We start from the raw sequence: 55,936 nt of genomic DNA, 5'->3' as shown, positions 1-55,936 counted from the left end.
GCACCGTGAAAACCCTGGCCGGAGGTCATCTGGGCCAGTTCATCGGCCTCTACGTAGCGGATGTCGTCGTAGCCGTACACCCGGTTGAGGTGGTCGACATCGGCGGCGAGTTCGCCGGCATCGCCGCGTTTGGATGCCACGTGCAGGTTGCCGCTGCGCAGGTCACAGTCGATGTCGTGCTCGGCAATGAGGTCGCAGACGGTCTCCACCGCCTCCAGGCCCAGCTGCCACAGGGCCTGTGCCTGTTGCAGCCCCACCCATTTCTCCAACTGCTCCTGGCCGGCGCGCTGCCCGGTGCCCACGTGCCCGCCGTTGCGCCCCGACGCACCCCAGCCGACGCGATTGGCTTCCAGCAGGATCACGCTGTAGCCACGCTGGCGCAGGTGGATGGCCGCGGACAGCCCGGTGTATCCCCCGCCCACGATGCACACGTCCGCCGTGGCAGCGCCGCGCAGCGGAGGGAAGGACAGGCTCTGGTTGGCCGTGGCGGCGTACCATGAGTCAACGTGGGCTTCAGGTTGCATGGCGCGATTATACGGAATCCTGGGCCAAAAGCCGCACTTTGCCGGCGGTCTGACCCTTGCGGCGCTGCGGGCACTGCTGCAAACTCAATGGAATAGCCTTCTTGGACTTTGTATGAACACCGACACCCGGGCCATTCACGAGTGGCTCAAGCAGCACAAGATATCGGAAGTGGAGTGTCTGGTGCCCGACATGACGGGTAACGCGCGCGGCAAGTTCATTCCCGCGCACCAGTTCCTGAGCATGGGCAACCCCAAGCTGCCGGAAAGTATCATGATCCAGACCGTCACCGGGGAGTACTCCGATGACCACTGGGATTTTGTCGAGCCGACCGATGCGGACATGATCCTCAAGCCGGACCCGGCGACGCTGCGGGTTGTGCCCTGGGCCAGGGAGCCCACGGCGCAGATCATTCACGACTGCTACAAGCGCTCTGGCGAGCGCCACCCGCTGTCCACGCGCAATGTGTTGCGCCATATCCTGGACCTGTATGCCGCCGAGGGCCTGCAGCCCGTTGTGGCGCCCGAGGTGGAGTTCTACCTGGTGGCGAAGAACACGGACCCGGACTACGAACTGCTGCCACCGAAGGGCCGCTCTGGGCGCCGTGAGTCCGCCCGCCTGTCCTACAGCATTGACGCGGTGACCGAATTCGAAGACTTCGTCGAGGACATGTACGACTACGCCGACGAGCAGAAACTGCAGGTGGATACGCTGATTCACGAGAACGGCGCGGCGCAGATGGAGATCAACTTCCTGCATGGCGATGCCATGGCGCTGGCCGACCAGGTGTTTGTCTTCAAGCGCACCGTGCGCGAGACCGCGCACAAGCACGGCATGTACGCGACCTTCATGGCCAAGCCCATGCAGCGCGAACCGGGCAGTGCGATGCACATCCACCAGAGCGTGGTGCGCGCGGGGTCGGGCGAAAATATCTTTGTGGACGCGAACGGCCAGCACACCCCCGCCTTCCTGTCCTACATTGCAGGCTTGCAACGCTACACGCCGGAGCTGATCAGTCTCTATGCGCCGAACGTGAACTCCTACCGCCGCCTGGCGCCGGAGATTGCCGCCCCGATCAACCTCAACTGGGGCATGGACAACCGCACCACCGCCTTCCGCGTGCCCTGGGGCCCGCCGGAGTCAACCCGTGTGGAAAACCGCTTTCCCGGCGCCGACGCCAACCCCTACCTGGCGATTGCGGCCACGCTGGCCAGTGGCTACCTCGGCATGAAACAGGGCCTTAGCCCCACTGAGCCGCACCAGGGTACAGCCAATGAGGACGACGTGGCGGTCGCGCGCACCCTGGAGGAGGGGCTGCGCAACCTGCATAACACACCGGAGCTGCAGGACATGTTTGGCGATCTGTTCCTGCGTGCTTATGCGGCGGTGAAGCTGGACGAGTTCGAGGAGTTCAACCGGGTCATTAGTTCCTGGGAGCGCGAGCACCTGTTGCTGCAGGTGTGACGCCGGTCAGCGGGTGGCCTGTCAGAGCTTTTCTTCCAGGCCGATGTGCTCAATGCGCGGATAGGGCCGCCAGGTAAAAACCTGCTGGTGGTTGCAGATCATGCAGCGGTGGTCAATCTCGCCGGTTTTCGGGTCCATGTCACCACAGGCAGCCATCATGCCCTTGCCGCAGGCATCACACACGTAATTGACTTCTATCGGCCGGACTTCGCGTTTCAATTCTGGCATGACCCAGCAACCCTCCTGTGAATGTGCGCCTATGCGAGTTCGACCGCCAGTGTACCTGATTCCCGGCCCAGCACCACGCCCCGCAGCCAGCTGCCGCCGTCCGCGTCACGCAGGATATCGCCCACGCCGCCGGGGTGCCTTATGCGCAGTGTGCAGGGTGCCGGAGGGCGGTGCTCTGGCGGCAGGGTCATCGCCGAGAGGGCCTGCTGCACCGCGTCCGCGGCAAAGTCGAAGTGCGCCAGTGTGTCCTGTTCCCGGCCGACTCGCGGGCACAGGGCGCGATCCAGTGCCAGTACCTGCAGTGCACCCTGCGGGTCCTGCCCGTGCGCTTTGCAGTGTGCAGCAATCACTGTCGCAAGCGCCGTGTAGAGGCGCTCGGGTGCCGCGAGGGCGGCCAGGTAGATGGCGTTGCGCTGTTCGTAGATGACCATGCGGTCGCTGTGGTCCAGCACACCCAATGCGGCCTGAAAGGTGTCGATGATGGCCCGCAGGCACTCGCGCAGCAGCGGCGACACCGGTACCTCGCCCTGCAGTGCCAGCAGGCGTGTAGTCAGCGGCATGATGTAGCCATGTACCAGCAGGATGTGGGCACTGATCAGGAAGTAACCCTCTTCCCCCTCGTCGCGCGAAAAGGTGTGGCAGCCCACCACGTATTCACCCTTGGCCTTGCCGTAGCCGGCGACGGGAATGGCTTCGATGCGGTACTCCTCGCGGCGCGCATAGAATTCCGTGCCCGGCAGCAGGGTGTAGCCGAAGATGTTGATGTTGGGAAAGGTGGCCAGCAGGGTGTCGAGATTGCGTTCGAAGTCCGCGAGGTTATCGCCCGGCAAGCCCCAGATCAGCTCTGCGGCGATGGGTACGCCCTGTTCGGACATCTGCCGCGCAATGGGCTCGTATTCGTTGGCGCTCATGTTCTGCCGGTTGCTCAGGCGCAACGCCTCGGGCGTGAGGGTCTGCAGGGCGAGCTGGTAGTGTGGCAGCAGCTGGTTGCGGTTGAGCAGCAGGGCGATTTCCTGCACCTGGCGGCTGTGTTTCTTCGACCAGGAGGTGGCGAAGCTGCGCGGCAACCCGGTGCGTTCCTTGAGCTCGACAATCATCTGCGCCTTTGCCAGGTCCTGCTTCAGGGCGCCGAAGTTGGAGTCGGCCAGCCAGATGTTGGCAATGCCGGCGGCAACGATTTTCTCCCAGTCATCGCGTATGCGCGGTAACGACCACTGATACATCTTGCTGCCGATGGCACCGGTGCCCCACTCGCAGAAGGCGCACTTGAAGGGGCAGCCGCGGCTGGTCTCATAGGCGATGGCCGCGTAGCGCGGGCTGCCGTCCGCGTGGGTCAGCTCCAGCACATCCAGCGGGGAGGGAAACGCATCCAGCTCGCGGCAGCGTTCCCGGGCACGGGTGCGCAGCAGCTCGCCGTCCTGCAGAAACGCCAGACCATCGATGTGCCGCCAGTGCGCCCGACTGTCGCTGTCGAGGAATTGCTGGAAGGTGACCTCCGCCTCTCCGAGAAATACCACGTCCAGCGCTTCCTCGCCGACGTAATCCTCCGCCTGCTGTACGTGCGGGCCGCCGGCAATCAGCGTCAGCCCCGGCGCCAGTTGCCGCAGCCGGTGGGCCAGGTCGAGAAACTCGGCTGCATTCCAGGTGTAGACGCTGAAGCCCAGCACGGGGCGCAGTCCCGCCGCCACGGCCTCATGTACCAGTGCCGGGCCGCTAACAGACCACGCCTCAAACCAGGGCTCGATGTCGTCAGCCTGCTGGAAGTGAACCAGTTCGATACGGGTGTCGGCGCTGTGGGTGCCGTAGTGCCGGTAGTAGGACGACAGGGCGGCGGTTGTGGTGGGCGGTGCATTGAATTGCTCTGAGTCCATGCTCAGAAGCCAGACCGGGCGCTGCACGTGGCGTGCTCCAACAAGAATGACGCTGCAATGTAGCGAATTGCGCTGGTCTTGCCCAGAATTTCAGGCAGCGCCGGAAAGAGGGGCGCGCAGCGGCGCCCGCAGCAGGGGGCTAGAAGTCGCCCAGTTCCAGGTCGTAATAGCCGAGCTCTTCGCGCAGGCGACGCTGTTCCAGACGCTGTTCGGCGCGACGGCGCTTTTCCGCCAGGCGCTGTTTCTCGGTGGAAACCGGGATCGCGTCGTCGAAATCGTCGTCGCTCATATCCAGCAGCGCCGGCTCGAAAATGTCGTCCAGGCCATCGTTGCTGGACTGCTCTTGGGTACGCTCAGTCATAAATCACCTCCGGATGATTTACAGCCTTGATTTCGGCGCAATATCACTCAGCACTTTTGACGAGTAAATCAAATTTTGTGGCATTTATAACAAAAATCTGCGCCCTGTGAAGCAGGCGCAGAGCGCATTTTTTTAAGTTTGGTGGCCCGCGCCCATCCCGGGCATTCCCTGTACGCGAGGCTACGTCCCTGTAGTCTGTCTTCCCTGACCAACGATCAACGGGCCACCTTGCAGACAGCTTGCAAAGCCCGTGCCACTGCGCAGAGGGCGTCGCTGTGGGGGCGGCAGTGCGCGCTCGGTCGTCCAGGGTGCTGACGGACGTGTCCGTCAACGTCCGTGGTCAGTCGGCAGGCCGCCCGGTGTAACGCGCTGCAGAATGTGCAGGGCGGTTTGTTGTGGGTCACCGTCTGCGCAGGCGATGATGTGGCTGGCATAACGCTCGTAGAGCGGCGTGCGTTCCCGGTATACGTCGGCGAAACTGTGCGCGCTGTCGCTGGCGATACCCCGCGGCGGGGCAGCGGCTACACGAAGGCTCAGTGTTTCCAGGTCAACCTGCAGGTAGATGACCGGTCCCGCCGCGCGCAGGCGCTGCATGATGGCGGAGCTGTAGACCACACTGCCGCCGGTGGCAATCACGCTGTTCTCCAGTGGTGTGCTGAGCAACACTGCTTCCTCCAGTGCGCGGAGAGCCAGGTGCCCCTGTGTATCCACGATCTCCTGCAGGGTGGCGCCGGCGCGGCGCTGGATGCCCAGGTCGGTGTCGCTGAAATCCAGGCCGGCGAGTTTGGCGAGCAGCACGCCAACCGTGCTCTTGCCCGCGCCGGGCATACCGATCAGGCTGATGGTGCGAGGCGTTGCGCTGCTGTTCTGCACGGGTCCGGATCCTGGCTGCTCTGTGGGCGTATTATCCGTCCGCGAGGGCCGGTTGCAAAGCGGCCTCGCCTGGGCGGCCCCGCCTGGTCGGTCCCGCCTGGGCATGCCACGGCAGGCAGGCCGTGTGCGCGGTCCGGCCGTACTCTGTTGCGCACCTGCGGGCCACTGGTTAGAGTGCGGGCTGACTCACCGGACGACTGACTCAAGGCCTGCCCATGACACTGCTGCATACTCCGCTTGACGCCCTGCACCGGGAACTGGGTGCCCGCATGGTGCCCTTTGCCGGCTACGACATGCCGGTACAGTACCCCGATGGGATTATTCGTGAACACCAGCACACGCGGCAGGCAGCCGGCCTGTTTGACGTCTCGCACATGGGCCAGCTGGTGTTGCGCGGTGCCGGCAGTGCCGAGCTGCTGGAACGACTGGTGCCTGCCGACGTGATCGGCCTTGGTGAGCACTGCCAGACCTACGCCCTGTTCACCAACGCAACCGGCGGCGTGCTGGACGACCTGATCATCACGCGCTGGTCGGCGGATATCTTTTTCCTGGTGGTCAACGCCGCCTGCAAGGCCGAGGACATTGCCTACCTGCGGGCACACCTCGACGGACAGACCCTGGAGGTACTTGAGCAACAGGCCCTGCTCGCCCTGCAGGGCCCCGCGGCGCGCGAGGTCATGCATCGCCTGTGTCCCGAGGTGGATACATTGACCTTCATGCACGGGCAGGCGGTCACCCTGGACGGCGTTGAGGCCTACATCACCTGCTCCGGGTACACCGGCGAGGACGGCTTTGAAATTTCCGTGCCTGCCGCCAGCGCCGAGGCGCTGGCCCGTCGCTTGCTCGCGGAGCCGGAGGTGGCACCGGTGGGTCTGGGCGCGCGGGACTCCCTGCGGCTGGAGGCCGGTCTCTGCCTCTATGGCCACGAGCTGAGCCCGGACATCGATCCCGTGCAGGCCGGCCTGCTCTGGTCGATCGGCAAGGCGCGGCGTCCGGGTGGCGCCCGCGAGGGTGGATTCCCGGGCGCGCAGCAGATTTTCCAGCGCATGCAGAACAAGCCGCCGCTGCGCCGGGTAGGGTTGCGCGTGGAGGGCAAGCGCCCCGTGCGCGAAGGACAGGCAGTGCTGGATGAGCAGGGTGAGCCGGTGGGCGAGGTCTGCTCCGCGGGTTTTGGTGCCACGGTGGGCGGGCCGATCGCCATGGCCTATGTACAGCGTGCACTGGGAGAGCCCGGCACGCGACTTGCCGTGGATGTTCGCGGCAAGGCGCTGCCGGTGACCGTCGCCGCCATGCCCTTCGTACCCCAGCGCTACTTCCGCGGTTAGGTGCTGCTCAGTGCGCCCAATCCCGTGGGGCGCGAAACTGCTGTGACAGGTAATCCATCTGGTCTGCCAGCACCCGTTCGCGGCTGAGGAAGTGCCACTCCCAGGTATTGGGCCTGAAGGGGACGGCGAGCAGCGGCATCCCGGCTTCCTCCGGGGTGCGATTGTCCTTGGCCCAGTTACAGCGGCGACAGGCCGCGACCACGTTCTCCCAGCGGTCGTCCCCGCCGCGTGATGTGGGCAGCACATGATCCCGGGTCAGCTCGCCCCGGGGAAACTGCTGGCCGCAGTACAGGCAGCGGTGCTCGTCGCGACGAAACAGTGTGCGGTTGCACAGGGGCAGGCTGAAACCGGGCCGTACCCGACCCTGGAGCGCGATGATGGGTTGCAGGCGGATGGCGGAGCGCAGACCGGTGAGCCGCTGGATACCGCCGAACATGGGCGGCAGGGGTTCGCCGATGCCGTAGACAACGTCACCGCGTGCGTACGCAGACACCGCCTCCTGTGCGCTGAGCCAACCGCGTGGTTGGCCCGCGACGTCCAGTTTCAGGATGTTTTGCATGGGTCGCCACTCCGTGGAGTTCCCCTAACGCTACTCAAGATGCGTGACATTTACAATCGTGCAGAATGCCGCCGCCGGTGTGCGCCTAGTGCGCGGTCCAGTGCCCCTCCACCAGTACCTCGCCTGCAGATAGAACCCGGCCCAGAAAGCGATCACCAGGACGGACTTCGCCCACCCCGGCGGGGGTTCCTGTCATGACCAGGTCGCCGTCTTCCAGCGTCAGAAAGCCTGACAGGTTGCGCAGGATCTGCGCCGGCGGGTAGAGCATCATGTCCACGGTGCCAGCCTGACGCAGTTCGTCGTTCACATACAGTTCCAGGGCCAGTGCTTCCAGTGGGGTGTCCAGTGCGACAAAGTCGCTACAGAGGGCGGCGCCATCAAAGGATTTGGCGCGCTCCCACGGCAGGCCCTTGGCCTTCAGCTGTGTTTGCAGCGCGCGCAGGGTGAGATCCAGCCCGAACCCGACGGCGTTGAAGGCGCCGTTTTCCCACAGCAGTACGATCTCCCCCTCATAGTGGACGGGCTCGCCGCGTGCGGCCTGCAGCGTGTCTCCCAGCGCCGAATTGGGTTTTATGAACACCACCATGTCGTCGGGTATTTCATTGCCCAGTTCACTGACGTGGGCAGCGTAGTTACGGCCAATACAGACAATTTTTGACGGCTGCAGAAGGCGTTGATCGACGCGGATGCTGTGCACGGGGAGGGTCCTTGCGGTGGGGCTGTTAAGTGACGTCATGGTCTCGCTGCCGGGCGACTTTGGCAAGGGGCGGCCCGGCCAGGATCGGCCCGGGCAGGTGCGGGGATTGCGCGTTTCAATTGGCAGCTTGGCGACAGTCTGCTGCGGTAAAACGCGCTACGCTCCCCGGCTGTTCCATCCGATGCTGAATAAACAGGGGATAAACGTGATGGCGAAGATGACGATTGCGCCCGCAACGCCGGCCGACTACCGGCGGCTGGCGGAAAAGCGGCTGCCCCGCTTTCTGTTTGACTACATTGACGGCGGCAGCGGCACCGAGCAGACACTGGCGGCCAATTGCCGCGACTTTGACCACATCCTGCTGCGGCAGCGGGTGATGCGTAATGTCGACAACGTGGATACTACAGCGGACCTCCTGGGTCGCAGCGCTTCGATGCCACTGATGCTTGCGCCGGTGGGTATGGCGGGTATGTTCGCCCGGCGCGGCGAGGCGCTGGGTGCCAGTGCGGCGCGGAAGGCAGGCATTCCCTTCACCCTCTCCACGCTGGGCATTTGTCCCCTCACCGAGCTGAACGGGCCCGGCAGGGAGCCTGTGTGGTTTCAGCTGTATATGCTGCGTGACCGCAGTGCGGTGGAATCCCTGTTGGCCAGCGCGCGGGAGAGCGGTTGCGACACATTGCTCTTCACCGTGGATCTGGCGGTGCCCGGCATGCGCCACCGCGACACCCGCAGTGGCATGGTGGGTGCCAAACCCCTGCCCATGGCCCTTGCCAAGGCCTGGCAACTGGCCACGCGCCCGCGCTGGGCCGTGGATGTGGGGCTTCGGGGCAAGCCGCATACCATTGGCAACCTGTCGCACCTGGTCCCGGATCCCACGGACCTCAACGCCTATAAACAGTGGATTGAGTCCCAGTTCGATCCCACGGTGACCTGGGATGATATCGTCTGGTTGCGCAGCCTGTGGCCGGGCAAACTGGTGATCAAGGGCGTACTGGAGCCCGAGGATGCAGAGGCTGCGGTGGCCGCTGGTGCCGATGGCGTCATCGTGTCCAATCACGGTGGACGCCAGCTCGACAGCGTTGCCTCCTCCATCAGCAAGCTGCCGGAAGTACTGCGTGCCGTGCAGGGCCGGGCCCAGGTATTCCTGGATGGCGGTGTCCGCAGTGGTCAGGATGTGGTCAAGGCCGTGGCCCTCGGGGCCGATGGTGTGCTGATGGGTCGGCCCTGGGTCTGGGCACTGGCCGGCGCCGGTGAGGCGGGTCTCTCCGACCTGCTGGAAACCCTGCGGCGGGAAATGCAGGTCGCCATGGCCCTGATGGGTGTCAGCCGCCTGGATGAACTGCACCCCGACCTGTTGGAGGCCCGGCCCGCCTGAACCGGCGCCACGCGCCCGGCAGCAGGCGCATGGTGTAAACTCGCGGTTTTGTCGGCTCCGGGTGCGGACGCAGCGCAAGCCGGGCAACGGGAACGCGGGCGATGACTGAGTGGATGGAGTGGGCACCGCTGGTGCTGACTATGGTGGGCACCGGCGTGTTGGCCGGCGTCATGGCCGGCCTCCTGGGGGTGGGGGGTGGCATTGTCATTGTCCCGGTGCTGGACACCGCGCTGGGCGCTTTGGCGGTCGATCCGGCAATCCGCATGCATATCGCCGTTGCCACATCGCTGGCGACCATTGTGCTGACGTCGCTGTCCTCTGCGCGGGCGCACCACCGGCGCGGCGCGGTGGACTTCCAGCTTGCCCGCAGCTGGGGGCCGTTGATCTTTTGCGGCGCGGTGTTCGGCGCCTGGCTCGCTTCACGTCTGCACGGCAATGTGCTGGCATTGGTGTTTGGTGGCGTGGCGATTCTGCTGGGCCTGCGCATGCTGCTGTTCGGTGGCCGCAATCCCGCGCCCGGGCGCGAACTGTCCCCGGGCGGATTGGCGCGACTTTTTCCACTGGGTATCGGCGGCCTGTCGAGCATGATGGGTATCGGCGGCGGGACCTTCAGCGTGCCGGTACTGACTCTGCTCGGTCACGGCATACACCGCGCGGTGGGCACCTCCGCCCTGTTTGGTTTACTGATCAGCTTGCCCGGCGCCCTGGCCTATGTGGCAACGGGTTGGGGTGACGACCGCCTGCCGGCCGGAAGCCTGGGGTTTGTCAGCCTGCCTGGCCTCGCCTGCATCGCGCCGATGACCGTCCTGGCAGCGCCGCTGGGGGCACGTCTGGCCCACCGCCTCTCGGCGCGCCAGCTCAATTTTGCCTTTGGCGTGTTTCTGGTGCTGGTCGCCAGCCGCATGCTCTATCGGGCCCTGTAGCCACGCCGCCCATAGGCGTGGTCAGCGCAACAGCAGCAGCGTCATTTCGGCCTGGCTCAGCATGCGTGTGGTGTTGCTGCCGACAAAGAACTGGCGAATGCGCGAGTGGCCCCAGGCCCCCATGACCATCAGGTCCACCTGTTGCTCCCGGTGGTAGCGGTTCAATGTGGACTGCACGTCCCCCTCAAGCGTCGCGACGGTGACCGCAAAGCCGGCGGCCTGCAGTGCCCCGGTCGCTTCGGCAACCTGTCGCCGCTGGTCCTCGGTCAGCGGCCCCACTGAGACCAGGTGGCAGGGCAAGCCCGCCAGCAGGGGGCTGCCGGCCACCCGGTCCAGGGCTTTCTGCGCGGTCGCGCTGCCGTCGAAGGCAATCATGAAGGAGCGCGGCGGACGGAATGCCTGCAGCGTCACCAGAATGGGTCGCTGGATCCGGCGCACAACGCTTTCGAGGTGTGAGCCAATGGCGTTGGCCTCGGCGGCATGATCCTCGCCCTGACGACCGAGGATGACCAGTCGCGTGTCATCTTCAAGGTCCGCCAGCGTACTCACCAGATCACCGTGACGCTGGCGCTGCGTCACCTCGGCGGCGCCCGCCCCGCGGGCGACGGCCTCGGCTGCCTGCAGCAGGTGCTTGCCATGCTCCAGCGCCAGCCGCTCCCGACGCTCGTCCAGTGCGGTGAGCTCCTCCAGCAGGTGCTCGCGACTGCCCAGGCCGATGGCGCCTGAGAGATCTGCTGCGGGCGGCGTGGCAGGTTTCTCCAGGGCGTGCAACAGGGTCAGTGGTTGCGCCAGGCGCTGGCTGGCCCAGGCCCCGGCGAGGCTGATGGCTTCGGTGCTGGCTGAGCCGTCAATGCAGGCAATGATGGTGTGCATAGGGCAATCTCCCGGTCAGTGCCCCGCCAGCAGCGGGTCGCTGGCATCGGGTTTGTCGTGTACGCCGAAGCGGTCGACGATGGTGGCGCTGGCGGCGTTCATGCCGATCACCTCCACGGCCGCCCCCTCGCGGCGGAACTTGATCACGACCTTGTCGAGGGCCGACACCGAGGTGATGTCCCAGAAGTGTGCGCCGCTGACGTCGATAGTGACACGCTCCAGCGCCTCCTTGAAGTCGAAGGCCGCGGTGAAGCCATCCGCCGTGGCAAAGAATACCTGCCCGATCACGGTATACACCCGGTGGCCATCGCCTGCATCGGCAGACTGGACCAGCATGAAGCGGCTGATCTTGTTGGCGAAAAACAGCGCCGCCAGCAGTACACCAACGAGCACGCCCAAGGCCAAGTTGTGAGTGCTCACTACCACGATAACCGTTGAGACCATAACGATGCTGGAGGACAGTGGGTGGGATTTCAGGTTGCGCAGAGAATCCCAGGAGAAGGTGCCGATGGACACCATGATCATCACCGCGACCAGTGCGGCCATGGGAATCCGGCTGATCCAGTCGTCCAGGAACACCACCATGATCAGCAGTAACATGCCGGCTGCGAAGCAGGACAGGCGGCCCCGCCCCCCGGACTTCACGTTGATTACCGACTGGCCGATCATGGCACAGCCCGCCATGCCCCCCATCAGGCCGGCACCGATATTGGCGATACCCTGGCCCTTGCACTCGCGGTTCTTGTCGCTCTCGGTGTCGGTGAGGTCGTCGATGATGGTTGCTGTCATCATCGACTCCAGCAGGCCCACCACCGCCAGCGCCGCGGCGTAGGGAAAAATGATGCCAAGGGTATCCAGTGTCAGGGGCACATCTGGCCACAGGAAAACCGGCAGCGTATCCGGCAGTTCACCCATATCCCCTACGGTGCGGATATCCAGGCCCAGCAGGAGCGCGACGGCCGTCAGGGTGAGAATGCACACCAGCGGCGAAGGCACCAGCTTGCCGACGACGGGCAGCCAGGGGAACAGGTAAATAATGCCCAGCCCGCTGGCCGTCATGGCGTAGACATGCCAGGTCACCCCGGTCAGCTCCGGCAGCTGGGCCATGAAGATCAGGATTGCCAGGGCGTTCACAAAGCCGGTGACCACCGAGCGTGAGACAAAGCGCATCAGTGAGCCCAGTTTCAGGTAGCCCGCGAGAATCTGCAGCACCCCGGTCAGCACGGTAGCCGCCAGCAGGTATTCCAGGCCATGCTCCTTGACCAGGGTAATCATCAACAACGCCATGGCCCCGGTGGCGGCGGAGATCATCCCCGGTCGGCCACCGGTGAAGGCGATGACCACGGCGATACAGAAGGAGGCGTAGAGCCCCACCTTCGGGTCGACACCGGCGATGATGGAAAAGGCGATGGCTTCGGGTATCAGTGCCAGAGCCACGACCAGCCCGGCGAGCAGGTCGCCGCGCACGTTACCCAGCCAGTCCTGTTTCAGAGTATCAAGCATGCTGTCTGTCTTCTTGCCTGCGGTGAGTGACGGCCGAACGCGACGACACCCGGGTGATGTGTTTCCCGGTGTGAGACGGCCGTGGTGGAAGGGGGCGGATTATCCGGCAAGCAGCCGCATGTGGCCACCGCGATGTGAACTTGTACCGGGATCGGTCAGGCGACCATCCTGCGCGGGCTTGTGCCTCGCGCTAGGGGTCGTGGTTTTCCGCGTCGCTCGGCCCGGCCTGGCGCGCCCCGGCCTGCCCCTGCTGCAGGGCGGCGGTCAGCAGGCGCAGCTGCCTCTGCACATCATCCAGCTGTTGGGCGATGAGGTCGCGCTCATCATGCGCCTGCTGCGCCTCGCGGGCGTTCTGTTCAGCGGTCATCACACCCAGCACGGCGCCGACCATCATGTTGAGGAAAATAAACGCAGTCAGAAAAATGAAAGTGAGATAGTAGACCCAGCTCAGCGGATGCGCTTCCATCGTGGCGTACATCACGTCCGTCCAGTCCTCAAAGGTGGCCACGCGAAACAGCGTGAGCATGGCAATCGCCACATCCCCCCACAGCGTTTCGTCCACATCCGCGAACAACATGGAGCCGACCGCAGCGTAGATGTAGAAAATGATGAACATGAGCAGGGCGATGTAGCCCATGCGCGGTATCGCCTTGAGCAGCGAATTGATCAGGAAGCGCAGTTCCGGCACCACCGACACCAGACGCAGGACCCGGAACACCCGCAGCAACCGCCCCAGCAACACGGCCTGGGAGTTATCCAGCGGAATCAGGCTGCCGATCACCACCAGAGTATCGAAAATGTTCCAGCCATCGCGGAAAAAGCGGCGCTTGTCGGGGCAGGCGGCGAAGCGAAAGAGGATTTCCACCAGGAAAAACAGGGTAATGGCGGTGTCCATGATACCCAGGGTGCGCTCCGCCAGTGGCGGCAGATCGTAGGTTTTTGCGCCGATGGTTAATGCAGACAGGAGAATTATGGCGATAACGGCGCCCTGGAAGATACGGCTGGATTCTATCCGCCGCAGCAGCCCGGAGCCGGAGGAAGAAAGGGAAGCGCTGGACATGGGGCCTTGCCTGAGTCAGTCGGTGTGCGCCGATTCTAGAGTGCCGCAGGGGACTTGAACAGGCGGGAGGTTGGAGCTGGGCCGTCCTGGCCCGGTTGTGCTCAAGCCCCTCAGCGCTTGCAGCTGTCGATCTCGTCTTGCGAGAGCCCCAGGTCCCGCGCCGCCCGCTCGAAGTCCTCTTTGGTCGCATTGGCGTCGGCGATGTCCCGGCTGGCTTCGGAGATGTCACTGGCGATGTCGCTGCTGCCACCATAGCGTGACGCGGTGCGCGAGACCGTGTTGAACAGGCTCATCAGGCCCTGCTTCTGCTTTCTCGCCTGCTCGGCTTCGGCGATCTTGCGTTGCAGGCATTCCTGCTCGGTCTCCACGGGGGCCGCGGCCTGTGCCGGCGAGCCACCGTTGTTCACTCTGGACTTGAGGATGCCGGCCAGCTGCGGGCTGGCGGTGCCGGTCACCTCCAGCTGGTTGTCTGCCTGGAACTGGGAAATGGCAATCTGCGTTTCCACCGTCTCCACGCCATCTACCGGCCCCGGTTGATAGCCGAGCGCCGCCAGATCCGTCTCGATGCTCTGGATGAGTGGGTCGGCCTGCGCCGCCGCAATCATCAGCGGCAGTGTGAAAGCGGCGAGTGCACTCGCCAGGGTGCGGCTCACGGTTGTGTGTGGTGCGCGAGGCTGAAGCATCGTGTGGGTCCCCTCTTTTCTACTGCCCGGCGGGCCAGTGTTGCGGCGGAGCGCTGACCAGCGGGTTCACCCGGCTCCGGTCAGCTCGCGGATGATGATACTCCAGTGGTCGAGTGCCTCGTCAAACGCTTTGATCGGCACCCGCTCATTCAGGCCGTGAGCGTACATCTCGTCCGGGTTCATGAAAATGCTGCCCACGCCCCAGGTGGGAATGCCGGCGTTGCGGAAATGCATGGCATCGGTGCCGCCGGATGACATGTAGGTGATCAGGCGCAGGTCGGGGTGGCGACTGTGCACCGCCTTGCTCACCGCTGACAGCACGTCCGCGCGCAGCTCGGAAATCGGGCTTTCGGTGACCTCGGTGAGCAGTTCGAATTCAGCGCCGCTGTTGGCCACCACCGCCTCCAGCTCGGCCTGGATATCGGCGGCCTTGACGCCGGGGAAGATCCGGCAGTTGACCGTCGCGGTGGCGGACTGGGGCAGGGCGTTCTCGGCGTGTCCGGCGCGCAGCATGGTGACCACGCAGGTGGTGCGCGTGGAGCCGACGTAGGACGGCTCGGTGCGCAGCCGCTCGGCAGCGTGCTCATCATCCGGGTTGTAGGCAAAACGCACCATGGTTTCACCGAGTTCTCCGCCCAGCTGTTCGCCGATATTCTGGAAATAGGAGAGCGTCATCTCGCTCCACATCACCGGGAACCGGTGCGCCTCTATCGCCTTGATGACATCGGCCAACTCGTAGATGGCGTTGTCGTCCCGTGGCCGGCTGCTGTGGCCACCGGGGTTGCGCACGGTGATTTCCCAGGTGGCATAGGTTTTTTCCGCTGCCTGGATCTTGTAGCTCACCGCATTGCCGTTGCTGTCGAGGTCGCCGCCGCCGGCATCGGAATTGAGGGCGAACTCGGCCTCGGCGAGTTCCGGCATCTCGTACGCCATCATGCGCGTGGTCGTCATGCCGCTCTCTTCGTCACCGGAGAACGCGAGGATGAGGTCGCGGTCTGGCACGAAACCTTCGCGCCGCAGACGGATGAACGTCGCGGTGAGCTGTGCGACACCAAACTTGTTGTCGATGCTGCCACGGGCGTAATAGTTCACCGCATCCTGGGTCAGGGTGAAGGGTGGACGCTCCCAGTCCGCCGCCAGTGCCTCCACGACATCCAGGTGGCCGAGGAACAGAATGGGCTTGCGGCCGGCGCTGCCATCGCCGCGATAGGTGGCGATGAGTGTGGCGAATTCGCCTTTCGGCACCACCTGCACGTCCTCCTCGGGAAAACCCGCAGCGATCAGCTCATCGGCGAGATACCGGGCAACACGGGGTGTATTGCCCTGCGCCTTGGAGGTATCCACCTCGACAATGGTCTTGTAGATCTCGAACGCCTTGCGCGCATGGGTCTCGTCTGCTTGTGCGGCGGTCTGGCTCGCGAGCAGTGCGAGGCAGGCGCTGCAAGCCAGCTTTTTGAGTGACATCGTGTGCTCTCCACGGAGTGTTGTGAAAAAGGTTAGCACATTCGCGCGTCCGCGCCGCTGGTCGTGTGCAGGTTTTGGCGTATGCTTGTCGGGTAGACGTCGAGGACCCCCGTGAACAGTACGCCCCCCACCACCCAGCGGCGCAATGTCTGGCTGCGCGACACGCTTTCGCGTTCGCGCCGTGACGCTGTGTCCAGTTCCATGATGACCGGCATTTGCGACAACTACCTCGGTGCCTTCGCCATATCCCTGCGCGCCAGCCTGGCACAGATGGGCTGGTTGATGGCCGCCCCGCAGCTGGCAGGGGCGCTGTTCCAGCTGCTCTCGGTGTGGCTGTGCCCGCGTTTCTCCCGGCGCCGGGCAATCGTCACTGGCGTGGTCCTGCAGGCGCTGGCGGTGCTGGGGATGGCGCTGATTGCTTTCGTCCGCCCCGACAACGCCGTCACCTGGTTGATCGCGCTGGCAGTGCTCTACCAGGCCAGCGCCAACTTCGTGCAGCCGCAGTGGCGCAGCTGGATGGGCAGCGTGGTGCCGCCACGGCGCCGCGGAGCCTTCTTTGCGGGGCGCACGCGCCTGACCATGATCACCAGCTTCGCCGTGTTTGCGGGCGGCGGTGCGCTGCTCGGCCTGTTCCAGCGTTTCGAGCTGGCCTGGCTGTGTTTTGGTGCACTGTTCCTGCTCGCCGCAGCGGGCCGCGGCGCTTCCGCACACCAGCTACGGCGCATGCATGACCCGGATCACAGCAGCGTGCCTGGCGCCATATCCTTTACGGCAACCCTGCACCGTGTGCGCGATGCCTTCCGCGACAAGACCTTTTACCAGTACAGCCTGTTCATTGCCGGCATGCAGTCTGCTGTAGCAATTTCCGCACCCTTTTTCAGTGTGTACATGCTGCGCGACCTGAATTACAGCTACTGGCAGTTTTCCGCCAATACCGGCATCGCGATTCTCACACAGTTCTTCACCCTGTCGGTCTGGGGGCGTATCTGTGACCGCTGGGGCAACCGCTGGGTCATGGTGTCCAGCAGTCTGCTGCTGCCGGTAGTGCCTGCGTTGTGGCTGGTATCCAGCGACTTCACTTACCTGCTCGCGGTGCAGGTGCTGTCGGGGCTTGCCTGGGGGGGCTTCACTCTCAGTACCGCCAACTACCTCTACGACCTGCGGCCGCCGCGGTCGGATTTTGCGAGCTACGCGGCGGTGCAGTCTTCGCTGGGCGCGGTCGGCATTTTTTGTGGCGCCCTGTTCGGTGGTTATCTGGCCGGGCACCTTTCGGACCTCGCGGCCTGGCTCCCGGAAAGCTGGCAGCCGCTGCACCCGGTCGTGCTGATTTTCCTCGTATCGGGCCTGCTGCGGGGCATTATTCTTGCCTGGTTCATTCCCCGCTCGGTGGAGCTGCGCGTGCGCCAGCGCCCTGACCTGCTGCAGGTGGTTTACCGGATTTCGCGCTTCACCCCGGGTGCGGGCATTGTGTTGGACTGGCTGACGGTAACGCGCAAGCGACGCGACTGAGGCTATACTCAGGGAGAAGGGCGCGAAGCGCGGCCCCGCAACTGACCGGGAGTAGGCACTGCATGCATCAATTGAGTGGACTCGACGCGACGTTTCTGTACGCAGAGATGAACAATTCGCCGATGCACATCGCGCCCCTGCTGATTTACGACCCCGCCACCACCGGCCGCGATGTCGTACGTTTCAAGGACATTCTCGCCACCTTCGCGGAGCGGCTGGATCGCTCACCGATATTCCGGCGCAAGCTGGCGATGGTGCCACTGAACCTGGACCAGCCCTACTGGGTCGACGATGACCGTTTCGACCTCGAGTTCCACGTGCGCCATATCGCCCTGCCGAAACCGGGTGACTGGCGCCAGCTGTCGATTCTGGCGGCACGGCTTCACGCCCGGCCGCTGGACCGGGCGCGCCCGCTCTGGGAGGCCTACATCATCGAAGGCCTGGACAATGTGGCAGGCCTGCCGCCGGGCTGTTACGCCATGCTGCTCAAGGTGCACCATGCGGCGATCGACGGGGCGTCCGGTGTCGAGCTGATATCTGCACTGCACGACCTGTCTGCCACACCGCCGCCGCCGCGCCCGGTGGCGCCGCCCTTGCTGGACCCTGCGCCCAGCACGGCCGAAATGCTATGGCGGGCCTACAAGGTCAATATGAAAGCCCCGTTTCGACTGGCGCGCATGGTCGGGCAGGGTATTCCCGCCTGGCGTCGCGTCCACGAAGGGGTCAAGGCGAAGAAGTTTCGTACACTGGGTGACAAGGAGCGCACCCGCTTCAACGCGGCGGTGTCGCCGCACCGGGTGTTCGGCGCGGTGGATTTTGACCTCGCCGTGATTCGCCGGGCACGGGAGGCGGTGCCGGGGGCGACGGTCAACGATGCCATCCTGAGCATCGTCGGCGGTGCACTGCGCCAGTACCTGATGGACAAGCAGGAACTGCCTGCAAAGAGCCTGGTGGCGGGGGCGCCGGTCAATGTTCGCAGTCGCGACGAGGCGTACAGCGGTGGCAATCAGGTATCGATGATGACCATCCCGCTGGGCTCAGACGTTGCGGAGCCCCTGGAGCGCCTGCGCAGCGTGCACCGGGACGCGGTGGGCTCCAAGGCCTACCACGAGGCGGTCGGGGCGCGCTTCATGACCGACATGACGCACAGCCTGCCGGCGGAACTCGCCGCCCTCGGCGTGCGCGCGGCACTGGGTTCGGGGCTTATGGCGGGCATGAAGCCGATCTTCAATACGATCGTGACCAATGTGCCAGGCCCGCAGGTGCCTCTGTATATGTGTGGTGCGCACGTCGTGCGCAGCTACGGCCTCGGCCCCTGCATTGACAATATGGGGTTGTTCCATGCGGTCACCAGCTACGACGGGCAGATTGCTGTGTCGTTCCAGGCCTGCCGCGCGATGATGCCGGACCCGGGCTTCTACGAGCAGTGCCTGCAGCGCGCCTATGCGGACCTGCAGGCAGCGGCGGAAGCGCCGCGGAAGAAACCCGCGGCCAGGCGCAAAAAAGCGGTGGGCAAGACACAGCCTCGGGGTAACAGGGCGCTTAAGGAAAGCGTGCCCAAGGCGAAGTCAAAGGCCACAGCAAAAGCGAGGGCGCGTCCGCGCAAGCGGCCCGCCTAGTTACTGGCGTTCAGGCACGGGTGAGCGGTGAATAGGGGCGCTGAGCGTGCCGTCGCGGTCGATCCGCCAGGGGACCCCTTCACAGACGGCGTAGTTGCGGCAATCGGGGGTGCAACCGCGGCAGGGCAGCCGGGGGTGTTGTGTTTCTGCGGTATTCCTCGTTGTCATTCAGCACTCTCCTGAGTCTCGCGCAGTATACGGCATTTGCCCGCGCTCCGATCAGCGCAGGCAAGGTTAGCCGCTGCGGGCGAGCAGGTGGCAGGCCGCCGCGTGGTTGCCTGTCAGCGGTGCCAGCCCGGGTTCGGCCTCGCTGCATCGCGGCTCGGCGCGGGGACAGCGCGGGTGAAAGCTGCAACCCGTGGGCGGGTTGATGGGCGAGGGTACGTCCCCCCGCAGCACATCGCGTTGTGCCTTGCGGTGCGGGTCCGGCACGGGAATGGCCGAGATCAGGCTCTGCGTGTAAGGGTGGCTGGCCTCCCGGTAGAGTGTTTCGCTGGGGGCCGTCTCCACGATTTTGCCCAGGTACATGATCGCAACCCGGTCTGAAACGTGCTTGACCACCGCCAGGTCGTGGGCGATGAACAGGTAGGCGAGGTTGAATTCGCGCTGCAGGTCGACCAGCAGGTTGAGAATCTGGCTTTGGATGGACACGTCCAGTGCCGAGACCGGCTCATCGCAGATCACCAGCCTGGGGTTCAGGGCGATGGCCCGTGCAATGCCGATACGCTGTCGCTGACCGCCGGAGAATTCAAAGGGAAAGCGCGTGGCCGAGCGGGCAGGCAGGCCGACGATGTTCAGCAGCTCTGCGACCCGTTTGCGGCGCCAGATGCGGTCGCCGATACGGTGCACGATGAACGGTTCTTCGAGGATATCGCCCACGGTGTGCCGCGCATTCAGTGACTCCATGGGGTCCTGGAAAATCATCTGGATGTCCTGCCGGAGTGGGCGCAGGGTGCGGGGCCGCATGTGCGTGATGTCCTCGCCGGCGAAGCGGATACTGCCGCCAGTGGGCGTGTAGAGCCGCGTGATGCAGCGCCCCAGGGTCGATTTGCCACAGCCTGATTCACCGACCAGACCCAGTGTTTCCCCTGGATTGATGGTGAATGATACGCCATCCACGGCGCGGTTGAAGGCTCGGGCACGCAGGAACAGACCTTCGCGCACCGGGAAGTGCATCTGCAGGTTGCTGACTTCCAGCAGTGGCGCGCTCACAGTTCTTGCCACCGCAGGCAGCTGACCGCGTGACCGGCCGCCACCTGCTCAGGTGCCGGAAGCTGCTCCCGGCAGCGGTCCACGGCAAAGGTGCAGCGGTTCTCGAAGCGGCAGCCCAGCGGCAGGTCGCGCAGACCGGGCACCATGCCCTCTATCACACCGAGGCGCGACTTTGCCTCGGTCTCCAGTCGCGGTATGGAGGCCAGCAGACCGCGCGTGTAGGGGTGGGCCGGCCGGTCGAAGATATCAAACACGGAGCCCTGTTCCGCGACCTTGCCGGCGTACATCACCACCACCTGTTCGCAGGTTTCCGCGATCACGCCGAGATCATGGGTGATCATGATCACCGCCATCCCCATACGCTTCTGCAGGTCGGCGATCAGTTCCAGAATCTGGGCCTGGATGGTGACATCCAGCGCCGTGGTGGGTTCGTCGGCGATCAGCAGGTCCGGCTCGCAGGCCAGCGCCATGGCAATCACCACCCGCTGGCGCATACCGCCGGACAGCTGGTGGGGGTATTCGCCCAGGCGCAGGTCCGGCGACGGAATGCCCACCCGATCGAGCATGTCGGCGGCAGCACGCAGCGCGTTGGCAGGCTCGCAGACCTTGTGCAGCAGCATGCCCTCGGTGAGCTGGCGGCCGATGGTGTGCACCGGGTTCAATGCCGTCATGGGCTCCTGGAAGACCATGCCGATACGCCGCCCGCGAATCTTCTGCATCTCGGGAATATCGAGCCGGGCGAGGTCGGTACCCTGGAACAGCAGGCTGCCGCCTGCAATCCGACCCATGGGTTGCGGCAGCAGGCGCATGATCGACAGCGCCGTCACGCTCTTGCCGCAGCCGGACTCGCCGACGATGCCCAGCGTGGCTCCGGCATCCACCGTGAAACTGACGCCGTCTACCGCGCGCACCAGGCCTTCATCGGTGGCGAACTCGGTGACCAGCTGGTCGACTTCAAGCAGTGCCACGGCTGGCTACTCCGCCCATTGGTCATACACGCGGATGACGGGGTCGAAACGCGTGCCGTCGCGACGGGCAGCTTCGGTCTCTGCTTTCATGTCGGTGTCGATCCAGTGCACGAAGGTCTCCCCAGGACCCTGCGCGTGCTTGTGCGAGAAACCCTCGGGGTAGCGCAGCCAGCGCCAGTGGCCGATGCGGAAAAAGCCCTGGTAGAAACCGGGCACGAAGGAGGCGTGCTCGTGATGCAATTCCGTCATCCGGTGTGCCAGCTGGATCATGTCGTCGCGGTCGTTGGAGCGCCGATAGCGTTCGATCAGCTGATCCATTTCCAGAATTGCAAAACTTTCCAGGTTGTTGGTCTGGGTCTTCAGTTTGCGCTCGGGATTGACACTGCCATCGTCCAGGAAGGCCCTGTCGTAGGCGTTGTCGGAGTGATAGTGCTCCCAGAAGCGGGGGTACAGTTCCAGGAATACGCCAAAGGCGGTGAAGAATATATCGTGTTGTTTTTCCTGTACCTTCTTCCAGCCTACGGTGCCATCGAGCACTTCAATGCGCAGATCAAGGCCCGCCTTGGCCGCTTCCTCGCGCAGGATGGTCAGTACATCGCGCAGGCTCTCGTAGCCGGTGGAGAGCGTGAAGGCCAGTCGCTGGCCCTGGTCATTGACCAGAATGCCGTCGGCGCCACGCTCGGTGAAACCCGCTGCCGCAAAGTGCCCCTGGGCCTTGCTGATGTCGAAGGTGCGTGCGGTGATGGTGGGGTGTGTGAAATCACCGAAGCCTTCCTGCCCGGTGTTCATGCGCGTGTTGTCACCGCGGAAGAACTTCTCAATTACCAGCTCCCAGTTCGTGGCGTAATTGATGCCCAGCCGTATTTCGCGGTCACTCAGCAGCGGCTGGGCCGTGTTGATCCACAGGCCGAAATTGGGTCGCGGCCGCTGGTTGTAGTACATCACCTTGTGAATGTACCCGGCCTGGATGTCCGGGTCGCTGTCTGGCAGCTTCTCATACCAGTATTCCGCAAGACCCAGCCCGAACTGGTCGATATCGCCGCGCTTGAAGGCCTCGAAGGTCTTGGCGTCGTCGCGAATAACCGTGAACTGGATACGATCCGGATTGAAGCGGTAGCGCCAGTATTTTTTGTCCTTTGCCCACCAGTCCTTGTTGCGTGTGAGGGCGATGGAGCGCCCCTTGCGCACGTCCTCCGGGCGTATGATGTAGGCGCCGGGCGTGGGTTCGAATTCCCACTGGTAGCGCTCGCTGAAGTCGTCACCCATGTCGGTGTAGAAATGCTGCGGAATAGGCCGCAACAGGAGCACGCGCTCATCGAGGTCAGGCTTGAGCTCCCGGGTGGTGATGGAGATGGTGTGGTCATCGTAGCGGGTGATGTTGGTGTAGGTCGTGCTGTAGAAGTTGTTGTACCAGGGCGCCATGATGTAGGGCGAGCGGTAGAACCAGAACATGAACAGGTAGTCGTCTGCGGTGACGGGCTCGCCATCGGAGAACCGTGCAGCCGGGTCCAGCTTGACGTACACCGTGCGCGCCGCTTCATCGATGGCCCAGGATTCTGCCAGCCCGGGATACAGGTCGCGGGTCTCCGGGTGCACGTGGGCCATGGTCATGCCCGTGTCGTCGAGTAGATAGGTGCGAAAACCGCCGTTTGAGTCCGGGCCTACTGTGCGCAGGGTGCGCGGAAAGTCCTGCAGGGCGGCATTCTGCGTGCCGCCCTTGACGGCGTCCGGCGAGCCGATCTCCGGCAGGTGGTTGTTGTTCTCCCACACCAGGTCCGCGGGCAGGTCAGCCGGCGTCTTGAAACTGAAGAAATCCGGGTTGGCAGCGTAGTAGGCTTCCACCTCGGCGGTGACCCCCGCCAGCCCGTCGGCGCTGGCCGCGATATCTGTGGGCTCCTGGGATGACTCGCCGCAGCCTGCAACGCACAGGCTGAATAACAGGCAGTACAGGGTCTTTTTCATGGCGGATTCCTCATGTGCGTTGTCCCTAGCGGTAAACAGAGAAGGTTTTGGGATCGAATGACTCGCGGATGGCTTCGCCGATAAACGTCACCAGCGTCAGCAGCGCGACCAGCGTGCCGAACGCGGAAATGACAATCCACGGTGCCGTGCGCAGGTTGGCAGTGCCCTGCTTGAGCAACTCGCCCAGGCTGGGTGTGGGTACGGGCAGGCCGAAGCCGAGAAAATCGAGTGCGGTGATGGCGGAAATGGCGGCTACTACCGTGAAAGGCATGAAGGTGATCAGCGTCGACAGCACATTGGGCATGATGTGGCGGAAGATGATGCGCGTGTTGGAGGCGCCAATGATGCGCGCGGCGGCGACATAGTCCCGAGCCTTCTCCTTGTAGGTTTCCGTGCGCATGTAATAGGTCATCCCCGTCCAGGAAAACAGCACCATCACCAGCAACAGAATGCCGATGCGTGTCGGTACCGCGACCGTCGATGGGATGACGGAAAAGATGATGATGACCATGTACAGGAAAGGCACATTGGACCAGATCTCAATGACGCGCTGCAGTATCAGGTCGAAGACGCCGCCGAAGTAGCCCATGGCACAGCCGATGGCAATGCCGATCAGGTAGACGGAGAGCGTGAAGCCGAGTGCGAACAGCAGCGCGATGCGTGTGCCGTAGAAGAGCCGCGCAAGGATGTCCCGGCTGGTGGTGTCCGTGCCCAGGTAGTGCTGTGACGCGGCACTGGGTGGCTGCGGCCGGAACACGCCACCGGCGGCGTTGTTCTCATAGGGATTGTAGGGCACCAGGGGCAGCAGCACCCAGTTCCCCTCATCGGCCTCGTCGAAACGGTCCTGTAAGTCCCGGTAGTTGGTCTCGTAGTCGTAGTCGAGGCCGAAGTCGGTACCCGGGTGGAAGTCGCCATAGGTGGGGAAGTAGAGTTCGCCCTGATAACTCACCACCAGCGCCCGGCTGTTGATCAGCAGCTCACCACAGGCCAGCAGCGCGGAAAGCCCCAGGAGAATCAGGAAGCTGTAGTAGCCGCGCTTGATCTGGCGGAAGCGCCGCAGCTTTTTTCGTGTTTGGGGCGTGAGTGCAAACATGGCCTACTGGAACCGTATCCGCGGGTCGACCAGTGCGACCAGGATGTCCGAGATAATGTTGCCAATCAGCAGCAACAGGCTGGCCAGTAACACCACGCCCATGACCACCGGATAGTCGCGGTCGAGAATGGCCGTCAGGCCGAGCAGGCCAAAACCGTCGATATCAAAGATGGTTTCTATCAGGAAGGAGCCGGATACCAGCAGGGTGATGTTCTGCCCGAACGTGGTCGCGATGGGGATCAGCGAGTTGCGCACGGCATGGCGCGTGACCGACTGCCGGAAGGACACTCCTTTGGCGATCGCGGTGCGTATGTAGTCCGCTGCCAGGTTGTCCATCAGATGGTTCTTGAGCAACAGCGTGACCAGGGCGAAGCTGCCCACCAGGTAGCAAATCAGTGGCAGTACGGAGTGGCGCAGCAAGTCCAGTGCCTGTGCGCCCAGCGACAGGTCGCGGAAGTCATAGCTCACAAAGCCGCCCATGGGGAACCACTCCAGGCGCACTGAAAACAGCAGTATCAGCAGTGAGCCGAGGGCGTAGCCGGGTATCGCGTAGCCGACAAAGATGAGCACCGAGCTGATATTGTCGACAAAGGTGCGGTGGCGTATGGCCTTGAGAATGCCCAGTGGTATGCAGACTGCGTAGGTGATCACCAGGGTCACCAGCCCGTAATACAGCGATACAGGGAAGCGCTCGCTGATGACGTCCCACACCGGCTCGTTGTAGCGATAGGAGCTGCCCAGGTCGCCGCGCAGCACCTTACCCAGCCAGGCGGCATAGCTTTGCAGCACCGGCTTGTCGAAGCCGTAGTATTCCCGCAGCCGGTCGAGTTGTGCCTCCGAGATGGCCATGCCCTGGCCCGCCATCTGGGCGCCGCCGCCGGAAAGGCTCATCTGCTGCGTTTCCATGATGGCGCGTTCCAGCGGGCCACCGGGGACCAGGCGCGTAATGGCAAAGACGATAATGGTCACACCAATTAGCGTGGGCGGGACGAGCAAGAGGCGTCTGAGAAAATAGTCGCGCATGCGATGTCCGGTGAAGCCCCTGTCGTGTTCCCTGCCGTGTGGTGTATCGGCGTGAATCCGGATGGTGCCACAAAGGCACCGCGGGGCAAAGCATATCGGCTGTCGCAGCGTCGGCTGGCACAGCATCGGCTGCCGCAGCATCGGCTGCCGGCTCATCCGCAGCGCAGCCGGTCGCGTAGCTAATTACAGTTCATTCACCAGCCAGCGCCGGGTGCGCGGGGAGTTAGCCGGATGCCCGAGGGGCCAGAAATCCGCCGGGCTGCGGACGAGATTGCCGCGGTGCTGGAAGGTCGCACCATAAAGACAGTGCGTTTCGGTCTGTCGCGCCTGCGCAAGGTGGAGCGGAGGTTGCGTGGCCACCGGGTGCGGGCGGTGGAAACCCGAGGCAAGGCCATGCTATTGCACTTTGAACATGGCCTGACGGTGTACTCGCACAATCAGCTATACGGTGTCTGGTGCGTGGTGCAGGGGCAGCAGCTGCCCGAAAGTACGCGCTCACTGCGTCTGCTGCTGCAAACCGCGACTCACTCCGCCGTTCTCTATAGCGCGTCGGACATCAGCGTGTGGCCCGTGGAGGAACTGGAGCAGCACCCTTTTCTGGCGCGGCTGGGCCCTGACATCATGTCTACCGGACTGGCCTGGCGAACCATTGCGGACCGGCTGCAGAGCCCGCAGTTTGTGCGCCGCAATCTGGCCAGCCTGTATCTGGACCAGGGTTTTGTTGCGGGCATCGGCAACTATCTGCGCAGTGAGATCCTGCACGCTGCACGCCTGCACCCACTGCGGCGGGCCGCCAGCCTCAGTGCCGGAGAACGCGGTCGACTGGCGCGGGCAACCCTGGATGTCAGCCTGCGCAGCTACCGCACTGCCGGCGTCACCCTGGCGCCGTCCCTGGCGCGCGCGCTGGAGGGCACTGCGTTGCCCTGGGAGCAGCGCCGTTTCGCGGTGTTTGGGCGCGACGGGTTGCCCTGCTATCGGTGTGCCGCGGCGATTGTGCGCAGTGAGTTGAACAGCCGGCGGCTGTACGCCTGCCCCGCCTGCCAGCCAGCCTGACAGGGCCTGCCCGCGTCAGCGCGCGTCGCGCAGGCGCTGCTGGCGTCGCCAGTCCCAGGGGGGTGTGGGGTCGCTCCCTGCCCAGAGGCCGCGCCGCGCAGAACGCGCCTCTCGCTCGGCGGCCTCCAGAGCGTGCTCCTGACGTGCGAAATACTGATACCACCAGGCGTGGCCCTGTTCGACCAGCGCCAGGTTGACGTTGCGGCCATCGGCATACACCGTGCCGACCTTGCGCCCGTAGTCGTCCTCCTCGATTACCACCACGCCGAGGCGCTTGCCCGAGACCAGCGCTGCCAGCGCCTCCCGCGAGCGATTCCCATGTGGCTGGTCGCTTTCCGGAGCATCGATGCCGAAGAAGCGGATCTTGTGCTGGGTGTTGCTCGCGTCGAGCAGGGACAGCGTGTCGCCGTCGGCGATGCGCACCACGCGACCGGTCAGGTCAAAGTGCTCAGGGGCCTGCCCCTCGCGTGCCGCGCCCGCGGTTTCCAGCGATTCCACTGCCTGGCCGAGGCCGGTGTTGCGCTCCCCGGCCAATTTGTCCAGTGCCTGTCGGTGCCAGTTCACCTCGCCGTCGGTGGCGAGTTGATACAGGCTGAGGCCCAGCAGCACCAGGGCGACCCGGACCAGATTGCGGGAGGAGAGGGCGGGGAAGCGTTTCATAAGCGAGGCGTTGTCCAGGTCAGTGCCCACTATACCGCAGGCCGGGCATTGGGGGCACGGGCCCCGCGGCGCGCCCGTTCAGGGTTTCAGTGGGCTCGGAGTGATGCTGATGGTCTCCCCCTGGCCGCTCACCATGACTTCGCCGTCGCTGATAGTGCACTGCAGCTGCAGACCGGGACGGGCCATTTGCGCCAGGCTGCGCAGGCTGCTGTCGGCAATCTGCCAGATGCTGAGGTGCTTGAAGCGCTCCAGGGCACTGGCATTTTTTTGCCACCAGACCGGCACGGCGCGGTCACCGTACATATACAGCACCACCTGCTGCCCCCTGGCGCAGGCCTTGCGCAGGCGGTCGGGATCGGGGGCGCCCAGCTCTACCCACAGCTCGATGGCCCCGGTCAGGTCTTTCTGCCACAGGTCCGGTTCGTCGTCGGTGCTGATGCCGCGGCCGAAGGTGAGCTGGTCGCCGGCATGCAGGGCGAAAGCCAGCACCCGCAACATCATGCGTTCATCGGTTTCCGATGGATGGCGCGCCAGGGTGAGTGGGAAATCGCCGTAGACCTGCCTGTCGAGGTCGGCAACGTTCAGGTCCATCTTGAAGATCGTGGATTTCAGGGCCATGTGGGGGCGGTACTCGTGGTGTGGGTGCGCACTATAGCCCAGCCCTGCGGTGCAGGCACGCGGCAGCTCAAGCGCGCAGGCGTGGCACCAGCGCAGGCGTGCGTGCCTTGTAGGCCTGCCATTGCGGGTCCTGCCCCCAGCGTCGCTCCGCTTTGCGCTCCAGAAGGGGGATGCCACTGACCCGGGTGAGCAGCACGAAAACGAACACGGGAGAGATCAGCGTGGCCCATTGCCAGCCCTGCAGCGCCGGCAGGGACATCAATGCGATACCCAGCCAGAGGATGATCTCGCCGAAGTAGTTGGGGTGGCGGGAGCGTGCCCACAGGCCACTGTCGATAAAGCGTTCGGCGCCCTGCGTGCGACGGAAGCGGCGTTTCTGGCTGTCGGCAACCACCTCTATGGTAAAACCAAGCACCCACAGCGTGAGGCCCAGCAAGCCGGGCAAGCCCATTTCCGCCATGCGACCGCTGGTGATGGCGGCCAGCGCGCAGCCCGCGGTGATGACCACCCAGAGGCCCTGGAGGGTCCAGGTGAAGAGAAAACGGCTGGCGTAGGGTTTGATCTGGTCGAAACGGGAGTCCTTGCCATCGGCGCGGATACGCAGGAACAGGAAACTCCCCAGACGCAGGGCCCAGAGGCTGATGCAGGCAGCCAGCAGCAGGCTCGCGGCGCTCTGCCCCGGTGTCAGGGCAACCGCCAGCCAGATCACGGAGAGATAGGTCAGCGCTCCTGTGAGGTCGTAGAAGGTTTCTGTCTGCAGCCGCCAGGCGGGTACGAAGGCCAGCCACTGCAGCGCAAAAGCGAGCCCCGCGCACAGGGCGAAGACCGGCCATCCCAGCCAGCTGGCGCCTGTGTGACTGCCGGCGAGTGTGATGCCCAGGCCCAGAATGAGTACAACGCCGAAGCGGGTCAGTGTGTGTAGCATGAAGGCAGCTCCCATTGCCTGACGGTTGACGGCAGCATCCGCGGGCTCCGATCAGCGGGCAAGGTTAGCACAGGGTCGCGGTCGAATGGCTTGCGCAAAATATTAGCGTAGACTAATGTTAGAGTGTCTTGCCTTGGTGACGGAGTGAAAAAATGACACTTGATCGCGCGGTGCTGGCCTTTGCCGGTGTGATGATCTTGCTGAGCCTGTTGCTGTCCCAGCTGCACAGTGGTAACTGGTTGTGGTTCACGGCGTTTGTGGGTGCCAACCTGTTGCAGTCGTCGTTTACCGGCTTTTGCCCGGCTGCGATACTGTTCAGGAAGCTGGGTGTACGCAGCGGCAGCGCGTTCTCCTGAACGATCGGGAAAGGCTTTGCCAAGCCACCGGCTTCATACAGATAATGATGCCGAATCACCGAGAGAGGAACTCTGATGACGGACGCTACGGCTACCCCGGAAAAACTGTTTGCCCACAAAGTGGTCTGGATCACGGGTGCGTCAAGTGGCATTGGCGCGGCACTGGCGGTCGAGCTGGCCGGCGCGGGAGCGAGGCTGGTGTTATCGGCACGCCGCGAGGACCGGCTGCAGGCGGTGCGCGAGGAGTGTATTGCGGCCGGTGCCGCCACTGATGATGTGCTGGTGCAGCCCCTGGATGTCGCCGACACCGAGTCCATGCCGGCGGCGGTCGAAACGGTGCTGGGTCGCTACGGGCAGGTCGACCTGCTGATCAACAATGCCGGGATTTCCCAGCGCTCCGCCTGCCTGAACACGGAGCTGAGCGTGTATCGCCGGCTGTTCGAGGTCGATGTACTGGGGCAGATTGCGCTGACCAAGCTGGTGCTGCCCACTATGGTCGCCCGTGGCCAGGGGCATGTCGCGGTCACTGCCAGCGTGGCCGGCAAGGTCGGGGCGCCGTTGCGCACCGGGTACTGTGCGGCGAAACACGCGGTGATGGGCTTTTTCGACGCGCTGCGCACCGAAGTCGCGCACCTGGGTGTGCAGGTCACCACGATCGTGCCGGGTTACATTCGCACCGATATCGCACGGCAGGCCCTCACGGGCAGTGGAGCCGCCGCGGGTGATATCGAGGACGATGTCGACAACGGCATGGACGTCGTCGAGTGTGCCCGGGTCATCGTGCAGGGTTTCTGCCGCGGCACAGAGGAAATCGAGGTGGGCAGCGGGCCCGAAATGAGCCTGCTGGAGATGAAACGCAAGGATCCGGTAGGCACCTTCAGACTGTTGGAGCAGATGGCTGCGGAGGCATTGCAGCGCAGTCTCCCCTAGCAGGCAGGCGGCTGACGCCGCGAGCCCATTGCTCCCCACTCACGCAGCGGCGGGGGTGCCGAGGATCTGGGCGACGAACTGCAGGTGCTCCGCGGCCTCGTGGCCAAGCGGCGTGAGAAACCCGCCATCCTCCTGGTCAATCAGGCCCTTGTCGTGCAGCCGCCGTGCGGCGGCGATCATCTGCGGATTCGCGTTGCTGTGCACCTTGAGGCCGACCTGTGCGCTGCTCAGGTCAAATTTCAGCAGCAGTTCGATTTCTTCTATGTGCTCTCTGGGCAGGGCCATAACGGTTTCTCCTGAACGGTGCCAACAGCATAGCGGAAATATGCGGCGGTTGCGCAAGCCCTTGCGGGTCGGGCAACTTACTCCATGCGCTGTGCAATCGGTACCGGCTCCAGACGGACAATCGCAGACGGCTCCGCACTGCGGTCATCCACAGCGAGGTAAATGAAGCCATCAGGGCCCTCGCGCACATCGCGCAGGCGTCCGATGTCCCTGGCCAGGGTCTCCTCATGGACGACTTTGCCGTCCTGCAACCGGAGCAGGGTCAGCTCTTGCCCCGACAGGCCACCGGCGAGCAGATAGCCGCGCCACTTCGGGAAGGCGTCACCTGCATAGAGTGTGAGGCCCGATGTGCCAATGGAGGGCACCCAGACCTTTACCGGCTGTTCCATGCCATCAGCGTGCGTGGTCGCGTGGATCGTCGTACCCTCGCCATAGTTCACGCCATAGCCAATCACCGGCCAACCGTAGTTGGCACCTTTCTGGATACGGTTCAGCTCGTCTCCGCCCTGTGGGCCGTGCTCGGTGATCCACAGCGTGCCGTCTGCGCCGTCAATGACCATACCCTGGGCGTTGCGGTGGCCGTAGCTCCATATCTCCGGCAGTGCCTGCGGCCTGTCCAGGAAGGGGTTGTCTGCGGGTACACGGCCATCGTCGTGCAGGCGCACAATGACCCCGTGGTGGTCTGCAAGCTGCTGTGCCGGGTGCGCTGGCAGATCGCCGGTCGGCGGAACCTGACGGTCCCCTACGCTGATGAACAGGTAGCCCTGGTCGTCAAACGCGAGGCGGGATCCGTAGTGTCCGCGGCCGCGGGACTGCGCGACGAAAATCTCCTCCACCTCGCTCAGGCCACCGTCGGCGTAGCGACCGCGCGCCACCGCTGTGGTGGACTCCCCATCTGCCAGTGGTTTGGCGTAGGACAGGTACACCAGCCGGTTGTTGGCGAAGTCAGGGTGCAGTACCACGTCCAGCAGGCCGCCCTGACCCTTGTAGAACACCTCCGGTACGCCGCTGACCGGCTGCTCCAGCAGGCGTCCGTTGCGGACGATGCGCAGGCGGCCCGGCTGTTCGGTGACCAGCATGTCGCCCCCGGGCAGGAACGCCATCGACCAGGGCCTGACCAGGCCGTCGACCACCGGCACGACACGGTAATCGTGGTACGTGGAATAGTGTACGTCCTGGGCGTGACTGCTGGTGCCGATGAAGCTCAGCAGCAGTGTGCAGGGGAGCAGTAGCCGGGCTACAGTGTTCATGGGATTGTCTCTCGCCGTTGGGTCGCTGCACAGTATAGCGACTTGTGTGCCGATTCTCGAAGCGCGGGGGCAGCCAGGCTGGATCTTGCTTCCTGTTCGGGCTGGTGTAAGTATCCGCGGAAACCTACTGGATGATGTGTGTCATGTTGTTGCGCAAAGTGGTCGTTGTGGTATGCCTGCTGGCCGGTGTTTCGGCCCGGGCGGAAGAGCGTTTTGCGGAGTGCCTGTTGGCACTGCAGGATCAGGCGCGGGCGGCCGGGGTGGCGGCGGACATCGTGGACACGGTCGTACCCGGCATGCAGCAGCAGGAACGGGTGCTGGAACTGGACGGCAAGCAGCCCGAGTTCGTGCAGACCTTTGCCCAGTATTTCAACACGCGGGTATCCGAGAGCCGAATCGAGCAGGGGCGGGCGCTGTATGCGCAGCACCGCGATTTCCTTGCGCAGCTGCAGCGGGACTACGGCGTGCCCGGCCACTATCTGGTGGCCTTCTGGGGCCTGGAGACCAATTTCGGCTCCTATCTCGGCCGCATGCCCACCCTGGACTCCCTGGCGACGCTGGCCTGTGACACCCGGCGCGCAGACTTCTTTGGCGGCGAGTTCGTTGCCGCGCTGCAGCTGCTGGAGCGCGAAGGCCTGAGTCCGGACGATATGCAGGGCTCCTGGGCGGGTGCGGTGGGACACACCCAGTTCATGCCGTCGAACTACCTGCGTTATGCGGTTGACGGCGACGGTGATGGCCGCATCAACCTGTGGCGCAGCGAGCGGGATGCGCTGGCCTCGGGTGCGCGTTTCCTGCGCGACCTGGGCTGGGTGCCCGAGTTGCGCTGGGGGCGCGAGGTCCGTCTGCCGGCAGGTTTTCCCTATGAGCTTGCGCTGTCCGGCGAGGCACTGCCACTGGCGGAGTGGTCCCGGCTGGGTGTGCTGCGCAACGACGGCGGCGCGTTGCCGGTTGCGGACCTGCAGGCATCGCTGCTGGTACCCGCTGGCGCGCCAGGCCCGGCCTTCCTCGTGTACGACAATTTCGCCGTGATCATGCGCTGGAATCGCTCTGAATCCTACGCGCTTTCCGTGGGCCACCTCGCGGACCGCATTGCCGGTGCTGGACCCCTGCGGCAGGCACCACCGGCCGATCAGCAGCCGCTGGCGCGTGCCGATGTGCTGGCCTTGCAGCAGCAGCTGAACCTGCTGGGTCATAACGCGGGGGAGGAAGACGGACTGTTCGGGTCGGGCACGCGCGCCGCACTGAGCCGCTTCCAGCGCAGCGTCGGGGCGGTGGCGGACGGCTACCCCGGCAGCGAGATTCTGCAGCGCCTGCAGCGGGCGGCATTGGCGGAGGGGGCTGGCGCAGGCAACTAGCTCTCCGACGCTGCCCGCAGCATGTCGTCGTGCTCGGCCATGTTCCAGGGCAGGCTCGCCGGCGAAATGTGCAGGAAATGCAGGTGCTTTTCCAACTGGTCGAGAATGTCGGTGATGATGTCGTGCTGGTCGAAGCCGTAGACATCGTAGGACTGGCCGCCGCGGCGCAGGAACACCTCGGCGCGGCAGTAGTGTGCGCTGTCCTCACTGCTGTGTGCCATCTCCGGAAACGCGTAGTGGGGCAGACTGTGCTCCAGCAGGCGAATCTCGTAGATAAAGTCCACGGCCTCGTCCTTGGTCACTTCCAGCCACAGACGTGCCGGCGCGTCGTCCTCGTGCAAGGTGGCATGCCAGCCCTGCTTGTCCAGTTCACGCTGTACCCGCCACATGGCCTTGCGCACCGTGGTGCCGATGAAAGCCTCCACTTCACCCCGATCCGGGAACGTGACCAGTCCCGCGAGGCGGCGGCGCCACAACCCGCGGCCATTGCCCCCTGACAGACGCCCCGTTACGCCAGTATTCAGGCTGGTGTGGTGATGGCCCTCAATCACCAGGGCGCGCCACATGCCGATCGCCGCCGCGATCATGATCAGGGAGAACGGCAGGGCACTGGCGATGGTCATGGTCTGCAGCGCGCCCAGGCCGCCCGCAAGCAGCAGGGTCGCGGCCACGGCTCCTTCGCTGCTGGCCCAGAACACGCGCTGCCATATGGGTGTGATGGCGGCGCCCCCCGATGCCAGGGAGTCGATGACCAATGAGCCGGAGTCCGAGGAGGTGACGAAGAAGGTGACGATGAGGATGACCGTCAGGAAGGAGACCAGGGAGGACAATGGCAGCACTTCAAACAGCTTGAACAGGGCCACGGCGTGATCGGCCTGCACCTGGTCGATGAGTGTGTGGTAACCCTCGTTCATGATCAGGTGCAGCGCGGTGTCACCGAAGATAGAGAACCAACTGAACGTGAACAGTGTGGGCACGAACATCACGCCGACGACGAACTGGCGTATGGTCCGTCCGCGGCTGATCTTGGCGATGAACAGGCCCACGAAGGGGGCCCAGGCGATGGTCCAGCCAAAGATGAACAGGGTCCAGTTGCCGATCCAGTCGCTGCGCGTGTAGGCCTGCAGATTGAAGGTGCGTTCTACGATATGGTTCAGGTAACTGCCCGTGTTCTGCAGGAAACTCTCGAGGATATGCACAGTGGGGCCCACGCTGAACACAAACAGCATCAGTGCCACCGCCAGCACCATGTTGAGGATGGACAGCCGCTTCACACCCTTGTCCATACCTGCCACCACCGAGAAAATCGCCAGGGCGGTGATGGCGACAATGGCGATGATCTGTACGGTCACGCTCACCGGAATCTGCGGCCAGAGGTAGTTGATACCGGCGTTGATCTGCGCAACGGAGAGCCCCAGCGTGGTGGCTATCCCGAACATGGTGCCGAGTATGGCGAAGACATCGACCGCGTGCCCGATGGGACCATAAATGCGGTTGCCGATCAGGGGGTACAGTGCGGAGCGGATCGACAGCGGCAGTCCGTGGCGAAAGGCGAAGTAGGCCAGCACCAGCCCCACCAGCCCGTAGATTGCCCAGATGTGGAAGCCCCAGTGGAAAAAGGCAATTTGCATGGCCTGCCGGGCCGCATTCACGGTTTCCGGCGCACCCGCCGGGGGCGCTGAATAGTGCAGCACGGGCTCCGCGACGCCGAAGAACAGCAGGGCGATGCCATAGCCGGCCGAGAACAGCATGGCAAACCAGGCCGGGAAGCTGTATTGCGGGTCCGCGTGGTCCGGCCCCAGCTTGATGTTGCCCCAGTTGCTGAACGCCACCACGACAATGAACACGAGGAAGAACGCCACCGACAGCATGTAGAACCAGCCGAAGGTGCTGGTGATCCAGGCCAGGGATGAGCTGAACAGCTGGCCGGCGAGATCGGGGCTGCTGATGGTGCCGATGACGAGCAGGACAATGACCACCACCGCCGGGATAAACACCGGTAATAGCACGGTGGAGGAGGGTGTTTTGGCAGTGTGCGCCTCGTTCATGCAAGGATCCTCTGCCCGCACGCTGGGGCGGGTTCATTTCACGGGTGCGCCGGGCAGGGTAACAGACGGGGCCGCACAGGTGTACCGCGCAGCAGTGGGGTGCCGCAGCCTATTCTGTTACTGTTCAGGCTGCTGCCCCCTGAACTTGCGCTTCGCGGGGCAGATTGCCTTGACCATGGAGACCCCGATGACTGCTCTCGACAACCGACAATTCCGCCTGAAAGCACGCCCTGCTGGACGTATTGAGCGTGCGCACTTCGATTTCCTGACCGAGCCCGCGCCCGAGCCGGGGCCTGGGCAGGCGCTGGTGCGGGTGCAGTACCTCAGCCTCGACCCAACAAACAGGATCTGGATGAGCGACATGGATCAGTACATGCCGCCGGTTGCCATCGGTGATGTGATGCGCGGCGGCGGCATCGGCGTCGTGGTGAAGTCGGCGTCGGAGCGCTATCAGGTGGGTGACCACGTCATGGGCCTGACCGGCTGGCAGGACTACTGTCTGGCCGACGAGGGAGAGAATGCCATGGCCGTGTTGCCCGCCAATCTGCCGATTCCTCTCTCGGCAATGCTCGGCGCCTGCGGTATGACCGGGCTCACCGCCTATTTTGGCCTGCTGGATATTGGTCGCCCGCAGGTTGGGGAAACCGTGCTGGTATCCGCCGCCGCCGGCGCCGTGGGTTCCGTGGTGGGACAGATCGCCAAGATCCGGGGTTGTCGGGTCGTGGGCATTGCCGGTGGCCGGGAAAAGTGTCGTTACCTGCTCGACGAGCTGGGCTTTGATGCTGCGGTGGATTACAAGGCGGGCGACTGGCGTGAGCAGCTCGCGGCGGCGACGCCGGACGGTATCGATGTCAATTTCGAGAATGTCGGCGGCGAGATTATGGAGGCGGTCATGGCGCGTATGAACCTCTTCGGGCGCATGCCCCTCTGCGGCATGATTTCGGGTTACAACAGCGGCGAACCCATGCGCGCGGATTTTTCATCCATATTGATGCGCCGTATCGAAGTGCGAGGCTTTATCGTTTCCGACTTTATGGAGCGCTTCCCCGCGGCCACACAGGAACTGGCCACCTGGTATCTCGAGGGGCGCCTGAAGCATCGGGAAACCGTGATCGATGGCCTTGAGCAGGCGCCCGAGGCAGTGAATCTGCTGTTCGACGGCGGCAACATGGGCAAACTGGTGGTGCGCGTCAGCGACGACTGACGCAGCCCACACCCAGTGCCGCTTTCAGGCGGGGAAGCTCTGTCGGCTCCAGCAGGGGATCGCCGGTGCGCTGGCGCCACTGCAGCAGCGCTGCCTGCAGATTGGCCAGGCGCTGCGCCTGCTGTGGCCTGTTGGCCAGATTGTTGGTCTCAAACGGGTCAACGAGCAGGTCATACAGCTCGAACTCCGGCGGGTGAAACAGGTTGCGATAGGTGGCGTTCCAGCCTGGCGCGGGGCGCACGGTAGGGCTCAGGCGCGTGTTGCCGATGTAACTCAGCGGGTTGCGGCAGGCGCTGTCGAGGTTGTGGATCAGCTTGAAACGGGTTGTGCGCACAGCGCGGCGCGGATAGAAGTGCTCGGGCGCGTGGGCATTGTATTCCGTGAACAGCAGGCCGCGCCACTGGGGTGGCGTGGTGCCACTGAGCAGCGGGCGCAGTGAGCGACCCTCTGTGCGCGGCAGTGCAACGCGAGCCGCTTCCAGCAGCGTGGGCATCAGGTCCACAGTCGATACCAGTGCTTCACTGCGCAGGCCAGCGCGGCCGGTACCGGGCCATTGAATGATCAGCGGGACGCTCACGCCGGCTTCGTACGTGGTGGTTTTCGCACGGCTGAAGGGCGCGCCGTGGTCGCTGACAAACACCACGACTGTGCGCTCCAGCACGCCGGCCCGCGCCAGTTCCTGCAGCAACAGGCCCACCCCGGTGTCCAGACGGCTGATGCCGTTGTAGTAGGAGGCCACTTCGCTGCGTATCAGTGGGCTGTCGATACCGAGGAAAGGCAGTGGTGTAACGTCCTCGGCGGTATAAGGCGCCGCCGGCAGTCCCAGGAACTGGTCGGACTCGCTGCTGTACGGGCGGTGCGGGTCGAAGTAATTGACGTACAGGAAGAAAGGCCGGCTTCCACGCTGGCGCAGGAAATCCCTGGCCACGCTGGCGACGCGCCGCACGTCACGGCTCTCCATCGCGCCGTTGTCGGCGTTCCAGCGACGATCAAAAGGGAATGCATCCGGTGGATCAATATGCAGCTTGCCGATAATGCCGTTGAAATAGCCCGCGGCGCGCAGCAGTCCCGGCAGGGTGGTCAGGCCCCTGCGCAGGCTGAACTCTGCGTGTTGTCCAGCCAGGCCAATCTGTCCGTGCTGGTGGGGGTAAAGCCCGGTGAGCATGGAGGCCCGCGAAGAACTGCAGGAGGCCTGGGTCACCCAGGCGCGCTCGAAGAGCACACCACGGGCGGCAAGTGCATCGAGATGGGGTGTCTGTGCCAGCGGGTCGCCGTAGGTGCCCAGCGACTTGCCAAGGTCATCCGCCGTGATCAGCACAATGTTCATACGCTGTGCCTGTGCGGGCGCGAAATTCTGCTCAGCCAGCGTGGGCACTGCGGATGCAGGCGCCGCCGCCCCCAGCCAGAGCAGCAGGGCGGCAAGCCACGAAAGGCGGCGCATAGGGTGTGGTCTCCGGATCAGTCGCAGCGACGTTCAGCGGGTGGTGTGTCCAGCAAGGACTGCAGGAGCACGGGACGGTCGGTCATTATAGCATCCACTCCCAGCGCCATCATCTGCAACATGTCCTCACAGGCGTTGATGGTCCACACCTGAACGGCGAGATTGGCCGCGTGGGCATCGGCTACAAAGTCTTCATTGACCACCTGCAGGAAGAAGCCCTCGGGGAGCTGGCCTTCGCCGGTAATCTGGCTGGTATCCGGCGGCACCTGGAACGACACGTGTTCCGGCACCGGCGGAATCGTGCCGGGGCCCTGTGCCCCCAGCACCAGGCCGGTACCCTGGCCCAGCGGCACCGACGTGGGTATGCAGGGTGCCGCACGCTTGAAGGCATTGGCGGCCTCGTCGACAAACGACGCCGCGATAATGTCGTGGGTCCGTCCGTAGCGCAGCAGCAACGTCGCAATCTGCTGTTCGTAGTCGCCGACCCCGTCCAGGTCCGGCTTCAATTCAACGTTCAACAGCCTGCCCGCAAAGCGCCGCAGGGCTTCCTCCAGCGTGGGAATGCGGAAGTCCTCGCGGCTGTAGCCGGGCGGTGGCGGGCGGTCACCGGTGGCGATGCCACGGAACACGTAGTCGGCTTCCGGGCGGTCACGGGGTGTCCCAACGCCGGGTACGAACCAGTAGGCGGCGTCCAGCTCGCGCAGTTCAGCAAGGGTCAGGTCGACAACGCGACCCTCGCCGTTGGTGGTGCGGTCCACCGTCAGGTCATGAAGTATCACCAGTTCGTTGTCGAGCGTCTGGTAGACGTCCATCTCCAGTACGTCGGCGCCGACCTCCGCGACTTCCGCATAGGCGTACAGCGTGTTCTCGGGGAAATCGATCACACCGCCGCGGTGGGCGTAGTTCAGCGGATCTGCGCCGAATACGCGCCAGGGGTTGGGCTCCTTGTCCGCGGAGGTCTGGCACAGGGCGTCGTCGTTGGCGATGGTTCCCAGCGCCGTGTCCCCGGTCGGTTCGGCATTGCCGTCAACGCTGTAAACCAGGCGCAGCGTTTTGGCAGGTTCGTCCAGCGCGTTGCCAAACACCTCCACCGTAATATCGGCGCTCAGGGCGCCGGCTGCAATCGTGACGTCGCCCTCAGTGGGCAGGAAGTCGATGTCCGGGCGGGCGCTGTCGCCCTCGGTGCGGAAGATGACGCGCACCGGGGCGGGCTGCGGCTCGGTCAGGGTTGCACGGAAACGCAGTGTGGACATTTCGCCCGGGGCGCCCTCGGGAACAGCCGTGGGCGCTATGCTCAGCGATGAGGGCGCCACAGGTTCCGGCGGTGGCTGGTCGCTGCCGTCGGAACAGCCGGCAAGCAGGGCAATGGCAATGGGTAGAAACAGGTTTCGGTGTGTATTCACGGTATCAGGTTCCTCTGCGGGGCACGCTCAACGCTACGCAATTTCCATGACGGTGGCCAGCGCGCGTGCTCAGCGAATGGCCACCGGGTTGATGACGGCCTGCACCGCGCCCACAAAGCGCGGTTGACCCAGCACGAAGAGAAATTCCTGCACCCCGTCTGCCACCAGTGCCCGCGTATCCATGTTTTCCAGCACGTACACGCCCTGGCGCGCCAGCAGTTCCTGGTGTGCGGGGAACAACTCATCTGCCTTGTCGCCGGGCAGGGCGTCCAGTCCCCAGGTGTCCGCCCCCACGGCCACCACGCCCAACTCACCGAGATAGCGCGCACCGTCCTCCCCGAGCCCGGGTTCGCCGGCCATGAAACGCTCGGGATCGGTTTCAGACAGCGACAGCCATCCGGTATGGAAGAGCACAACGTCGCCCTGTTCCAGGCGCACATTCTGTGCGCTGGCCGCGGCCTTGATCTCCGCGCTGTTGAACACCGTGCCCGCTTCGAGCATCGGCTTGCCAAAATGCGCCGCCATGTCCAGCAGCACACCCCGGCTGACGATGGGTGGCAGGGTGTCGATACCGAAAGTGGTCAGCCCCGTCACCGTCACGAACTCACTGGCGTGTTTGCCGTTGTAGTAGCGATGCCTGATGCCCAGGTGGCCGAGGCCGTCAATCTGGCTGCCAATGCCCATCCAGGTCTGCAGCAGGTCATCGTTGGAGGTGATGCCGTTTGCCGCCAGGGGTGTGCCCAGGCCATCGTCCAGTTGCAGGACGGTCATGGCATAGCGGCGCGGCCCATAGGCTGGAGAGTCCGGCCCTGTGGGTACACCCAGCGCATAGGTTTTGCCGGTGGTGACCAGACGCGCCGCCTGCACCACTTTGTCCGGCGAGAGAAAATTGATTGCGCCCAGAGTGTCGTCTGCGCCGTGGCGCGAAGGGTACCAGTCGTCAGCCATGGCCGGTGTTGCGAGTGTCAGTGCTGCCAGAAAAGCCCGCAGGCTGGTAGCGTGAAGAGTCATCATGCCGAGGTTCCTCAGTCTTGTTATGTATTCGGTCTGTAGTCGCCAGCCGCTCTGGGATAGCATACGGCGCTGGGCTCCGTCGACCAAGAGGATTCATCCGCCATGAAAATCATTGTTCCGCTGCTGGCACTGTTGCTGGCTGCCTGTCAGGCCGGCGCGGGTCCCACCACGGTGGCAGGTTCCTGTGACCTGGGAGAGAATCTGCTGGGTAACCCCGGCTTTGCCGCCGACGAGACGAGCGGCTCCCTGCGTCCCTGGTCGGGTTCCCAGCACGCGGGTGAGCGCTCCTTCACCACCGAGGTAAACGACGGCGTGCTGACCATCGAAAAGATTGCGACCCAGCCCTGGTTCAAGTTCAGCCAGGCGCCCCGTGCGCGCGCGCTGCGCGGCGAGCAGTTGCTGTTTCAGGCAGAGTTCAAGCTGGCGCTGGACACCGATGAGGTCATTCATGGCTTCAAGCGCGGCGGTGGTGCGCAGATTCTGATCTGGGGCGATCCCGATCCGGTCATGGGCGGGGACCGTCTCATGCTGGACAGCACGCTGGAGCATGAGCCACACCTCGGGCAGACAGACTGGTTTACGGTGCGTATTCCTGTAAATGTGCCGGCAACCGCGACCCGTATGAATGTGGGTTTCGTGCATCAGGCCAATGGCGTGATGCAGGTACGCAACCCCGGCCTCTATCGTTGCGCACAGTGATCAGGCTGCACCTGTTCCAGGCACTGGCTGCGTTTCTCCCCGGCGTAATGGTCTCAGCCGTGGTGCCGGCGCAATCTGTCGACATGCCGGTGAGCTTCGCCGACGTCCTGTCCGCGGGTGCCGCGCCGCACAGCGCGCAATTTACCTACGGTCCGGCGGCCAGCCAGTACGTCCGCTTCTGGCGTGCGCCGCCTGCCAGCGAGCCGGCGCCGGTTGTTGTACTCGTGCACGGCGGCTGCTGGCTGGAGGCCTATGACGTGGCACACATTGCCCCACTGGCCTCGGCCCTCGCGGCCGAAGGGTTTGCCGTGTGGGCCCCGGAATATCGCCGTGTCGGGGAGGCGGGGGGTGGCTGGCCCGGTAGCGGGGAAGACCTGCTGGCTGCGCTGCGGGCGTTGCAGGCGCAGGCACCGACAGGCGCGGACCTGCAACAGGTGCTGCTGGTCGGGCATTCTGCGGGCGGGCAGCTGGCCCTGTGGGCGACTGCAGCGCTGGAGCGGGCGCCGCTGAACGGGCTTCGTATGCGCGGCGTGCTTGGGCTGGCTGCCATCACTGACCTCGACGCGTACGCCCTGGGCAGCAACAGTTGCCAGCGCGCGACCGGTCCGTTTCTTGGTGGGCTGCCGCAGGAGGTGCCGGCGCAGTATGCGGCGGCCTCGCCACATCGACTGGCACTGCCGCCGGCAACGATGCTCCTGCATGGTGATGCTGACTCCATCGTGCCGCTCGCACAGATGCATGCGATACCGCAGGCCGCTGCGCGCGTCATTGCGGGCGCCGGACATTTCGACCTTGTGCACCCGGGGACAGCGGCGTTTCCGGCCATTGTCCAGGCCTTGCACACGCTGCTGGAACAGCCATGAGAGATCCCGCCGTACTCGATGCCCAGGATGCGCTTGGTTACCTGCGCCAGCGCTTCCAGCTGCCCGACAACACGGTCTACCTGGACGGCAACTCCCTGGGTGTGCTGCCCGCCGCCGTGCCCGCCCGGCTTGAACGGCTGCTGCGCGAGGAGTGGGGTCGCGACCTGATCAGCAGTTGGAATCGCCACGACTGGATCGGCATGCCGATCAGTGTCGGCGAAAAAATCGCTGCGCTGGTCGGAGCCGGCCCCGGTCAGGTCCTGTGTTGCGACAGCATTTCGCTGAACCTGTTCAAGCTGCTCACCACCGCCCTGCAGTTGCGACCTGGCCGTTCGGTGATCCTCAGCCAGCGGGATAACTTCCCCACCGATCTTTACCTTGCCGAGGGCATTAGCGACCTGCTGGGTGACGCGCGCTGCACCCTGCGCAGCGTGCCACTGGAACAGCTGGCGGGCGCGATGAATAGCGAGGTGGCCGTACTGATGCTGACCCAGGTGAACTTCCGCGACGGCAGCCTGCACGATATGCAGGCGCTGACTCGCGCGGCGCATGCGCAGGGCATTCTTGTGCTGTGGGATCTGGCCCACAGCGCAGGTGTGTTGCCGATCCAGCTGGATGCCTGGGAGGTCGACATGGCGGTGGGCTGCGGCTACAAGTTCCTCAACGGCGGGCCGGGTGCCCCCGCGTTCGTCTATCTCGCCGAACGTCACCAGAATCAGGTGTCGCAGCCGCTTTCTGGCTGGTTGGGTCACGCGCAGCCATTTGCTTTCGAGCCGGGCTATCGTCCCGCGCCCGGTATTCGGCGCTATCTTGCTGGCACGCCGGGCATCCTCGGTATGGCCGCTCTGGATACGGCCCTCGACTGCTTCGAGGGTGTGTCCATGGCAGCGTTGCGGGCCAAGTCACTGGCACTGTCCAGCTGCTTCATTGAGGGTATTGAGGAGGACCTTACAGCCGGCGAGCTGTGCCTGCTGACCCCGCGCGATGGTGCTCGCCGTGGCAGCCATGTCGCGCTGTCGCACCCCCATGCCTGGGGTGTATCGCAGGCACTGATTGAAGCCGGGGTGATTGTCGATTTCCGCGAGCCGGATGTGGTGCGCTTCGGCTTTGCGCCGCTGTACAACAGTTTTGCCGATGTGGCCTGCGCGGTGGACCGGCTGCGCCACATCCTGGCCAGCGCGCTGTACCGCGATGCCCGCTTCAGGCAGCGGCCACAGGTGACCTGAATACCCGGAATGCCGTGGGCCTGTTATTCTGGTGCCAACGCTGCTGCTGGAGATTTCCATGTTCCGTCTGTCACTGTATCGAGCCCTGCCGATCGTGTTGGCTCTGCTATCGTCACTCACCCTGGCGGGAGAGCCCCGGGAGCAGTTGCATACACTGTTTGACGACTACTGGGCGCAGGCCACGCAGGAACAGGTGTTTTTTCGTACGGATCCTGATGCCTTCCGTCCGGCGGGAAAGCTGCCTGACCTGAGTCCCGAGGGCCGCGAGCGACGCCGGGAATTCAACGAAGCGATGTTGCAGCGCCTGGCCGCAATCGACACCCGCAGCCTCGACGGCCAGGATGCCATCAGTGCCCGCCTGTTCCGCTATGAGCGCGAGACGGAACGCAACAGCTATCGCTTCCAGGATCACCTGTTTCCGATTACCAGCCTGTTTGGCTACCACAGTTATTTCGCCAATGCGCCGGCGAACATGCCCTTTGCGACGCTTGAGGACTACGAGCAGTATCTGGTCAGCCTGGCGGATTTCCCGCGTTACAATCGCGAGCAGATCGCCGCGCTGCAGGCGGGGGTGGACAGTGGGTTCACACAGCACTGCGGCGCGCTGGGCGGCGTGGAGGAAAGTATTGCGCAGCTGCTGGTGGCGGACCCGCGAGACAGCAGTCTGTACGCCCCGTTTGTCGCCCTGCCGGACGCTGTGCCGGAGAGTGAGCACGCGCGCCTTCGCGAGCGCGGGGAAAGGCTGATTGCCGATTTCGTGCTGCCTGCCTACCGCGAACTGTTGGTTTTCTACCGTGCTACCTACCTGCCCAGCTGCCGCGTGGGCGTCGGCATTGCCTCGATACCGGGAGGCGATGCCTACTACGACTACCTGCTTAATTACTTCACCACCACAGACCTGAGTGCGCGGGAAATCCATGAGATCGGTCTGCGGGAGACGGCGCGTATTCGTGCGGAAATGGCCCGGATTATCGAACGCAGCGGCTTTCAGGGCAGCTTCCGGGCCTTTCTCGACCAGCTGCGCGCCGCCCCCGAATCCTACGCAAAGTCAGCGCAGGAGCTGATGGAGAAAACCGCCCTGATCGCCAAGCGGGCCGACGGTATGATGCCGCGTTTCTTCGGCCATCTGGCGCGTAACACCTACGAAATTCGCAACGCGCCGGGCCGCGGTGCCTACTATGTCAGCGGTCCTGCGGACGGGCGCACCGCCGGCGTCTACTTTATTGACGCCGGCAGCTTTCAGTCGCAGCCACTTTACGCGCTGGAGGCGCTGACCCTGCATGAGGCCGTGCCTGGCCATCATCACCAGTCGGCACTGGCGCTGGAGCTCGACCTGCCGGCATTCCGGCAGCCCCTGTATCACGCTGCGTTCGGCGAGGGCTGGGGTCTGTATGCGGAGAGCCTCGGCAGGGAAATGGGCTTCTATACCGAACCGGCCAGTGATTTCGGGCGCCTCACCTACGAGATCTGGCGCGCCAACCGGCTGGTCATAGACACAGGGTTACACGCTTTTGGTTGGACCCGGCAACAGGCAATTGACTACCTGCTGGAGAACTCGGCACTGACCGAGGCGGAAGTGGTTTCGGAAGTGGACCGTTACATTACCTGGCCCGGGCAGGCCACGGCCTACAAGGTGGGTGAATTGCGCATTCAGGCGCTGCGGCAGCGGGCGCAGGACGCGCTGGGCAGTCGCTTCGACCTGCGTGCCTTTCACGACGTGGTGGTGGGCAATGGTTCGCTGGCCATCGCGATTCTGGAAGACGTTGTGGCGGACTGGATCGAAGCGCAGCGCGCCGCGCAGTAAACCCCGCGGCGGCACTCAGGCGGCGTTGTGGTAAACGTTCTGTACGTCGTCCAGGTAGTTGAGCATATCCAGCAGACGCTCCATGACCTGTGCGTCCTCGCCTTCCAGGGTCACCGATGTCTGGGGCACGAACTGCACCTCGTCGACGTCGAATTCCAGCCCGCTGAAGGCATCCAGTAGCGCCTGGCGTGCTTTGAAATGTTCGGTGTGGGGGACAAACGCACTGATCCGGCCGTCCTCACACTCGATGTCGGTGACGTCCACGTCGGCTTCCATCAGGGCTTCCAGGGCCGCTTCTTCATCGTCGCCGGGAAACACCAGGATCGCGCTGTGGTCGAACAGGTGGCTCACGCTGCCCGGCGTGCCCAGCTTGCACTTGGTTTTGGTGAAGCAGTGGCGCACATCGCCAAAGGTGCGGTTCGGATTGTCGGTCAGGCACTCGACGATCACCATGGTGCCGCCGGGTCCGAAACCCTCGTAGCGCGCCACGGCAAAGTCCTCCCCGCCGCCGCCGGTGGCCTTGTCGATCGCCTTCTCGATAACGTGGGCCGGCACCTGGTCCTTGCGCGCGCGCTCGAGCAGGCTGCGCAGTGCCAGGTTGGCATCGGGGTCGGTGCCGCCGGCCTTGCCGGTCACGTAGATTTCCCGCGCATACTTGCTGTACACGCGGGCCTTGGCGTCCGATGTTTTGGCGATGGAGTCTTTGCGGTTCTGGTAGGCGCGGCCCATGTGCTGGTCCCGATAGTCACAGAGCCGGGCATTATAGGGCCTGCCCCCGGGGGCTTGACAAGGGTCCGGGGGGTGGACGGCGGAAACAGCCGGTTACGGCCCCTTGTGAGCCTGCTAGACTACGGCGGAAGAGAAGACGAACAACGCCGGGAGAACCCCATGAAGTACACATTCACAGCCGCGTTACAGGGCATGGCCTGCCTGTTGTTATTGGCCCTGCAGCAACCGGTATTCGCGCTGGAGAATGCTGTCACCACACCCCTCAAAGTGTTGGTGCGCAGTGAGGACGCCAAGTTTATCGGCAGCAAGGTTGGTGGGTTGCAGGTGCAGGTGCGCGATCTGGCGAGCGGGAAGATCCTGGCCCATGGTCCGCTGCAGGGCGGCACCGGGGACACGGCGGCGCTCATGCAGGAACCGCAACTGCGTGGCCGTTCATCCACTGTGGGCGCTCCTGCGAGCTTTGATGCCGAGCTGGCGCTCGAGCAACCCACGCGGGTGGAAATCGCGGTCACCGGCCCACTGGGTGTCGCGCAAAGTGTGCAGCAGACGGCGCTGAGCCTCTGGTTGCTCCCCGGGGAAGACCGGGCGCAGCGGCCGGTGATTCTGCACATGTCGGGGCTGATTGTGGACCTCGTGGATTATCGGGTGAGCGCGGCTGAGCTGGCCGTGACCACACAGGTGACCATGCTCTGCGGTTGCCCGCTGGACCGTGATGGCCTCTGGCCGGTGAGTGACTTTGCCGTGACGCTGCAGGTGTTGCGTGACGGTGAGCGTGTGGCCCAGCAGACGCTGGAATTTACCGGTGTTGAAAATGAATTTTCCGGTACGGTCCAGCTCCCGGGTAGTGGCGACTTCATCCTGCAGGTCACAGCCTCCCAGCACAGTACCGGCAACGCCGGCGTTTTTCAGCAACCGCTGCGGGTGTTACCCGCAGCGCAGCAATGACAGGAGCAGTAGGGTATGAGTGAGTCAAAAGCATACGTGCCGCCGCAGGTCTGGACTTGGGAGCCGGGTAATGGCGGGCGTTTTGCCAACATCAACCGGCCGATTGCCGGCGCCACACACGACAAGGCACTACCGCGCGGCGAACACCCGCTGCAGCTCTATTCCCTGGCCACTCCCAACGGTATCAAGGTGACCGTGTTGCTGGAGGAGCTGCTGGCGCTGGGCCACTCAGGCGCTGAATACGATGCGTGGGTGATCAACATTCTCGAAGGCGAGCAGTTCAGCTCTGGTTTTGTCGACGTCAACCCGAATTCCAAGATTCCCGCGCTGCTTGATTGCAGCACCAATCCGCCGGCACGGGTGTTCGAATCCGGTGCGATCCTGTTTTACCTCGCGGAGAAATTTGGCGAGTTTCTGCCGCGGGCGGCGGGTCAGCGCGCGGAGTGCCTGTCGTGGCTGTTCTGGCAGATGGGCAGTGTGCCCTACCTCGGCGGCGGGTTCGGCCACTTTTACGCCTACGCGCCCGAAAAGCTTGAGTACCCCATTAATCGCTTTACCATGGAGGTCAAGCGCCAGCTCGATGTGCTGGATCGCAACCTGGCGGAGCGCCGCTTTCTCTGTGGTGAGGACTACACCATAGCCGACATGGCGAACTGGCCCTGGTACGGAGGTCTGGTGCTGGAAACGTTGTACGACGCCCAGGAGTTCCTCGATGTGGGCTCCTATACCCACGTCAACCGCTGGGCCAGAGAGATCGCAGAGCGTCCCGCCGTGCAGCGTGGCCGACGTGTAAACCGTATCTGGGGGCCGGAAGAGGATCATCAGCCGGAGCGGCACTCAGCACAGGACCTGGACCGCTGACGTGTTGCAGTGTCCAGAAATTGCAATTTGCGGCCAGGGAGGTCAGTGCTGATGGCGGGTTCACTACAGGATCAATTGTTGCAGGCCGGTTTGGCAGATACCGCCAAGGCCAAGCGCCTGGCCAAGGACAAGCGCAAGCAGGCGAATGTGGCGCGTCGTGGCGGGCACGACCCGGCAGAGGAGACCCGCGAGGCGGCGCGGCAGGCGCTGGCGAGCAAAGCGGAGCGCGACCGGGAACTGAATGAGGCGCGCAACGCCGAGGCGGCGCGCAAAGCCATCAACGCGCAGATCAGGCAATTGGTTGAGAGTCACAAGCTTCCGCGTGGCAAGGGGGATGTGGGCTTCAACTTCACCGACGGCACCAAGGTCAAGAAGCTGTACGTCACCAGCATGGACCAGAAGCAGCTGGCGGCCGGTAACATCGCCATTGTGAAACAGGGCGACCAGTATGAAATGCTGCCACGCCCTATCGCGGACAAGATTGCCGAGCGCGACGCTGCGCGGGTGATCATCTGCAGCGAAGCGGGTGCTACCGGCCTCAGCTCGGAGGAGCAGGACTGGTACAAGGACTACGAAATCCCTGACGACCTCATGTGGTAGGTCGCCGGGGTCGATTCGGCCCTCAATCCGCGGGCACCGGGCGCGGGGGGAAGTCCGCCAGCAGCTCGGCGGCCACCTCGGAAGCGACGCGGTTCTTGTCGTTGATGGAGAGGTTTTCCTTGAGCCGCCCTTCTGCAATGCCACGCCAGACTATCTTGCTCCTGCGTGCATCAATGATATCGAGTACCACCGTCCCTTCCTTGTAGGTTCTCACGCTGGGTCCGCTGCTATAGCCGAGGCTCACGGCTGAACCGTAGGTGCCAACCCCCACTCCGCCATGCATGCCCGCCGAAGGGTAGCGGCTGAAACTGTCAATCCGCATCTGCTGTTCTTTCGATATGTGGTAATTCACCCAGACATCGGCGCGCTCAGTGGTGCTTTCGCGCAACCCATGGGCTTTCAGCTCGCGGTCGACATAGGTGCGCACGCGCTTGTCCGAGCTGTTGTACTGGCGGTATTCGGCGAGCTCGGACCCGTGTATATCGTCGTACCAGCGATAGCTGCGGAAACTGCTGAAATCGACGTCATCCGCGTAATCGACAGTGAACGAGGGCTGGTTGCTGCAACCGGCGAGTGTGAACAGCAGGGCGGCAACGGCTGCGGCCCACCGGGTGTAGGGTATTGGATGAGGCATGGCCGTGATGTCCTGCGTTGCGAAGAAACTGGCAGGCCATCATAGCCCTGCGGGGTCCACAGTGCCATGCGATGCATCGGGCAGGGGAACGGCGCGGGGTCTGCCATCGGGTCGATAGGCATAGCGCTGCACCTCCGGCTGGCGAAACGCGCGCAGCAGTATCCGGTAGGCGTCCAGGTCAAGGGCGGGCGGGCTCGCGGCCGGTGCACGCCGGGGTAAATGCCGCAGGGATGGAAAAGTCCCGAGGTGGTGCCACTGGTGCACCAGGTGCCAGTCCGTGTGCGATTTCCCCGGTGTGTCCTCCCGGAGCAGGATGGCGTGCTGCCAGGGCCAGGCGGCGAGCTGCGCGGGGGCCAGGGCTGCCAGCAGCCTCTGGTTATGCCTGGTGGCGGTCTCCCGACCCACACAGGCGCCGAGACATTGCCCGAGCTGGTACGCGAAACAGGGGCCGCGCCCCCGGTCCAGCCCGAGCACCCGCTGACACAGGCCGCAGCGCCGCGCGAGGGCGATCAGGTAGTCCTCGGCAGCCCGGCGCTGGCGAAACAGGCCATAGTGGCTGGCGCCCGGGGGCAGACTGTCATCCGCCAGCGCCGTTACCTCGGGTCGCAGGAAGCCCGAACCAGCTGCGGGCAGGCGGGGTACATGCACGGTGACCGGGTGGCGAGCCCTGCGCTGACGCCGGTTGAACAGTGGCATGTCCCGCTTGATCTCGAGGTTCTCCAGCAGCTGGGCGCCAATATCCCCCGCTGTTAACGTGCAGTCGATGCGGCGGGTACTGCGCATCAGGCGTTGGTGGCGGGCCGAGGACTCCGCCTCGCGAGCGTGTTCGCGCAGCCTGCGCGCGATGTGCAGGCTCTTGCCGATGTACAGGGGCGTTGGGCCGTCGCCATACAGGCGATAGACACCGGGGCTGTTCGGCGGCTGGTCGACCAACTGCCCGTTCACGAAATACTCAGACGGGTGCATTGTCCCTTTCGCTGCTGATGGGTGCGCGTTACCGGCCGATCTGCCGGGATGAGCATCCCCTCGGGAAATAATCGAGGTTTTTGCCAGAGAGCCCGACAATGATGGCAGAAGGTGTGATGACTGAAAAAGCCTCAATTCACCCTAGAGGAAAATAGCAGGTCAGTACAAGCCGTGGCCCCGGTAAAACGGCGCGGGTATGGGAAGCGGAAAAGCGTCTGCATCACGCTTGCTAACGGGGAGTCGTCGGGCCTCAGCTGCCTTTGATGATAAACGGCACGTGGCCGCTCGCTTGCTTCTTTTCCCGCTTCGCGGTTTTCTTTTCTTTGGGCGTAAGGGCCGAGGCCTTCTTTGATTCTTTATTGCTGCGCTGATTTCTGGACATGCGGTGCACTCCCGGTCCGACATGGACGCTCGACTCACCATAGGCCTATTGGCCGCCGAAATCCGTTTTATTTTGCGCGCATAGAACGATCTGCAACCCGTTGCAAGCCTGCCGGGTTGATGCGGTACCCCTCTAGAATGTTTGTCTCACCCCCAGCACAACCCGGTCCTGGGCGGAAAACTGACCGAACAACCCGGAGGACGTGCCATCGAACCAGTCCCCGTCGATAAACACGCTCGTGTTGTCGTTGAGGTCGTAGCTCAGGCTGAGCTTGTAGAGATTGTCGTGATCGTCAAAGGAGTGGTACCAGCGAGCTTCGAGGGTGACAGTCTCGTAGGCAAAGTGGCGGCGCAAAAATGCGGTTCCCACGCGGTCTCGCTCAGGTCTTACCAGTGTTAAAGCGGGGTCCTTTACCTCGTCCCAGAGCAACTGCAGGTTGAGAAAAATACCGAATGGTCCATCAATATCAGCTGCGAACCCCGCCGTAAGCTGGTCAGCGCGTATGGACTGCAAGCCAGCATCCGCGTGCGCGTTGAATGTTTTGGAAGGTTGGTAGGCCGCCTCTGCACGTAGCGCAATGGAACCAACTGATGTTTCGGCACTCGCGCCGAACAGTTCGCGCCGCTGGTAGTACTGTTCAATGGACATGTTGGCAGCTTCTCCGGTCACTCGCCCCAGAGGCTCGTGATCATTGCCACTGTAGGCGAGTGCACTGACGTCAATACTGCCGATGCTTCGCGACAGACGAATGCCCAGTGCGCCGTCGTTCGCGGCGTTGCGATTCCGCTCAGTAGAGATGGGGAGAGACGGTGTGCCGTATTCTGCACCGAATCGAAAACGTGGTGCTCGGAGTTCAAACCACGCGCCGGGCTCGGGAGTCTCATGGGAGCTATAGTCTGGAAGCACTGCCGCCTCAATGCGCCAGCTGCCCAAAAAGATATCGAGATAGGCTGACCACAGGCTGATCCGGGAATCCCCGAAGTCGTCGAGGATGAATTCGCGAAAACTTTGCGGATTCAGTACATCCAGCACTTTAATACCATCCAGACGGCCCCAGACAATCTGTTGCTTGCCAAAACGGGCGATCCCCGCAGCGAGTCGTTGTTCCCAGTAGACGTCGCGGAGTTCCAGAGTGCCCACTGAGCCAAGTGTAAGCGGCTCAGAGGCTGGTGCGTAGTTGTCAAACGAAGGTTTACCAGGATCTATCTGCTCCCGCGCATCCAGTCTGAGTCGTGTAGAAAGCACGAAGCTGCCATCTGCAGATGTATTGAACTCAACGCGGGGGGTGCTCTCGAGCTGGAGTTGCATCACGTCGCCGGCATGTTGGTTGCCGTTTAAAACTGACCCAGGGGGGATGCGGACAAAATCTTGGACTACTTTGGAGGTAGTCCATGTACTCATACGAAGAGCGCCTTCGGGCGGTGAAGCTGTATTTGACGCTTGGAAAGCGTTGCAAGGCGACGATTCATCAGTTGGGTTACCCGACCAAAAATGCCTTGAAGGCGTGGCACGACGAATTCGAAAGGCTTGGCGATCTGCAAGCAGGGTACGCTCGCTCAAAGCCGAAGTACTCCGACGAGCAAAGGAACGTGGCGGTTGAGCATTGGGCAAATCATGGGCGCTGCTTCGCCTTCACCCTGAAGGCATTGGGCTACCCCTGTCGACAAAAGCTTACCGCATGGGTCCGCGAGCGATATCCAGAAGCCAGGAAATACGTCGTTGGCAAGGCGGGCAGACCAACGGTTTCATTGTCCTCCAAGCGTGTCGCTATCTACGAGTTGTGTACACGCACAGGCAGTGCACAGGAGATTGCGGACAAGCTGGACGTTGACCGAGTGACGTTGTACAACTGGAAGAACCAGTTACTTGGCCGAGAGGCTCCAGCATCAATGAAACGCGAAAAACCCCCAGCCGCGGCGGATAGGGAGGAGCTGGAGCGAGAAGTCGAAACGCTCCGGCGCGACGTCCGCAATCTGCAGCTTGAACACGACCTCCTCACGAAGGCCAATGACCTCCTAAAAAAGGACCTGGGCGTCGACCTGCAGCTCCTAAGCAACCGGGAGAAGACGATGCTAGTTGACGCCCTGAAAGAAGAATATGGCTTAAGGGGGCTTCTTGACCGGCTTGGCTTGGCACGCAGCTCTTACTTTTATCATCGGTCGCCGATGCGGGTTGCCGACAAGTATGCGGAAGTCCGTTGCATCATAACCGAGATATTCGAAAGCAATCACCGGTCCTACGGTTATCGCCGAATTCAGGCTTCGTTGACCAGGCAGCAGGTGTTCGTCTCGGAGAAGGTCGTGCAGCGCCTCATGAAACAAGAAAGCCTTCACGCGGCAAGGCCCAAGCGACGCAGATATCGTTCTTATATCGGAGAAATAAGTCCTGCTCCAGAGAACATCATCAATCGCGATTTTCATGCCGCAGCACCGAACGAGAAGTGGCTCACGGATATCTCGGAATTTCAGATACCAGCCGGGAAGGTTTACTTATCGCCTATGATCGACTGCTTCGATGGGATGGTCGTAAGCTGGTCGATTGGCACCAGTCCCGATGCAAAGCTTGTGAATAGCATGCTAGATGCGGCCATTGAGACCGTGGCCGACGGAACTGAGAAGCCTATCGTCCATTCTGATCGAGGCGGTGGGTGGCTGTCCCGTGTTGCAAAGGCGAGTCTGATCCAATCCATGTCGCGCAAAGCATGCTCACCAGACAATGCGGCCTGTGAAGGATTCTTCGGAAGGCTAAAGACCGAGATGTTCTATCGGAGGGACTGGCGTTCGACGACCATCGCGCAGTTCATCGAAGCGCTTGATGCCTACATTCGCTGGTACAACGAAAAACGGATAAAGATCTCCCTTGGATATCTCAGTCCTGTCGAGTACCGTGAAGGCTTGGGGTTAGTGACGTAAATCAGTCCAAGAAATTAGCCGCATCCCCGGTGGGTCAATTTTGGGCGGCATTCAACACACTCGTCGCAAGTACCGCTTACCGGTACCTATATTTCTAAAAGAAGAGGAGGCAAATTGGCACGTGGCGTGAATTCAATTTGTAAGTGCAACTCTTGACGAGTTGGTTAGAGGGCAAGCTGCTGTACTATTGAGCTTTCTCTCACCGACCAAAGTTAGAGGAGCACAATGAAATACAAACAGCTTACCCAAGAAGAACGATACCAAATTTCAGCCTTGTTGAAAGCAAATCATGATCGATCCGAGATAGCCATGATATTGGGGCGTAACAAATCGACCATCAGCCGCGAAATTCGGCGCAATACAGGGTTGCGAGGCTATCGCCCGAAACAGGCTCAGCGCTTGGCTGAAGAACGCCGTGTGGCGAAAAGCAAGCCCCGTATTAACAGTGAGACCTGGATCGCTGTCGAGTACCTGCTTACCCTCGATTGGAGCCCAGAACAGATCAGCCTTTGGCTCAAGACATTCTGTAGAGTTTCTATCAGTCATGAATGGATTTACCAGTTTGTCCTCCAGGACAAAGCCAATGGCGGGGACCTTTTTAAACACTTACGCTGCCAGAAACAGCGCCGCAAACGTTATGGCAGTTACAACCGTCGAGGTCAGTTGATCGACCGCGTCAGCATCGATGAGAGACCCGCCGAGGTTGATTTACGTTCCCGTATTGGCGATTGGGAGCTCGACACAATTATTGGCAAAGGCCATCAGCAAGCGATCGTCTCTCTGACTGAGCGTAAATCACGCTTCACGCTGATACAGAAGGTGGAGCGTAAAACAGCACAGCTCGTTTCCAATGCCATTATTAACCTGTTATCTCCATATTCCGAGTCCGTGCTGACGATGACCTCAGATAACGGAAAAGAGTTCGCGAATCACAAAGCAATCGCTAACAAACTCAATGCAGAATTTTACTTTGCTCACCCCTATGCATCATGGGAACGTGGACTGAACGAGAACACCAATGGGCTCATTCGACAGTACTTCCCGAAGGGCAGAGACTTCACAACCATTACCCAGAAGGAAATCAAACAGGCAATGGACAGATTAAACAATCGACCAAGAAAATGTCTTGGCATGAAAACACCGAATCAGGTATTTTTTGGAATCACCCCCCCCGTTGCACTAGCGAGTTGAATCCGCGTGGTTAATCAACCACCACCTCTAGCATAATCTCCTGCAGCTGCCATGACCACGATTCAACTTCTGAATCGAATAGTTACTGGTGGAATACGTCCCCTTAGGTGACGTGGGTGTTAAGCTACGAAACCGGAAGACTTCCACCGATCTGTTTGGAGAGCACTTTTGTTGACGCAAGAAGCTCTTCGTAATATTGCTGAAGATCGTCTGCCGATACTTCGTCTTGCATGACATGCAATGAAATGAGGTACCGAGGTTGTTTTTCAGGCCCAAAAACCGGTGCAATGATATGGCTCACACCGAGGCACTCTCTTGTCGAGAGTTCGTCAGCAGAATAAATTCTTGTTCCTACAATGTCTGCGAGTTGATCAAGCTTCGTGCGAAGAATGTCTTTGGGATTTTCTGCTTGCACAGAGGTCAATAGCTCGCGCAGCTGATTAATTGTCTCATTGACATTGTTTTGTATCCCGTGCACGGCTAGGCCTATTTTGCGAATATCGAACATAACTTTTTTCTGGTGTTTGCCTCGCAGGTTTGGGTCATGCCACCAGGCACTGTTTAACCATCTCTCTATATCTTCATTAGAGCGCCAGGCCATCGCGATTGTGCCATGAGGAGGCTGGAGAGGGACGCTTACGCCTGGAGCAATTCCAAAACTCTGCGTCGAGCCCACTGCCAATATTACTTCTTGGCGATCAGCATTTATTCGAGCCATCGTGCATCCAAAACCAAACTTCGCGTGAAGGCGGGTTAGCTCATCGTTCGCAATACCGAGAAGAGGAAAGCTTCGAGCAACACCGTTTAGCAGGCGCAGTACTCCGAATCCTAATCGGTATGACCGGTCGTCAAGCCGCTCAACATAATTTTGCTCTCGCAAAGTCATCAGGATGAGGGAAAGCGTTGAGGTGCTTAGATTTAGCCGCCTCGCTATTTCCACTGCGCTTAATCCCTCGGGTGTCGTTGCTAGAGTCTCTAGTATTGCAATGACCCTTGACGTAGGTGGCGAAGGCGCTAGACTCATATCTATATTGTTGGAATGTAACTCCTAATATTAGGATAAATAAGAAGGGGTGTCAAATGTTTGGTGAAGTTAAAAGAGATATGAATGTTGGGGACCTTAGTGGGTGGGGTTTAAAGGCTTGGGATTTTGATGAATTTCATCGAGTAGAACTCCCAGCTCGACTGAAATCCGGGGTCAATGACAAAGTGGCTTGGGATTTGGAGGGTGTACCTCCTTTCTCAATTACTCTCCCTGATGGGCGCGCTTATAGTTATGCGCTGGTTCGGGGGTGGGTCAAAATTACACAGGGGATACATGCGGATGCACAGTGTGTGATTGAGATTCAAGAGCGCGCATGGCAAAACTACGTTCATGAGTTGCGGACGACGTCATCATTGATCCTGTCACAAGCCGTGAGCTTTCTACGTGGGAGTATCGACGATTGGCGCACCTGGGCTCCTGCCATTCAGTGTATGTACTCTGGGCGGGAAATCTTTGATCCATCACTACCTCTTCTGTCCATGGACGGTATACCTCTGGACCTGAAAAAGGCCTTCCATTATGGAGATGAACCTGAGGAGATGTCCCACTTCCTTCGAACGGCAGGCTATTTGGTAATCCGAGGAGCTATGGCTCATCGTTACGAGGAAATAGCAATTGAAATAGATCGGATTCGTTCGGAGTCTAGCGAAGGGGAGATATTCTCATGGTGGACTCAGAACCTGGACACAGAGCAACGGTTTCCGTACAGGCTTATGTTTATTTCAGAGCGTTCGTCTCTTATCAGGTCTCTAATGGATGATGACGCTACTGTTCGAGATATTGTTGCCCTTTCGAAGAGAAATCTTGTCCCTCTACATGACCGCGGGCAGGGCGCTATGACGGTGCTGAAGCCCTTCGGTGAGGGAGCGAAGCTGGCGCCGAGTATCGCAGGCAATCTCGGCTGGCACGCTGACTGTGGTCTCGGGGGCTGTAATATCATGTGTCCCTCTATCAATATCGGAATTCATCTAGATGCGGCGGGATCACAAAGCTCTCAGTTGTGGGCGCTCGCAGGCACTCATGGCCGCTCTGTCCACAATACGGCGCTGATGGGGACTGACCACCCGCGTGCGGTCCCCTTAGATACATCACCTGGCGACGTGACCGTCCATTACTCTTGTTTGATGCATGCGGGCCCGCCACCAACTGGCCCCAACCAACGGCGTACGCTTTACTTGCCATTTTACGCCCCGGAAACCCTGCAGCTCCTGGGACGATTCCAAAGCTTTGAGCAAGTTCTTCCAGGATATGGTACCGGGGATATTCCAAGTCTCGATCAAGTCGCCAAAGAGCAAACAACGCATGGTATTAGTTAAGGATGGTCACGGATAGTAAAATTTCTACCAGAAAATTTAGATGCATTGATA

General features: G+C 62.7%; 53 protein-coding genes (1 of these 53 cut by a window edge). 21 read left to right on the top strand and 32 right to left on the bottom strand.

Annotated features, from left to right (window positions below; translation table 11 throughout):
• Positions 1 to 524: the start of an NAD(P)/FAD-dependent oxidoreductase gene (locus R3E49_RS00265; protein WP_371293223.1), read on the bottom strand. Its footprint begins 760 nt before the window's first position; the window shows 524 of its 1,284 coding nt (coding positions 1–524); its start codon is at positions 522 to 524; its stop codon lies off the left edge, out of view.
• Between the two features lie 112 nt (positions 525 to 636).
• Between R3E49_RS00265 and R3E49_RS00260 the strand changes: the two genes are divergently transcribed.
• On the top strand, positions 637 to 1,986 hold the full coding sequence (locus tag R3E49_RS00260; RefSeq protein ID WP_290741958.1) for a glutamine synthetase family protein: 1,350 nt from the start codon (positions 637 to 639) through the stop codon (positions 1,984 to 1,986).
• Positions 1,987 to 2,007: 21 nt separating this feature from the next.
• On the opposite strand, the gene R3E49_RS00255 is transcribed toward R3E49_RS00260, so the two are convergent.
• From R3E49_RS00255 to R3E49_RS00240, 4 genes are all read right to left on the bottom strand, one after another.
• Positions 2,008 to 2,214 (bottom strand): type II citrate synthase, encoded by a 207-nt coding sequence (locus R3E49_RS00255; protein WP_290741956.1) that lies wholly within the window; start codon positions 2,212 to 2,214, stop codon positions 2,008 to 2,010.
• A 29-nt stretch (positions 2,215 to 2,243) separates the two neighbouring features.
• Entirely contained in the window at positions 2,244 to 4,085 is a 1,842-nt protein-coding gene (locus tag R3E49_RS00250) for a radical SAM protein (RefSeq protein ID WP_371293222.1), read from the bottom strand.
• Between the two features lie 139 nt (positions 4,086 to 4,224).
• Complete coding sequence (locus R3E49_RS00245; protein ID WP_371293221.1) at positions 4,225 to 4,446, bottom strand: PA3496 family putative envelope integrity protein; 222 nt, start codon at positions 4,444 to 4,446, stop codon at positions 4,225 to 4,227.
• 327 nt (positions 4,447 to 4,773) lie between these two features.
• Positions 4,774 to 5,319: a shikimate kinase gene (locus R3E49_RS00240; RefSeq protein ID WP_371293220.1), complete on the bottom strand. Its 546-nt coding sequence runs from the start codon at positions 5,317 to 5,319 to the stop codon at positions 4,774 to 4,776.
• A 215-nt stretch (positions 5,320 to 5,534) separates the two neighbouring features.
• Between R3E49_RS00240 and gcvT the strand changes: the two genes are divergently transcribed.
• A complete protein-coding gene (gene gcvT / locus R3E49_RS00235) occupies positions 5,535 to 6,644 on the top strand; it encodes a glycine cleavage system aminomethyltransferase GcvT (RefSeq protein ID WP_371293219.1) in 1,110 nt (369 codons plus the stop codon).
• A gap of 7 nt (positions 6,645 to 6,651) precedes the next feature.
• Here gcvT and R3E49_RS00230 read toward each other — a convergent pair whose 3' ends face one another.
• Together R3E49_RS00230 and R3E49_RS00225 are read right to left on the bottom strand one after the other, a co-directional pair.
• Positions 6,652 to 7,203: an HNH endonuclease gene (locus R3E49_RS00230; protein ID WP_371293218.1), complete on the bottom strand. Its 552-nt coding sequence runs from the start codon at positions 7,201 to 7,203 to the stop codon at positions 6,652 to 6,654.
• A gap of 85 nt (positions 7,204 to 7,288) precedes the next feature.
• Entirely contained in the window at positions 7,289 to 7,900 is a 612-nt protein-coding gene (locus R3E49_RS00225; RefSeq protein WP_371293217.1) for a fumarylacetoacetate hydrolase family protein, read from the bottom strand.
• Between the two features lie 208 nt (positions 7,901 to 8,108).
• Here R3E49_RS00225 and R3E49_RS00220 point away from each other — a divergent pair, with 208 nt between their 5' ends.
• Together R3E49_RS00220 and R3E49_RS00215 are read left to right on the top strand one after the other, a co-directional pair.
• Positions 8,109 to 9,275: an L-lactate dehydrogenase gene (locus R3E49_RS00220; RefSeq protein WP_371293216.1), complete on the top strand. Its 1,167-nt coding sequence runs from the start codon at positions 8,109 to 8,111 to the stop codon at positions 9,273 to 9,275.
• Positions 9,276 to 9,376: 101 nt separating this feature from the next.
• A complete protein-coding gene (locus R3E49_RS00215) occupies positions 9,377 to 10,198 on the top strand; it encodes a sulfite exporter TauE/SafE family protein (protein ID WP_371293215.1) in 822 nt (273 codons plus the stop codon).
• A 21-nt stretch (positions 10,199 to 10,219) separates the two neighbouring features.
• Here R3E49_RS00215 and R3E49_RS00210 read toward each other — a convergent pair whose 3' ends face one another.
• The 5 genes from R3E49_RS00210 to R3E49_RS00190 form a co-directional block, all read right to left on the bottom strand.
• On the bottom strand, positions 10,220 to 11,071 hold the full coding sequence (locus R3E49_RS00210; RefSeq protein ID WP_371293214.1) for a universal stress protein: 852 nt from the start codon (positions 11,069 to 11,071) through the stop codon (positions 10,220 to 10,222).
• Positions 11,072 to 11,086: 15 nt separating this feature from the next.
• On the bottom strand, positions 11,087 to 12,574 hold the full coding sequence (locus R3E49_RS00205) for a SulP family inorganic anion transporter (RefSeq protein WP_371293213.1): 1,488 nt from the start codon (positions 12,572 to 12,574) through the stop codon (positions 11,087 to 11,089).
• A gap of 190 nt (positions 12,575 to 12,764) precedes the next feature.
• On the bottom strand, positions 12,765 to 13,634 hold the full coding sequence (locus R3E49_RS00200; RefSeq protein WP_371293212.1) for an ion transporter: 870 nt from the start codon (positions 13,632 to 13,634) through the stop codon (positions 12,765 to 12,767).
• Positions 13,635 to 13,744: 110 nt separating this feature from the next.
• On the bottom strand, positions 13,745 to 14,317 hold the full coding sequence (locus tag R3E49_RS00195) for a peptidoglycan-binding protein (RefSeq protein WP_371293211.1): 573 nt from the start codon (positions 14,315 to 14,317) through the stop codon (positions 13,745 to 13,747).
• Positions 14,318 to 14,383: 66 nt separating this feature from the next.
• The gene (locus tag R3E49_RS00190; protein WP_371293210.1) at positions 14,384 to 15,781 is read right to left on the bottom strand and encodes a M20/M25/M40 family metallo-hydrolase; all 1,398 of its coding nucleotides are present in this window, start codon (positions 15,779 to 15,781) and stop codon (positions 14,384 to 14,386) included.
• 111 nt (positions 15,782 to 15,892) lie between these two features.
• Here R3E49_RS00190 and R3E49_RS00185 point away from each other — a divergent pair, with 111 nt between their 5' ends.
• Complete coding sequence (locus R3E49_RS00185) at positions 15,893 to 17,290, top strand: MFS transporter (protein ID WP_371293209.1); 1,398 nt, start codon at positions 15,893 to 15,895, stop codon at positions 17,288 to 17,290.
• 62 nt (positions 17,291 to 17,352) lie between these two features.
• A complete protein-coding gene (locus R3E49_RS00180; RefSeq protein WP_371293208.1) occupies positions 17,353 to 18,909 on the top strand; it encodes a wax ester/triacylglycerol synthase family O-acyltransferase in 1,557 nt (518 codons plus the stop codon).
• A gap of 234 nt (positions 18,910 to 19,143) precedes the next feature.
• Here R3E49_RS00180 and R3E49_RS00175 read toward each other — a convergent pair whose 3' ends face one another.
• The 5 genes from R3E49_RS00175 to R3E49_RS00155 are packed head-to-tail and all read right to left on the bottom strand — an operon-like array spanning position 19,144 to position 25,167.
• On the bottom strand, positions 19,144 to 20,121 hold the full coding sequence (locus R3E49_RS00175) for an ABC transporter ATP-binding protein (RefSeq protein WP_371293207.1): 978 nt from the start codon (positions 20,119 to 20,121) through the stop codon (positions 19,144 to 19,146).
• On the bottom strand, positions 20,118 to 21,089 hold the full coding sequence (locus tag R3E49_RS00170; RefSeq protein WP_371293206.1) for an ABC transporter ATP-binding protein: 972 nt from the start codon (positions 21,087 to 21,089) through the stop codon (positions 20,118 to 20,120). Before R3E49_RS00170 ends, R3E49_RS00175 begins: the two co-directional genes overlap by 4 nt.
• A gap of 6 nt (positions 21,090 to 21,095) precedes the next feature.
• A complete protein-coding gene (locus R3E49_RS00165; RefSeq protein ID WP_371293205.1) occupies positions 21,096 to 23,051 on the bottom strand; it encodes an extracellular solute-binding protein in 1,956 nt (651 codons plus the stop codon).
• 25 nt (positions 23,052 to 23,076) lie between these two features.
• Positions 23,077 to 24,144 (bottom strand): ABC transporter permease, encoded by a 1,068-nt coding sequence (locus tag R3E49_RS00160; protein ID WP_371293204.1) that lies wholly within the window; start codon positions 24,142 to 24,144, stop codon positions 23,077 to 23,079.
• 3 nt (positions 24,145 to 24,147) lie between these two features.
• Complete coding sequence (locus R3E49_RS00155) at positions 24,148 to 25,167, bottom strand: ABC transporter permease (RefSeq protein ID WP_290741914.1); 1,020 nt, start codon at positions 25,165 to 25,167, stop codon at positions 24,148 to 24,150.
• A gap of 231 nt (positions 25,168 to 25,398) precedes the next feature.
• Here R3E49_RS00155 and nei point away from each other — a divergent pair, with 231 nt between their 5' ends.
• The gene (nei, locus tag R3E49_RS00150; RefSeq protein ID WP_371293203.1) at positions 25,399 to 26,220 is read left to right on the top strand and encodes an endonuclease VIII; all 822 of its coding nucleotides are present in this window, start codon (positions 25,399 to 25,401) and stop codon (positions 26,218 to 26,220) included.
• Positions 26,221 to 26,235: 15 nt separating this feature from the next.
• Here nei and R3E49_RS00145 read toward each other — a convergent pair whose 3' ends face one another.
• The 3 genes from R3E49_RS00145 to R3E49_RS00135 all read right to left on the bottom strand — a co-directional run bounded on the left by R3E49_RS00145 (position 26,236) and on the right by R3E49_RS00135 (position 28,423).
• Positions 26,236 to 26,880 (bottom strand): thermonuclease family protein, encoded by a 645-nt coding sequence (locus R3E49_RS00145; RefSeq protein ID WP_371293202.1) that lies wholly within the window; start codon positions 26,878 to 26,880, stop codon positions 26,236 to 26,238.
• Between the two features lie 78 nt (positions 26,881 to 26,958).
• Positions 26,959 to 27,498 carry a YaeQ family protein gene (locus tag R3E49_RS00140; RefSeq protein ID WP_371293201.1) on the bottom strand — a complete coding sequence of 180 codons (540 nt, stop codon included), beginning with the start codon at positions 27,496 to 27,498 and terminating at the stop codon, positions 26,959 to 26,961.
• Between the two features lie 67 nt (positions 27,499 to 27,565).
• Positions 27,566 to 28,423, bottom strand: coding sequence for a DUF1295 domain-containing protein (locus R3E49_RS00135; protein WP_371293200.1), 858 nt, complete (start codon positions 28,421 to 28,423; stop codon positions 27,566 to 27,568).
• A gap of 152 nt (positions 28,424 to 28,575) precedes the next feature.
• Here R3E49_RS00135 and R3E49_RS00130 point away from each other — a divergent pair, with 152 nt between their 5' ends.
• Complete coding sequence (locus tag R3E49_RS00130) at positions 28,576 to 28,779, top strand: DUF2892 domain-containing protein (protein ID WP_371293199.1); 204 nt, start codon at positions 28,576 to 28,578, stop codon at positions 28,777 to 28,779.
• 75 nt (positions 28,780 to 28,854) lie between these two features.
• Positions 28,855 to 29,709, top strand: coding sequence for an SDR family oxidoreductase (locus R3E49_RS00125; protein WP_371293198.1), 855 nt, complete (start codon positions 28,855 to 28,857; stop codon positions 29,707 to 29,709).
• A 39-nt stretch (positions 29,710 to 29,748) separates the two neighbouring features.
• On the opposite strand, the gene R3E49_RS00120 is transcribed toward R3E49_RS00125, so the two are convergent.
• Positions 29,749 to 29,994 (bottom strand): TIGR02647 family protein, encoded by a 246-nt coding sequence (locus tag R3E49_RS00120; protein ID WP_290741902.1) that lies wholly within the window; start codon positions 29,992 to 29,994, stop codon positions 29,749 to 29,751.
• Positions 29,995 to 30,071: 77 nt separating this feature from the next.
• Complete coding sequence (locus R3E49_RS00115; RefSeq protein ID WP_371293197.1) at positions 30,072 to 31,244, bottom strand: PQQ-dependent sugar dehydrogenase; 1,173 nt, start codon at positions 31,242 to 31,244, stop codon at positions 30,072 to 30,074.
• Between the two features lie 143 nt (positions 31,245 to 31,387).
• Between R3E49_RS00115 and R3E49_RS00110 the strand changes: the two genes are divergently transcribed.
• Positions 31,388 to 32,602, top strand: coding sequence for a lytic murein transglycosylase (locus R3E49_RS00110; RefSeq protein ID WP_371293196.1), 1,215 nt, complete (start codon positions 31,388 to 31,390; stop codon positions 32,600 to 32,602).
• Here R3E49_RS00110 and R3E49_RS00105 read toward each other — a convergent pair.
• Positions 32,599 to 34,650 (bottom strand): BCCT family transporter, encoded by a 2,052-nt coding sequence (locus R3E49_RS00105; protein ID WP_371293195.1) that lies wholly within the window; start codon positions 34,648 to 34,650, stop codon positions 32,599 to 32,601. The genes R3E49_RS00110 and R3E49_RS00105 overlap by 4 nt on opposite strands.
• A gap of 187 nt (positions 34,651 to 34,837) precedes the next feature.
• On the opposite strand from R3E49_RS00105, the gene R3E49_RS00100 reads away from it, so the two are divergent.
• Positions 34,838 to 35,854, top strand: a complete 1,017-nt coding sequence (locus R3E49_RS00100; RefSeq protein ID WP_371293194.1) for an NADP-dependent oxidoreductase — start codon at positions 34,838 to 34,840, stop codon at positions 35,852 to 35,854.
• Here R3E49_RS00100 and R3E49_RS00095 read toward each other — a convergent pair.
• The 3 genes from R3E49_RS00095 to R3E49_RS00085 form a co-directional block, all read right to left on the bottom strand.
• Positions 35,841 to 37,295, bottom strand: a complete 1,455-nt coding sequence (locus R3E49_RS00095) for a sulfatase (RefSeq protein WP_371293193.1) — start codon at positions 37,293 to 37,295, stop codon at positions 35,841 to 35,843. The two genes, R3E49_RS00100 and R3E49_RS00095, sit on opposite strands and share 14 nt — an antisense overlap.
• Positions 37,296 to 37,312: 17 nt before the next feature.
• Positions 37,313 to 38,698: a glycerophosphodiester phosphodiesterase family protein gene (locus R3E49_RS00090; RefSeq protein ID WP_371293192.1), complete on the bottom strand. Its 1,386-nt coding sequence runs from the start codon at positions 38,696 to 38,698 to the stop codon at positions 37,313 to 37,315.
• Positions 38,699 to 38,767: 69 nt separating this feature from the next.
• Positions 38,768 to 39,712, bottom strand: coding sequence for a cyclase family protein (locus R3E49_RS00085; RefSeq protein WP_371293191.1), 945 nt, complete (start codon positions 39,710 to 39,712; stop codon positions 38,768 to 38,770).
• Positions 39,713 to 39,814: 102 nt separating this feature from the next.
• On the opposite strand from R3E49_RS00085, the gene R3E49_RS00080 reads away from it, so the two are divergent.
• From R3E49_RS00080 to R3E49_RS00065, 4 genes are read left to right on the top strand one after another with little or no spacing between them, the layout of a single operon-like run.
• Positions 39,815 to 40,411, top strand: a complete 597-nt coding sequence (locus R3E49_RS00080) for a hypothetical protein (protein WP_371293190.1) — start codon at positions 39,815 to 39,817, stop codon at positions 40,409 to 40,411.
• Positions 40,408 to 41,274 carry an alpha/beta hydrolase family protein gene (locus tag R3E49_RS00075; protein ID WP_371293775.1) on the top strand — a complete coding sequence of 289 codons (867 nt, stop codon included), beginning with the start codon at positions 40,408 to 40,410 and terminating at the stop codon, positions 41,272 to 41,274. Before R3E49_RS00080 ends, R3E49_RS00075 begins: the two co-directional genes overlap by 4 nt.
• The gene (kynU, locus tag R3E49_RS00070) at positions 41,271 to 42,500 is read left to right on the top strand and encodes a kynureninase (protein ID WP_371293189.1); all 1,230 of its coding nucleotides are present in this window, start codon (positions 41,271 to 41,273) and stop codon (positions 42,498 to 42,500) included. Before R3E49_RS00075 ends, kynU begins: the two co-directional genes overlap by 4 nt.
• Before the next feature lie 58 nt (positions 42,501 to 42,558).
• Positions 42,559 to 44,304 (top strand): DUF885 family protein, encoded by a 1,746-nt coding sequence (locus tag R3E49_RS00065; RefSeq protein WP_371293188.1) that lies wholly within the window; start codon positions 42,559 to 42,561, stop codon positions 44,302 to 44,304.
• Positions 44,305 to 44,319: 15 nt separating this feature from the next.
• Here R3E49_RS00065 and R3E49_RS00060 read toward each other — a convergent pair whose 3' ends face one another.
• Complete coding sequence (locus R3E49_RS00060) at positions 44,320 to 45,033, bottom strand: YebC/PmpR family DNA-binding transcriptional regulator (RefSeq protein ID WP_371293187.1); 714 nt, start codon at positions 45,031 to 45,033, stop codon at positions 44,320 to 44,322.
• 159 nt (positions 45,034 to 45,192) lie between these two features.
• Between R3E49_RS00060 and R3E49_RS00055 the strand changes: the two genes are divergently transcribed.
• The 3 genes from R3E49_RS00055 to R3E49_RS00045 are packed head-to-tail and all read left to right on the top strand — an operon-like array spanning position 45,193 to position 47,439.
• A complete protein-coding gene (locus R3E49_RS00055; protein ID WP_371293186.1) occupies positions 45,193 to 45,978 on the top strand; it encodes a hypothetical protein in 786 nt (261 codons plus the stop codon).
• 15 nt (positions 45,979 to 45,993) lie between these two features.
• Positions 45,994 to 46,839, top strand: a complete 846-nt coding sequence (yghU, locus tag R3E49_RS00050) for a glutathione-dependent disulfide-bond oxidoreductase (RefSeq protein ID WP_371293185.1) — start codon at positions 45,994 to 45,996, stop codon at positions 46,837 to 46,839.
• A gap of 51 nt (positions 46,840 to 46,890) precedes the next feature.
• Positions 46,891 to 47,439: a DUF2058 domain-containing protein gene (locus R3E49_RS00045; protein WP_371293184.1), complete on the top strand. Its 549-nt coding sequence runs from the start codon at positions 46,891 to 46,893 to the stop codon at positions 47,437 to 47,439.
• Positions 47,440 to 47,461: 22 nt separating this feature from the next.
• Here R3E49_RS00045 and R3E49_RS00040 read toward each other — a convergent pair whose 3' ends face one another.
• The 4 genes from R3E49_RS00040 to R3E49_RS00025 form a co-directional block, all read right to left on the bottom strand.
• The gene (locus R3E49_RS00040; protein WP_371293183.1) at positions 47,462 to 48,073 is read right to left on the bottom strand and encodes a DUF4136 domain-containing protein; all 612 of its coding nucleotides are present in this window, start codon (positions 48,071 to 48,073) and stop codon (positions 47,462 to 47,464) included.
• A gap of 39 nt (positions 48,074 to 48,112) precedes the next feature.
• Positions 48,113 to 49,039, bottom strand: coding sequence for a nucleotide excision repair endonuclease (locus tag R3E49_RS00035; protein WP_371293182.1), 927 nt, complete (start codon positions 49,037 to 49,039; stop codon positions 48,113 to 48,115).
• Between the two features lie 250 nt (positions 49,040 to 49,289).
• On the bottom strand, positions 49,290 to 49,421 hold the full coding sequence (locus tag R3E49_RS00030; protein WP_290741867.1) for a hypothetical protein: 132 nt from the start codon (positions 49,419 to 49,421) through the stop codon (positions 49,290 to 49,292).
• A 132-nt stretch (positions 49,422 to 49,553) separates the two neighbouring features.
• Complete coding sequence (locus R3E49_RS00025; RefSeq protein WP_371293181.1) at positions 49,554 to 50,822, bottom strand: DUF1302 family protein; 1,269 nt, start codon at positions 50,820 to 50,822, stop codon at positions 49,554 to 49,556.
• Here R3E49_RS00025 and R3E49_RS00020 point away from each other — a divergent pair.
• Both R3E49_RS00020 and R3E49_RS00015 read left to right on the top strand, forming a co-directional pair.
• Positions 50,813 to 52,333 (top strand): IS3 family transposase, encoded by a 1,521-nt coding sequence (locus R3E49_RS00020; protein ID WP_371293180.1) that lies wholly within the window; start codon positions 50,813 to 50,815, stop codon positions 52,331 to 52,333. The two genes, R3E49_RS00025 and R3E49_RS00020, sit on opposite strands and share 10 nt — an antisense overlap.
• Before the next feature lie 225 nt (positions 52,334 to 52,558).
• Positions 52,559 to 53,524 (top strand): IS30 family transposase, encoded by a 966-nt coding sequence (locus R3E49_RS00015; protein ID WP_116369220.1) that lies wholly within the window; start codon positions 52,559 to 52,561, stop codon positions 53,522 to 53,524.
• Between the two features lie 124 nt (positions 53,525 to 53,648).
• Here R3E49_RS00015 and R3E49_RS00010 read toward each other — a convergent pair whose 3' ends face one another.
• Positions 53,649 to 54,548 (bottom strand): helix-turn-helix domain-containing protein, encoded by a 900-nt coding sequence (locus R3E49_RS00010; protein WP_371293179.1) that lies wholly within the window; start codon positions 54,546 to 54,548, stop codon positions 53,649 to 53,651.
• Positions 54,549 to 54,604: 56 nt separating this feature from the next.
• On the opposite strand from R3E49_RS00010, the gene R3E49_RS00005 reads away from it, so the two are divergent.
• Entirely contained in the window at positions 54,605 to 55,885 is a 1,281-nt protein-coding gene (locus R3E49_RS00005) for a phytanoyl-CoA dioxygenase family protein (RefSeq protein ID WP_076001341.1), read from the top strand.
• Positions 55,886 to 55,936: the final 51 nt, after the last annotated feature.

This window comes from Haliea sp., from assembly GCF_041395985.1.
Lineage (GTDB): Bacteria > Pseudomonadota > Gammaproteobacteria > Pseudomonadales > Halieaceae > Haliea.
This window is presented reverse-complemented; position numbering and strand designations above follow the sequence as displayed.

Excerpts from the sequence above, each read along its gene's own strand:
- R3E49_RS00245 (WP_371293221.1), bottom strand. The coding sequence starts at position 4,446 with ATGACTGAGCGTACCCAAGAGCAGTCCAGCAACGATGGCCTGGACGAC.
- R3E49_RS00060 (WP_371293187.1), bottom strand. The coding sequence starts at position 45,033 with ATGGGCCGCGCCTACCAGAACCGCAAAGACTCCATCGCCAAAACATCG.
- R3E49_RS00180 (WP_371293208.1), top strand. The coding sequence starts at position 17,353 with ATGCATCAATTGAGTGGACTCGACGCGACGTTTCTGTACGCAGAGATG.
- R3E49_RS00135 (WP_371293200.1), bottom strand. The coding sequence starts at position 28,423 with ATGCTACACACACTGACCCGCTTCGGCGTTGTACTCATTCTGGGCCTG.
- R3E49_RS00020 (WP_371293180.1), top strand. The coding sequence starts at position 50,813 with ATGTACTCATACGAAGAGCGCCTTCGGGCGGTGAAGCTGTATTTGACG.
- nei (WP_371293203.1), top strand. The coding sequence starts at position 25,399 with ATGCCCGAGGGGCCAGAAATCCGCCGGGCTGCGGACGAGATTGCCGCG.
- gcvT (WP_371293219.1), top strand. The coding sequence starts at position 5,535 with ATGACACTGCTGCATACTCCGCTTGACGCCCTGCACCGGGAACTGGGT.
- R3E49_RS00250 (WP_371293222.1), bottom strand. The coding sequence starts at position 4,085 with ATGGACTCAGAGCAATTCAATGCACCGCCCACCACAACCGCCGCCCTG.
- R3E49_RS00230 (WP_371293218.1), bottom strand. The coding sequence starts at position 7,203 with ATGCAAAACATCCTGAAACTGGACGTCGCGGGCCAACCACGCGGTTGG.
- R3E49_RS00055 (WP_371293186.1), top strand. The coding sequence starts at position 45,193 with ATGAAGTACACATTCACAGCCGCGTTACAGGGCATGGCCTGCCTGTTG.
- R3E49_RS00165 (WP_371293205.1), bottom strand. The coding sequence starts at position 23,051 with ATGAAAAAGACCCTGTACTGCCTGTTATTCAGCCTGTGCGTTGCAGGC.
- R3E49_RS00095 (WP_371293193.1), bottom strand. The coding sequence starts at position 37,295 with ATGCGCCGCCTTTCGTGGCTTGCCGCCCTGCTGCTCTGGCTGGGGGCG.
- R3E49_RS00115 (WP_371293197.1), bottom strand. The coding sequence starts at position 31,244 with ATGAACACTGTAGCCCGGCTACTGCTCCCCTGCACACTGCTGCTGAGC.
- R3E49_RS00040 (WP_371293183.1), bottom strand. The coding sequence starts at position 48,073 with ATGCCTCATCCAATACCCTACACCCGGTGGGCCGCAGCCGTTGCCGCC.
- R3E49_RS00025 (WP_371293181.1), bottom strand. The coding sequence starts at position 50,822 with ATGAGTACATGGACTACCTCCAAAGTAGTCCAAGATTTTGTCCGCATC.
- R3E49_RS00140 (WP_371293201.1), bottom strand. The coding sequence starts at position 27,498 with ATGGCCCTGAAATCCACGATCTTCAAGATGGACCTGAACGTTGCCGAC.
- R3E49_RS00005 (WP_076001341.1), top strand. The coding sequence starts at position 54,605 with ATGTTTGGTGAAGTTAAAAGAGATATGAATGTTGGGGACCTTAGTGGG.
- R3E49_RS00085 (WP_371293191.1), bottom strand. The coding sequence starts at position 39,712 with ATGATGACTCTTCACGCTACCAGCCTGCGGGCTTTTCTGGCAGCACTG.
- R3E49_RS00190 (WP_371293210.1), bottom strand. The coding sequence starts at position 15,781 with ATGTCACTCAAAAAGCTGGCTTGCAGCGCCTGCCTCGCACTGCTCGCG.
- yghU (WP_371293185.1), top strand. The coding sequence starts at position 45,994 with ATGAGTGAGTCAAAAGCATACGTGCCGCCGCAGGTCTGGACTTGGGAG.
- R3E49_RS00045 (WP_371293184.1), top strand. The coding sequence starts at position 46,891 with ATGGCGGGTTCACTACAGGATCAATTGTTGCAGGCCGGTTTGGCAGAT.
- R3E49_RS00030 (WP_290741867.1), bottom strand. The coding sequence starts at position 49,421 with ATGTCCAGAAATCAGCGCAGCAATAAAGAATCAAAGAAGGCCTCGGCC.
- R3E49_RS00195 (WP_371293211.1), bottom strand. The coding sequence starts at position 14,317 with ATGCTTCAGCCTCGCGCACCACACACAACCGTGAGCCGCACCCTGGCG.
- kynU (WP_371293189.1), top strand. The coding sequence starts at position 41,271 with ATGAGAGATCCCGCCGTACTCGATGCCCAGGATGCGCTTGGTTACCTG.
- R3E49_RS00105 (WP_371293195.1), bottom strand. The coding sequence starts at position 34,650 with ATGAACGAGGCGCACACTGCCAAAACACCCTCCTCCACCGTGCTATTA.
- R3E49_RS00200 (WP_371293212.1), bottom strand. The coding sequence starts at position 13,634 with ATGTCCAGCGCTTCCCTTTCTTCCTCCGGCTCCGGGCTGCTGCGGCGG.
- R3E49_RS00065 (WP_371293188.1), top strand. The coding sequence starts at position 42,559 with ATGTTCCGTCTGTCACTGTATCGAGCCCTGCCGATCGTGTTGGCTCTG.
- R3E49_RS00260 (WP_290741958.1), top strand. The coding sequence starts at position 637 with ATGAACACCGACACCCGGGCCATTCACGAGTGGCTCAAGCAGCACAAG.
- R3E49_RS00220 (WP_371293216.1), top strand. The coding sequence starts at position 8,109 with ATGGCGAAGATGACGATTGCGCCCGCAACGCCGGCCGACTACCGGCGG.
- R3E49_RS00255 (WP_290741956.1), bottom strand. The coding sequence starts at position 2,214 with ATGCCAGAATTGAAACGCGAAGTCCGGCCGATAGAAGTCAATTACGTG.
- R3E49_RS00110 (WP_371293196.1), top strand. The coding sequence starts at position 31,388 with ATGTTGTTGCGCAAAGTGGTCGTTGTGGTATGCCTGCTGGCCGGTGTT.
- R3E49_RS00215 (WP_371293215.1), top strand. The coding sequence starts at position 9,377 with ATGACTGAGTGGATGGAGTGGGCACCGCTGGTGCTGACTATGGTGGGC.
- R3E49_RS00100 (WP_371293194.1), top strand. The coding sequence starts at position 34,838 with ATGACTGCTCTCGACAACCGACAATTCCGCCTGAAAGCACGCCCTGCT.
- R3E49_RS00145 (WP_371293202.1), bottom strand. The coding sequence starts at position 26,880 with ATGAAACGCTTCCCCGCCCTCTCCTCCCGCAATCTGGTCCGGGTCGCC.
- R3E49_RS00130 (WP_371293199.1), top strand. The coding sequence starts at position 28,576 with ATGACACTTGATCGCGCGGTGCTGGCCTTTGCCGGTGTGATGATCTTG.
- R3E49_RS00080 (WP_371293190.1), top strand. The coding sequence starts at position 39,815 with ATGAAAATCATTGTTCCGCTGCTGGCACTGTTGCTGGCTGCCTGTCAG.
- R3E49_RS00035 (WP_371293182.1), bottom strand. The coding sequence starts at position 49,039 with ATGCACCCGTCTGAGTATTTCGTGAACGGGCAGTTGGTCGACCAGCCG.
- R3E49_RS00010 (WP_371293179.1), bottom strand. The coding sequence starts at position 54,548 with ATGAGTCTAGCGCCTTCGCCACCTACGTCAAGGGTCATTGCAATACTA.
- R3E49_RS00160 (WP_371293204.1), bottom strand. The coding sequence starts at position 24,144 with ATGTTTGCACTCACGCCCCAAACACGAAAAAAGCTGCGGCGCTTCCGC.
- R3E49_RS00210 (WP_371293214.1), bottom strand. The coding sequence starts at position 11,071 with ATGCACACCATCATTGCCTGCATTGACGGCTCAGCCAGCACCGAAGCC.
- R3E49_RS00205 (WP_371293213.1), bottom strand. The coding sequence starts at position 12,574 with ATGCTTGATACTCTGAAACAGGACTGGCTGGGTAACGTGCGCGGCGAC.
- R3E49_RS00120 (WP_290741902.1), bottom strand. The coding sequence starts at position 29,994 with ATGGCCCTGCCCAGAGAGCACATAGAAGAAATCGAACTGCTGCTGAAA.
- R3E49_RS00015 (WP_116369220.1), top strand. The coding sequence starts at position 52,559 with ATGAAATACAAACAGCTTACCCAAGAAGAACGATACCAAATTTCAGCC.
- R3E49_RS00125 (WP_371293198.1), top strand. The coding sequence starts at position 28,855 with ATGACGGACGCTACGGCTACCCCGGAAAAACTGTTTGCCCACAAAGTG.
- R3E49_RS00155 (WP_290741914.1), bottom strand. The coding sequence starts at position 25,167 with ATGCGCGACTATTTTCTCAGACGCCTCTTGCTCGTCCCGCCCACGCTA.